Annotated in this window: 53 protein-coding genes (1 of these 53 running past the window's edge); 21 read left to right on the top strand and 32 right to left on the bottom strand. The window is 40.7% G+C overall.

From position 1 onward, the window contains the following. From QZR76_RS08440 to QZR76_RS08420, 5 genes are all read right to left on the bottom strand, one after another. Window positions 1-748, bottom strand: the 5' portion of a protein-coding gene (locus tag QZR76_RS08440) for a helix-turn-helix domain-containing protein (protein WP_294142191.1). Its footprint begins 359 nt before the window's first position; the window shows 748 of its 1107 coding nt (coding positions 1-748); it begins with the start codon at window positions 746-748; its stop codon lies off the left edge, out of view. Between the two features lie 129 nt (window positions 749-877). Further along, complete coding sequence (locus QZR76_RS08435) at window positions 878-1276, bottom strand: LytTR family DNA-binding domain-containing protein (protein WP_294142190.1); 399 nt, start codon at window positions 1274-1276, stop codon at window positions 878-880. A 45-nt stretch (window positions 1277-1321) separates the two neighbouring features. After that, entirely contained in the window at window positions 1322-1894 is a 573-nt protein-coding gene (gene pdxT, locus QZR76_RS08430) for a pyridoxal 5'-phosphate synthase glutaminase subunit PdxT (RefSeq protein WP_294142189.1), read from the bottom strand. Between the two features lie 118 nt (window positions 1895-2012). Beyond that, window positions 2013-2882: a pyridoxal 5'-phosphate synthase lyase subunit PdxS gene (pdxS, locus tag QZR76_RS08425; protein ID WP_041502562.1), complete on the bottom strand. Its 870-nt coding sequence runs from the start codon at window positions 2880-2882 to the stop codon at window positions 2013-2015. A gap of 239 nt (window positions 2883-3121) precedes the next feature. Then, window positions 3122-3991 carry an RNA polymerase sigma factor RpoD/SigA gene (locus QZR76_RS08420; protein ID WP_294142187.1) on the bottom strand — a complete coding sequence of 290 codons (870 nt, stop codon included), beginning with the start codon at window positions 3989-3991 and terminating at the stop codon, window positions 3122-3124. 326 nt (window positions 3992-4317) lie between these two features. Between QZR76_RS08420 and rpmH the strand changes: the two genes are divergently transcribed. Continuing rightward, window positions 4318-4476 carry a 50S ribosomal protein L34 gene (gene rpmH, locus QZR76_RS08415; RefSeq protein WP_082027580.1) on the top strand — a complete coding sequence of 53 codons (159 nt, stop codon included), beginning with the start codon at window positions 4318-4320 and terminating at the stop codon, window positions 4474-4476. Between the two features lie 16 nt (window positions 4477-4492). Here the strand turns inward: rpmH and QZR76_RS08410 are convergent, their stop codons facing one another. Then, window positions 4493-4633: a FeoB-associated Cys-rich membrane protein gene (locus QZR76_RS08410; protein WP_294142186.1), complete on the bottom strand. Its 141-nt coding sequence runs from the start codon at window positions 4631-4633 to the stop codon at window positions 4493-4495. Between the two features lie 43 nt (window positions 4634-4676). After that, window positions 4677-7139, bottom strand: a complete 2463-nt coding sequence (gene feoB, locus QZR76_RS08405; RefSeq protein WP_294142185.1) for a ferrous iron transport protein B — start codon at window positions 7137-7139, stop codon at window positions 4677-4679. A gap of 299 nt (window positions 7140-7438) precedes the next feature. Here feoB and QZR76_RS08400 point away from each other — a divergent pair, with 299 nt between their 5' ends. Beyond that, a complete protein-coding gene (locus QZR76_RS08400; RefSeq protein ID WP_294142184.1) occupies window positions 7439-8203 on the top strand; it encodes a hypothetical protein in 765 nt (254 codons plus the stop codon). Here QZR76_RS08400 and QZR76_RS08395 read toward each other — a convergent pair. The 3 genes from QZR76_RS08395 to QZR76_RS08385 all read right to left on the bottom strand — a co-directional run bounded on the left by QZR76_RS08395 (window position 8200) and on the right by QZR76_RS08385 (window position 12083). Next, entirely contained in the window at window positions 8200-9339 is a 1140-nt protein-coding gene (locus QZR76_RS08395; protein WP_294142183.1) for a GNAT family N-acetyltransferase, read from the bottom strand. The two genes, QZR76_RS08400 and QZR76_RS08395, sit on opposite strands and share 4 nt — an antisense overlap. Before the next feature lie 23 nt (window positions 9340-9362). Beyond that, window positions 9363-10256 (bottom strand): phosphatidylglycerol lysyltransferase domain-containing protein, encoded by an 894-nt coding sequence (locus QZR76_RS08390; RefSeq protein ID WP_294142180.1) that lies wholly within the window; start codon window positions 10254-10256, stop codon window positions 9363-9365. 87 nt (window positions 10257-10343) lie between these two features. Further along, window positions 10344-12083: a thiamine pyrophosphate-dependent enzyme gene (locus tag QZR76_RS08385; protein WP_294142178.1), complete on the bottom strand. Its 1740-nt coding sequence runs from the start codon at window positions 12081-12083 to the stop codon at window positions 10344-10346. Between the two features lie 135 nt (window positions 12084-12218). On the opposite strand from QZR76_RS08385, the gene QZR76_RS08380 reads away from it, so the two are divergent. Further along, the gene (locus QZR76_RS08380) at window positions 12219-13277 is read left to right on the top strand and encodes a class I fructose-bisphosphate aldolase (protein WP_294142176.1); all 1059 of its coding nucleotides are present in this window, start codon (window positions 12219-12221) and stop codon (window positions 13275-13277) included. A 162-nt stretch (window positions 13278-13439) separates the two neighbouring features. Here QZR76_RS08380 and QZR76_RS08375 read toward each other — a convergent pair whose 3' ends face one another. The 4 genes from QZR76_RS08375 to QZR76_RS08360 all read right to left on the bottom strand — a co-directional run bounded on the left by QZR76_RS08375 (window position 13440) and on the right by QZR76_RS08360 (window position 16140). Further along, window positions 13440-13817: a VOC family protein gene (locus tag QZR76_RS08375; RefSeq protein ID WP_294142174.1), complete on the bottom strand. Its 378-nt coding sequence runs from the start codon at window positions 13815-13817 to the stop codon at window positions 13440-13442. Window positions 13818-13828: 11 nt separating this feature from the next. Continuing rightward, window positions 13829-14533 carry an MBL fold metallo-hydrolase gene (locus tag QZR76_RS08370; RefSeq protein WP_294142172.1) on the bottom strand — a complete coding sequence of 235 codons (705 nt, stop codon included), beginning with the start codon at window positions 14531-14533 and terminating at the stop codon, window positions 13829-13831. 106 nt (window positions 14534-14639) lie between these two features. Further along, window positions 14640-15314 (bottom strand): YetF domain-containing protein, encoded by a 675-nt coding sequence (locus tag QZR76_RS08365; RefSeq protein ID WP_294142170.1) that lies wholly within the window; start codon window positions 15312-15314, stop codon window positions 14640-14642. Window positions 15315-15450: 136 nt separating this feature from the next. After that, window positions 15451-16140, bottom strand: coding sequence for a response regulator transcription factor (locus tag QZR76_RS08360; RefSeq protein ID WP_294142168.1), 690 nt, complete (start codon window positions 16138-16140; stop codon window positions 15451-15453). Window positions 16141-16505: 365 nt separating this feature from the next. Here QZR76_RS08360 and lepB point away from each other — a divergent pair, with 365 nt between their 5' ends. After that, entirely contained in the window at window positions 16506-17360 is an 855-nt protein-coding gene (gene lepB / locus QZR76_RS08355) for a signal peptidase I (protein WP_294142166.1), read from the top strand. 18 nt (window positions 17361-17378) lie between these two features. Here lepB and QZR76_RS08350 read toward each other — a convergent pair whose 3' ends face one another. Both QZR76_RS08350 and QZR76_RS08345 read right to left on the bottom strand, forming a co-directional pair. Next, window positions 17379-18077: a response regulator transcription factor gene (locus QZR76_RS08350; protein WP_294142164.1), complete on the bottom strand. Its 699-nt coding sequence runs from the start codon at window positions 18075-18077 to the stop codon at window positions 17379-17381. A 27-nt stretch (window positions 18078-18104) separates the two neighbouring features. Continuing rightward, window positions 18105-19466 carry an ATP-binding protein gene (locus QZR76_RS08345; RefSeq protein WP_294142162.1) on the bottom strand — a complete coding sequence of 454 codons (1362 nt, stop codon included), beginning with the start codon at window positions 19464-19466 and terminating at the stop codon, window positions 18105-18107. Window positions 19467-19635: 169 nt separating this feature from the next. Here QZR76_RS08345 and QZR76_RS08340 point away from each other — a divergent pair, with 169 nt between their 5' ends. From QZR76_RS08340 to QZR76_RS08315, 6 genes are all read left to right on the top strand, one after another. Beyond that, window positions 19636-19872: a hypothetical protein gene (locus QZR76_RS08340; protein WP_294142160.1), complete on the top strand. Its 237-nt coding sequence runs from the start codon at window positions 19636-19638 to the stop codon at window positions 19870-19872. Between the two features lie 30 nt (window positions 19873-19902). Continuing rightward, window positions 19903-20958, top strand: coding sequence for a BF3164 family lipoprotein (locus tag QZR76_RS08335; RefSeq protein ID WP_294142158.1), 1056 nt, complete (start codon window positions 19903-19905; stop codon window positions 20956-20958). Then, complete coding sequence (locus QZR76_RS08330) at window positions 20945-21511, top strand: redoxin domain-containing protein (RefSeq protein WP_294142155.1); 567 nt, start codon at window positions 20945-20947, stop codon at window positions 21509-21511. Before QZR76_RS08335 ends, QZR76_RS08330 begins: the two co-directional genes overlap by 14 nt. Then, window positions 21492-23393, top strand: coding sequence for an O-antigen ligase family protein (locus tag QZR76_RS08325; protein ID WP_294142153.1), 1902 nt, complete (start codon window positions 21492-21494; stop codon window positions 23391-23393). The genes QZR76_RS08330 and QZR76_RS08325 overlap by 20 nt, the downstream gene beginning before the upstream one ends. Window positions 23394-23550: 157 nt before the next feature. Beyond that, window positions 23551-25038, top strand: coding sequence for a family 10 glycosylhydrolase (locus QZR76_RS08320; RefSeq protein WP_294142151.1), 1488 nt, complete (start codon window positions 23551-23553; stop codon window positions 25036-25038). Window positions 25039-25243: 205 nt separating this feature from the next. Next, window positions 25244-25741: a hypothetical protein gene (locus QZR76_RS08315; RefSeq protein ID WP_294142149.1), complete on the top strand. Its 498-nt coding sequence runs from the start codon at window positions 25244-25246 to the stop codon at window positions 25739-25741. Window positions 25742-25784: 43 nt separating this feature from the next. On the opposite strand, the gene QZR76_RS08310 is transcribed toward QZR76_RS08315, so the two are convergent. Next, entirely contained in the window at window positions 25785-26933 is a 1149-nt protein-coding gene (locus tag QZR76_RS08310) for a serine hydrolase (RefSeq protein WP_294142147.1), read from the bottom strand. Window positions 26934-27027: 94 nt separating this feature from the next. Then, window positions 27028-27477: a YhcH/YjgK/YiaL family protein gene (locus QZR76_RS08305; RefSeq protein ID WP_294142145.1), complete on the bottom strand. Its 450-nt coding sequence runs from the start codon at window positions 27475-27477 to the stop codon at window positions 27028-27030. Window positions 27478-27605: 128 nt separating this feature from the next. Between QZR76_RS08305 and era the strand changes: the two genes are divergently transcribed. From era to QZR76_RS08260, 9 genes are all read left to right on the top strand, one after another. Continuing rightward, the gene (era, locus tag QZR76_RS08300; protein ID WP_294142143.1) at window positions 27606-28490 is read left to right on the top strand and encodes a GTPase Era; all 885 of its coding nucleotides are present in this window, start codon (window positions 27606-27608) and stop codon (window positions 28488-28490) included. Between the two features lie 162 nt (window positions 28491-28652). Continuing rightward, the gene (gene der, locus QZR76_RS08295; RefSeq protein WP_294142142.1) at window positions 28653-29960 is read left to right on the top strand and encodes a ribosome biogenesis GTPase Der; all 1308 of its coding nucleotides are present in this window, start codon (window positions 28653-28655) and stop codon (window positions 29958-29960) included. 145 nt (window positions 29961-30105) lie between these two features. Next, complete coding sequence (locus QZR76_RS08290) at window positions 30106-30519, top strand: SoxR reducing system RseC family protein (protein WP_294142141.1); 414 nt, start codon at window positions 30106-30108, stop codon at window positions 30517-30519. Between the two features lie 65 nt (window positions 30520-30584). Further along, on the top strand, window positions 30585-31454 hold the full coding sequence (locus QZR76_RS08285) for a Fe-S cluster domain-containing protein (RefSeq protein WP_294142139.1): 870 nt from the start codon (window positions 30585-30587) through the stop codon (window positions 31452-31454). A 44-nt stretch (window positions 31455-31498) separates the two neighbouring features. Beyond that, window positions 31499-32830, top strand: a complete 1332-nt coding sequence (gene rsxC / locus QZR76_RS08280) for an electron transport complex subunit RsxC (protein ID WP_294142137.1) — start codon at window positions 31499-31501, stop codon at window positions 32828-32830. A gap of 21 nt (window positions 32831-32851) precedes the next feature. After that, the gene (locus QZR76_RS08275) at window positions 32852-33829 is read left to right on the top strand and encodes an RnfABCDGE type electron transport complex subunit D (protein ID WP_294142136.1); all 978 of its coding nucleotides are present in this window, start codon (window positions 32852-32854) and stop codon (window positions 33827-33829) included. 63 nt (window positions 33830-33892) lie between these two features. Further along, complete coding sequence (locus QZR76_RS08270) at window positions 33893-34504, top strand: RnfABCDGE type electron transport complex subunit G (protein ID WP_294142135.1); 612 nt, start codon at window positions 33893-33895, stop codon at window positions 34502-34504. A gap of 55 nt (window positions 34505-34559) precedes the next feature. Beyond that, window positions 34560-35147, top strand: coding sequence for an electron transport complex subunit E (locus QZR76_RS08265; RefSeq protein ID WP_294142134.1), 588 nt, complete (start codon window positions 34560-34562; stop codon window positions 35145-35147). A 36-nt stretch (window positions 35148-35183) separates the two neighbouring features. Continuing rightward, window positions 35184-35756, top strand: coding sequence for an electron transport complex protein RnfA (locus QZR76_RS08260; RefSeq protein ID WP_059025533.1), 573 nt, complete (start codon window positions 35184-35186; stop codon window positions 35754-35756). A gap of 65 nt (window positions 35757-35821) precedes the next feature. Here the strand turns inward: QZR76_RS08260 and QZR76_RS08255 are convergent, their stop codons facing one another. Together QZR76_RS08255 and QZR76_RS08250 are read right to left on the bottom strand one after the other, a co-directional pair. Continuing rightward, window positions 35822-36367: an AAA family ATPase gene (locus tag QZR76_RS08255; RefSeq protein ID WP_294142133.1), complete on the bottom strand. Its 546-nt coding sequence runs from the start codon at window positions 36365-36367 to the stop codon at window positions 35822-35824. 167 nt (window positions 36368-36534) lie between these two features. Continuing rightward, the gene (locus QZR76_RS08250) at window positions 36535-37176 is read right to left on the bottom strand and encodes an HAD family phosphatase (protein WP_294142132.1); all 642 of its coding nucleotides are present in this window, start codon (window positions 37174-37176) and stop codon (window positions 36535-36537) included. 157 nt (window positions 37177-37333) lie between these two features. Here QZR76_RS08250 and QZR76_RS08245 point away from each other — a divergent pair, with 157 nt between their 5' ends. Then, entirely contained in the window at window positions 37334-38740 is a 1407-nt protein-coding gene (locus QZR76_RS08245) for an HD domain-containing protein (RefSeq protein ID WP_294142131.1), read from the top strand. On the opposite strand, the gene QZR76_RS08240 is transcribed toward QZR76_RS08245, so the two are convergent. The 11 genes from QZR76_RS08240 to QZR76_RS08190 form a co-directional block, all read right to left on the bottom strand. Next, window positions 38725-39252 carry a hypothetical protein gene (locus QZR76_RS08240; RefSeq protein ID WP_294142130.1) on the bottom strand — a complete coding sequence of 176 codons (528 nt, stop codon included), beginning with the start codon at window positions 39250-39252 and terminating at the stop codon, window positions 38725-38727. The genes QZR76_RS08245 and QZR76_RS08240 overlap by 16 nt on opposite strands. A gap of 146 nt (window positions 39253-39398) precedes the next feature. Then, on the bottom strand, window positions 39399-39779 hold the full coding sequence (locus QZR76_RS08235; protein ID WP_294142129.1) for a hypothetical protein: 381 nt from the start codon (window positions 39777-39779) through the stop codon (window positions 39399-39401). 111 nt (window positions 39780-39890) lie between these two features. After that, window positions 39891-41243: a DNA mismatch repair protein gene (locus QZR76_RS08230; protein WP_294142128.1), complete on the bottom strand. Its 1353-nt coding sequence runs from the start codon at window positions 41241-41243 to the stop codon at window positions 39891-39893. A 2-nt stretch (window positions 41244-41245) separates the two neighbouring features. Beyond that, window positions 41246-42604, bottom strand: a complete 1359-nt coding sequence (locus tag QZR76_RS08225; RefSeq protein ID WP_294142127.1) for a DNA mismatch repair protein — start codon at window positions 42602-42604, stop codon at window positions 41246-41248. Between the two features lie 79 nt (window positions 42605-42683). Further along, window positions 42684-44981, bottom strand: coding sequence for a Gldg family protein (locus QZR76_RS08220; protein WP_294142126.1), 2298 nt, complete (start codon window positions 44979-44981; stop codon window positions 42684-42686). Window positions 44982-44993: 12 nt separating this feature from the next. Further along, complete coding sequence (locus tag QZR76_RS08215; RefSeq protein WP_294142125.1) at window positions 44994-45914, bottom strand: ABC transporter ATP-binding protein; 921 nt, start codon at window positions 45912-45914, stop codon at window positions 44994-44996. 478 nt (window positions 45915-46392) lie between these two features. Then, entirely contained in the window at window positions 46393-47445 is a 1053-nt protein-coding gene (gene mutY / locus QZR76_RS08210) for an A/G-specific adenine glycosylase (RefSeq protein ID WP_294142123.1), read from the bottom strand. 138 nt (window positions 47446-47583) lie between these two features. Beyond that, on the bottom strand, window positions 47584-48066 hold the full coding sequence (locus tag QZR76_RS08205) for a Dps family protein (RefSeq protein WP_294142121.1): 483 nt from the start codon (window positions 48064-48066) through the stop codon (window positions 47584-47586). 135 nt (window positions 48067-48201) lie between these two features. Next, the gene (locus QZR76_RS08200; RefSeq protein ID WP_294142119.1) at window positions 48202-49812 is read right to left on the bottom strand and encodes a SusD/RagB family nutrient-binding outer membrane lipoprotein; all 1611 of its coding nucleotides are present in this window, start codon (window positions 49810-49812) and stop codon (window positions 48202-48204) included. A gap of 4 nt (window positions 49813-49816) precedes the next feature. Beyond that, a complete protein-coding gene (locus QZR76_RS08195) occupies window positions 49817-52849 on the bottom strand; it encodes a SusC/RagA family TonB-linked outer membrane protein (RefSeq protein WP_294142117.1) in 3033 nt (1010 codons plus the stop codon). 147 nt (window positions 52850-52996) lie between these two features. After that, a complete protein-coding gene (locus QZR76_RS08190) occupies window positions 52997-55102 on the bottom strand; it encodes a M3 family metallopeptidase (RefSeq protein WP_294142114.1) in 2106 nt (701 codons plus the stop codon). 167 nt (window positions 55103-55269) lie between these two features. On the opposite strand from QZR76_RS08190, the gene crcB reads away from it, so the two are divergent. After that, window positions 55270-55656 (top strand): fluoride efflux transporter CrcB, encoded by a 387-nt coding sequence (gene crcB / locus QZR76_RS08185; RefSeq protein ID WP_294142112.1) that lies wholly within the window; start codon window positions 55270-55272, stop codon window positions 55654-55656. 195 nt (window positions 55657-55851) lie between these two features. Here the strand turns inward: crcB and QZR76_RS08180 are convergent. Continuing rightward, a partial coding sequence (locus tag QZR76_RS08180; RefSeq protein ID WP_294142111.1) for a Gldg family protein occupies window positions 55852-57671 on the bottom strand: 1820 nt, incomplete at its 5' end.

Here is a 57671-nt window from a genome sequence, read left to right as displayed (position 1 = left end):
TTTTCTCGGGGATTATACTTTCATCAGGAGTAACAGGGGGCACAGGGAGTTCAACCGGTACTTCCCGAGGGATAACGGGCACATTTATCCGTAAAAATAACTCCTGATAAGTGACGAACAGACAAAACAAACTGCAATAAGCCATGTGCCCGATAGCCATAGCCGCGGCACTTGTCAGCAGATAAGCCACATAGAAGAAGCCTATTCCTTGAATTCCTATCGTATAGAGAGCAATCCATTTGTAATTCGCGCTACTCCGCTTATAATTATACGGGATATAAAAAAGCATCAAGCTATAAGGGATGATACACAGCAAGATGACGAACCGAAACCAAACGTTGAACTCGGTTATGTTTTCTATTATAGCGTAAAAAGAGGTTAATTCCCTAAACTGGAAAGGCAGGCATAATAGCACCAAATTGAGTAATAAACATGGAACGAACAGCAAAATACCTTTTTTGAACGTGAGCCACCCCGGGCTAATCACTTCTATCGGGTAAAGATAGAGTAACGACAAAGAAGTCCATCCTCTACAAAGCAGGCTGACAGACAATACAGCAGGCAATGAAGGCTCACTCCTAAAAATACGGATAGAGAACATAATGCCAGCCAAAAGAAGAGGTAAGGCCAGAAAGAGCCTTGAACGGTCTCCTGGTTGGCGGCGCATCCATAGCAGGATACCACTCAGTAAAAAGATACATGGCGTAAAATGAAACAAACCATTGATAAGTACTTTCTCTATTTCCATAAGTTGTTTTTAAATGCAAATTATACAACTGCCTGTTTGCTTGTTTACGCGTATATCATTTAATAAAATTTCCACAAAAATACATATATTTCCTCTCAAAATGGAAGAAAAATAGTGCTTTATTACAAATTAATCTGTCCGTTCTTCTTCGGAATCTCTTTGAAAATCACTTTCCGGTTTGTCTTTTGGGTTTTCCAGAAAAAGGAATTGCTCTAAAACCATTGGCTTGAATTTACGGCTCACCGGAAACGATTCTTCATCGACCGCATGGGGCACAAACTTATTGACGCCTCTCTTGTTGATGATGTAGGAACGGTATATCTGGATAAAGATATCAGATGGAAGTTTCTTTTTTACTTCTGCCATCGGGCAGGTGATTATCAACTTATTCTGTTTTGTGGCCTGGATATAGCAATAACTTCGGGAGGCTTCTATCCACTTGATTTCACAGAGCAAAATCTTTCTAAAGAAATCGTTTTGACGAATAAAGAAACCATTGTGAACAGAGTCACCCTGCTCTTCTATCATCCCGGCTCCGGGTTGCGGAAATTAAATCAGATAACCTCCTTTTTATTACTCCTGAATCATGGATACCAAATAATTATGGAACTCCGAACTATCGGTCAGTTCCGGATGAAAAGAGGTCACCAACATATTCTTTTCTTGGGCGGCCACCATATGCCCGTCAATTTCACAAAGAATTTCAACCCCTTCTCCGACCTTCGTAATATAAGGAGCCCGAATGAATACCAGGGGAATCTCTTCTTTTCCGACTTTAGGAATTACCGTGTTAGCGGAGAAACTGTCGATTTGACTACCGTAAGCATTACGCCGTACGGCAATATCCATGGTAGCCAGATGAGTAACCGAATCGTTTACCAACTCCTTGGCCAACAAAATCATTCCCGCACAAGTTCCCCACGTGGGTAAGCCCGCTTTTATCTTTTCCCGTAAAGGCTCCATCAAACCGGTACGATTCAATATCTTCCCCATCGTAGTACTCTCCCCACCAGGCAATATAATGGCATCAATCTCTTCCAATTGTTCCGGGTATTTTATAATTATCGGTTCTTGTCCGATTTTCCGGATATGCTGTTCATGTTCTATGACAGCACCTTGAAACCCTAAAATTCCAATTTTTTTCATCATCCTTGATTTTTAGCCTCAAAAAAAGGCTGTTTTATACACAGCCAGAAGCAAAAATTAATTTCAGGGATTTGAAAACTCACCTCCCTGAAATTCTTTTATATTTTATTCTTGCAATTTACCAACCACGATCGGCATATTTATTTTCCAACGTATTAATCTCCAATCCTGACATAGGTTCTCCCAAATTCTCTGATAATTCAGCCAATTTAACCGGATCATTATAATACGTAGTAGCCAAAACGATTGCCTTTGCCCGTTTAGCGGGATCTCCCGATTTAAAAATACCGGAACCGACAAATACACCTTCACATCCCAGTTGCATCATCAAAGCCGCATCAGCAGGAGTAGCGATACCACCGGCAGCAAAATTCACCACAGGCAATTTTCCGTTTTCGTGTACATATTTCACGAGATCATACGGTGCTCCCAACTCTTTGGCGATAGACATCAAAGCCTCCACCGGAGCTCCTTGTACCATCTTTATATCATTGTTCAATTGACGCATATGTTTCACAGCCTCCACTACATTACCCGTACCGGCCTCTCCTTTGGTACGCATCATAGCTGCACCTTCACCAATACGCCTCAAAGCCTCACCCAAATTACGACATCCGCATACAAACGGAACTTTAAAAGCAGTTTTATCCACATGGTATAAGTCATCAGCAGGAGTCAACACTTCACTCTCGTCGATGAAATCAATACCGATCGCCTCTAATATCTGAGCTTCTACGAAATGTCCGATTCTTACTTTTGCCATTACAGGAATAGATACGGCTTGCTTTATTGCTTTAATCATATGTGGATCCGACATTCTGGCAACACCGCCATCTCTACGAATATCTGAAGGCACCCTCTCCAATGCCATCACGGCACATGCACCGGCAGCTTCAGCAATCTTTGCCTGTTCTACATTGGTAACATCCATGATTACCCCACCTTTTAACATTTGTGCAAGGTTTTTGTTTAGTTCATACTTTCCCATAAGGTTCGCGTTTTACAAATTACTAAAAAATTACATATCGCCCATGTTTCTCCCTTTCAATATTCCTTTAAAAAGGATTTATAATGGCGAACAAATATACGGACTTTAGTTTATAATAAAATATTTTCCCTTTATTTTATTATCAATTTTAAACTATAAAAGGCCCTTTAGTATCAAATTAATAACAAAACAGCGAAAAATTAAAAAGTATCCACTTGTGATTCAGATACTCTTACATCTTACAGGTAGGTTTTCAATCGTTTGTTCCGGCAGGTCGTTTTTAATCGTTTGATCGCCTTTGATTTTATTTGCCGCACTCTTTCACTCGTAAGTCCGAGATGACTTCCGATCTCTTCCAAAGACATGGCTTGAAATCCGCCCAATCCATAGTACATCCGAATAATCAAAGCATCCCGGTCTTGAAGAATGGCAAGAGACCGATCTATCTCCGTTTTTAGAGAATCGGCATTCAATTTCTGCTCGGCTTCCGGAATCACATTATCACCAGGAACAAATACATCATACATGGTTACGGCATCTCCTTCTGAAGAGAGGGGTGCATCCATTGAAACCGGTCTGCCGGATATTTTGAAACTCTCTCTGACCTCTTCCGGCGCAATATCCATCTGGGCTGCAATCTCTTCTACCGTCGGTTCACGTTGAAATTCCTGCTCCAAACGAAAAAAGTAACGATTGACCTTATTGATGCTACTGATTTTATTAAGAGGTAAACGTACCAACCTGGCATTCTCAGCGATAGCCTGCAATATAGATTGACGAATCCACCATACAGCATAAGAGATAAATTTAAAACCCTTAGTCTCATCAAAACATTCCGCCGCCTTGATCAGTCCCAGGTTTCCTTCATTTATCAAATCATCCAACGCTAAGCCATGATTCTGGTATTGTTTCGCTACAGAGACCACGAAACGCAAATTACTCATCACCAAAACTTCACGAGCTTCTTTATCACCTGACCGAATCCTCTTGGCTAACATAGCCTCCTCATCAGGTGCAAGCATTTCAATCTTTCCGATCTCTTGCAAATACTTCTCAATCGAAAAAGATTCTCGGCCTGTAATCTGCTTACTAATCTTTAACTGTCTCATAGCACAATCGATTATTGCTTTAAAGTTAACAATCTAATTTTAATAAAAAAATATCTCTCTATTTTTTTCTCCATTTAAATGGTATACGTCGGAACGATAACTTTGTTATAACAATCGGAAATCTTTCTCCAGTCCACGGATACTATTTTCCAATCGCATCAGTTTTTCCTAATTGATGAACATAAATTTTCTTCCATATCTTAAAAGATGCTGTTAAATTATTACATTTGTACGTCTCAAATTTTACCTGAAATCTTTGGAGCTACAAAAAAATTCGCTACTTTTGCAGTCCGAAGTGAGAAAATAATAACATAAGATAATTCGCAATGAAACGGACATTTCAACCATCCAACAGAAAAAGAAGAAACAAACATGGTTTCAGAGAAAGAATGTCTACCGCTAACGGTAGAGCTGTATTAGCCAGAAGAAGAGCTAAAGGAAGAAAAAAACTTACTGTATCTGACGAACACAGACACAAAGCTTAATATAAAAAAGCTGCTTTCACAAGCAGCTTTTTTTATGTTTATCACATCCGCAACAGCATCCCCCTCCCTTTCTGCTTTTCTTTATCAAACGATACACTCCTCTTCCCAGAACGAAGATAGCCACGGCAATAATAATATAAGTAAATATCAGTTGCATATCTTATTTATTTTTATCTCTTATACGTATAAAGGTTACATCGTTACATAAACAGATCCAGTATTTGTTTTAACACGAAACAAACCACCCAAGCCAGGATAATAGTATAACTCATCACGAAGACAGCCCATTTATAACCGATTTCCTTATCAATCGCTATCAAGGAGGCAAAACAAGGCAAATACAGTAAAACGAAAACCATAAATATAATAGCCTCCATCGCGGTAAATCCCTCTTCCTTCAATTTTACCCCCAGAGAAGAAGCCGAGGTATTATCATCACTCTGGTATAAAACAGCCATCGTACTCACGACAACCTCTTTCGCCGCCACGCCGGTAAGTAAACTCACCCCAGCCTTCCAATCAAACCCTAACGGAGTCCATATCGGTTCCATGGCTCGTCCCATCCGGCTGATATACGAATTTTCCTGACGTTCGCGAATTTCCTGACGATGCAAACTCTCCAGTTTAGACGTCTTCTCTTTCTCCAACTGCTCCGCATCCCCGACCTCAGCCAATACGCTTCTATCATACGCGGCCTCTACTTCTGCTTTCTGTACCTCATATTCCTGTTGGATTTCTTTATCGATCGGAAAATATCCCAACGCCCAAATCAAAATGGAGGCAAACATGATAATTCCCCCCATCTTTTTTAAATATTGCTCTCCCTTATTCCACATGTGAAGCAAGGTGGTCCGTAAGGTCGGCATCCGGTAAGGAGGTAACTCCATAACAAAAGGAGCCTCTTCCTTGTGAAAGAATAACCGTTTAAACAATTTGGCCATCAATATCGCCATCAATATGCCGAAAAGATAAATACCGAAAAGTACCGTAGCCGCGTATTCCTCAAAAAATGCTCCGACCAACAGGATGTAAACCGGTAGTCTCGCACTGCAAGACATAAGCGGATTTATTAGTATGGTCAATATCCGGTCATTTCGATTTTCCAAGGTACGTGTAGCCATAATCGCCGGGACATTACACCCAAAACCCATGATCAAAGGGATAAAACTTTTCCCATGTAATCCGATCTTGTGCATGAGCTTATCCATGATAAAAGCCGCCCGGGCCATATACCCCGTATCTTCCATAAACGAAATGAAAAGGAAAAGAATCAAGATATTCGGCAAAAAAACAATCACCCCTCCGACACCTCCGATAATTCCGTCTATTAGCAAATCCTTCAAAGGACCGTGCGACATATTATCTCCGACAAAATCCCCTAAGGCCCCCACCCCGGACTCTATCCACGACATAGGATATTCCCCGAGGCTAAACGTGGCAAAAAAAGTCAGAAAAAGAAATAATAAAAAGATCGGGAAACCAAATAATTTATGTGTTACGATCGCGTCAATATACTCCGTCTTCCGTCGACGACCGATGGGACTCTCCTTATAAGTTTCCTTCAAAGCCCCTGAAATAAAACCATATTTGGCATCCGTCACGACCGACTCTACATTTTCCCCGTATACGGCCTCGATATGGGCGGATTGCTCCCGGATAATCTCCACCAAGGACTCCCTGGGTTCCTCCCGGGTCACAAATTGAATCGCTTCTTCATCCCCCTCCAATAGCATTAATGCCATAAAGCGAGGAGAAGCTTTATAGATCAGATCCTTTTCCTGCTCCAATTTCGTCCGGATAGCCACAATCCCTTTCTCAATCTCTTCCCCGTAATTGATATGAATATGACGTACCGTTTTACTTCTCCCTTCGTATACCTCGATTACTTCTCGCAACAATTCCTTGATCCCTCGTCCTTTCGCCCCTACCGTCGGGACAATAGGCATTCCTATCATCTCTCCTAATTCCCGGTAATTAAAAATAGCTCCGGAACGCTCCAACTCATCGTACATATTTAAAGCGATTACGCTTTTTACATCCATATCGATCAATTGAGTCGACAAATAAAGATTGCGTTCCAAGTTGGAAGCGTCCACCACGTTGATAACCACATCCGGAGCCTTGTCCATAATATATTCGCGAACAAACTTCTCCTCATTGGAATAAGCGGAAAGAGAATAAGTACCGGGAAGATCGACCACGTTAAAATGATATCCTTCAAAACGCAAGCTGGACTCCTTGGCCTCTACCGTAACCCCACTATAATTTCCCACGTGCTCGGAAGAGCCGCTGATGTAATTATACAAGGTTGTTTTTCCAGCATTCGGATTGCCGACAAAAGCCACATTAATATTTTTATCCCTGCCCGTCCAATGCTTTGCCAACGCATCTTCAACCTCCGTTACCTCTCCGGATATACCGACTATATCTACGGCTTCATCAATGGATACGATCTCTATAAAGGCTGCCTCTTTCCTGCGTAAAGAGACCTTATAACCCATAATAGAATATTCAATCGGATCATTCAACGGGGCATTCTTTATCGCTTTAACTACTTTCCCCCGGATGAAACCCATCTCGTTTAAACGTTTCCGGAAAGCGCCATATCCTTTCACTTTTACAATAACCGCACTTTCTCCTGTTTTTAATTCCGATAATAACATAGTCACTTATAAAAATAATACGCACTCCCCACCTTTTATCTTTCCAATAGGGCAAAGATAATTATTTTATTTTTATTCTTTCTAAATAAACATAAAAATTACAGTTCCCCCGTAATATTGATAATTTACGATCTGATTATCAGTAATCGAAAAGAAATAATATTTTTTTGCCATCCCTTTCCAGGTAAAAAACTCATCTTAAACCAGAGATCAAAGAAAGGAAATAAATAAAATCGATAAGAAGCCGTTCACTATTCATATAAATACGTTACTTTTGTGGAAGAATAGCAATCGTTGCAATGGAGAAACAAGAGGAAAAACAGTGGAACAGCATGAATGACCTACTTTCTAAAATAGGTTCTCAGCTAAACATCTTAGAAGAGGAAATCGACGTAGATATACAACATGCCTATATGGAAATGTTGGAAAAATTACTCAAAAACGACAAGAGTTTCAAAAGCTTATGCAAACGGGCACAAGAAAAAACGGATCGCTTATTTGACGATACGGTAGATGAAAAAGAAAAAAAACAAATGCTGATAGCCCTGGCCACGATAGACGACATTGCCATTTACCGAACCATCGAAACTTTTCAGAAACAGGATACCAAACTCAAAAAATGGGCCACCGTTGCTCTCCAACAATCCCGGATGCTAATTCAATCGACGTTAATGGATGAATCGACCGTATACGTGTCCACCGGATTAGGAGGACAAGGTTCTCTCCTGCGTTATTTCTGCGTTTATTTAGCGAATGATAACACCTTATTAAAATCGTTCCAGTACGACATTGCCAGAAAAGAGACGGAATTGGTCATTACCAAAGCACAAGGAAAAATAGAAGAGTATGCATTTTTTGACAAATACATTACTTTCACTCTCTTATTACCGATAAAAGCCGAGTTAAAAGAGATATTCGAATCCATCATCGACGAATGCAATACTTACGGGCATTTCCTGAAAGAGAATATAATCATCACAAACGTGAAGAAACTGACCTCCCAGGAAATCGACCACTTTCTCGAGACACAGACACATAAGCAAAATCCGGCACAACCGTTCTAATCGAGCATTAAGCTCATATAGGGACGGCGATGTTCAAAAACAGAAGTTTCTCCTGCAATTTGTTCCGGATGGTATCCCAATAGAAGAGAAGTCAGCCCGGCCACATCCACTTTTACGGGAACAAAATTCTGGAGCCCGTATCCTTCCTCACAGCTTCCCTTTCTCACGGTATACATTCCCGTGTTCTGAGAAATCTGTTCATCAGTAACCTCCACTACAAAAGATTTTTCGGGATAACATACAGCATATAATTCAAGCATTTGGGGGACATCTATAATCCGGGCCATTCCATAATGCACCTGCTGTTTTCCATGAGGCAATTCTTTACATTCGACCCGATTCACGCCCCAGGTTTGTTGTATTTTAGTCAACAAACCATCCTTTATTACCTCCGAATCATAGAACCAATCATTCACCCGAACCCGTTCTTTTTCCGGTAAAATAAAAGCCATCCCCACGACCTGGTCAATCGCATCCCGGGCCACCAACAATTCACCTCCACTCAGATAAAGATCCTCAAGGATACATTCAAAATCCTCTCTGGTATGTTGTACGCAACAAGCCCGGGCTCTCATCCGGGAGGCAAAATAATCGTATAGATCCGTGTCCCATTCAGGTAATTTTTCCGAAATATTAAAATCAATATTGTCCGGCAATACGCCCGATTCTTTCTCGTAAACTCCCCAGGTATAGTCAAAAACCGGGGCATAACCCAAGCGACGATAATAATCAAACAACCACGCTTCCTGAGGGATTAAAGTACTCATCACGACATTCCGCTTTCTCATCTCTTCAAATGACCTTAATAGAAGCCGTTTCATAATCCCCTCTCCCCGAGCCTTCGCCATCGTACACGCACCCGATATATAAGAGATATCGACACAGGTACCAGCATAAGTCATAGGATAAGGTAACATCTGTAAAGCCCCCAAAGCTTCGCCTTCCACGATACGATATAGTAGTGTATTTTCGCCCTTGTATTTTTTCTCAAAATAAAATTGGATGAACTCTTCCGTATCTTCAAAACAATCTCTCCACAAGCGAATGACCTCCAATTTCGATAATTTATCTTTTGCCAAAGAGATCATTCCCTCCTGGTACTTCCGGTTTACGATTTTTTCCGAATCACGCTGCATACCTTCCTCCTTGTTTTTAATTTCTATTTAACTAACTCAGCAAATCCCTTCTCAAGCAACATCACCGGACGATAAGAGAGTTTTGCCTTCCGCAATCCGGGTATTCCTAAATCCTCCTCCCGATTCAAATAAATATATTGTTCCGGCAAATGCGATGCAAATTCCTGATTAATCATATTATAAGCTCCTTCGACTCGCGTATCCGCCTTTTCTATATGTACGGCGAAAGTATCATGGGTTACCGGAACTCCGTATGTGAAAGCAACGATCTCTCCGTCTACCCAAAGAGTTCCTCCCGTGAGTTCCAACTCCTCAAAATGGCGTAAAGCAAAATTCAAGGCTTTCCTTTCATTCTCTAAACTCTCGGATTCGTCACAATCATGCTCTTCACACCATTTTTCCTCTAACTCCAGGCAATGCGGCACTAAATCCGGAGTTAACGGAGTATATTCGTATGGATACATCCGTTTGAATTTATTGACGTGATTTCGTTTGGCCTGAAAATTTTTCCCTTTTAACTCGGCCAGGTCTTTTCTCCAATAGATGTAATCAAAATAATCTCTATCCAGAATATACTCGAAACGTCCCGGAAATTCCCGGTTCAACCACTCCTCCATTCGGGGAAATACGCCATGTATACGTAGCGGATGTCCTTCCATCTTCGCCTGTTCTTTCAACATCCCTATCACGGCTTTAATATCCCCTCCTCCTACCGGCATCAGATAAACAATCCGCTCTTCATCCAAAGTAAAACGTATCACCAAACAATCGTCCACGATAGCAAAACTACTATCGGTCAGAAATTGCCAACTGCATAAATTTACAAACGACAGATTACAATCCCTGTTATTATCAGGCAATAAATAAGAAGTGATTATCTGTTTGTCTTCTAATCTTATAGGCTTAAATTGTATCATAAATCTATTTTTTACTCTATTTCCAAACACGAATATAATATGCTTTTTGATACAATTTTCTTTTTATCCCAAATATCATCCCTCTTATCACAATAACTCCTTCACATGATGAATATTAGACTGGATCGTATCAAAAATTTCCTCCGTTCTGCCGTTTATCATTAATTTGTACATGGATTGAGCGAACCCTACCATTTGTCCAAACTCTATTTTAGGCGGCATTGCCAAAGCATTAGGATCAGTCATTACGTTAATCAAAGCCGGCCCGTCAAACCGAAATGCCTGTTCGATTGTCTCTTTGACCTCTTCGGGATTTCCCACGGTATACGCGGCCATCCCCATTGCCTTCGCCACTGTTGCAAAGTCTGGATTCAACAAATCCGTTTGCCAATCGGGCAATCCGGCGACCTCCATCTCTAACTTCACCATCCCCAATACCCGGTTATTAAAAACAACAACCTTTACGGGTAGCCGATATTGGACAATCGTAGCCAAATCCCCCAATAACATAGAGAGTCCTCCATCCCCACACAGAGCCAACACCTGACGGCCCGGATATGCCAATGCTGCCCCGATAGCTTGCGGCATAGCGTTAGCCATCGAGCCATGATTAAAAGAGCCTAACATCTTCCTCTCACCTGTCGCCTGCAAATAACGTGCCCCCCAAACACAAGTCATACCCGTGTCAACTGTAAATATAGCATTTTTAGTAGCTAACTCATTGATTACCGACATCACATATTCGGGATGAATTTCGTTCAAATTCCCCTTATTTTTTACATAAGCGGCCAAATCATCCTTAACTTCGGAATAACCATCCAATTGTTTTTTTAAAAACGAATCATCCTCTTTTTGAGTAATAAAAGGCAATATGGCTTGTAACGTATCCTTTATATCCCCACAAAATCCCATGGTCAATTTAGCCCGACGTCCCAAACGAGCGGGATCAATATCGATCTGGACAATTTTATTTTTTTTAGGCATAAAAGCTGCATACGGAAAATCAGTCCCCAACAACAGCAATACCTCAGCCTCGTGCATACTGTGATATCCCGAAGGCATACCCAACAAACCGGTCATACCGACCTCATTGGGATTATCGTATTGTATTTCCATCTTGCTTTTAAAAGTATAGGCAACGGGAGCATGCAACAATTTCGATAATTGAACCACTTCGTCGTGAGCTTCCCTTGCTCCCATACCACAAAAAATGGTCACTTTTGAAGAGGTATTCAGCAAGGCGACCAAAGGCTCCAGTTCGCTATCTGAAGGAGAAACCTTCGAAAAAGTCGGAAAAGAACGGACGGAAGAGAGCACCTCTTCCAACCCCTCGGCCGAAAGATCACCGGGAAGCCCTAAAACAGCCACTCCCTTACGAGATATTGCCGTTTGTATGGCAGATTGCAACATTCTGGGAAATTGTCCGGCAGTCGTGGCTACTTGATTATAACAACTGCAATCCTCAAACAATTTCATCGTATCCGTTTCCTGAAAATACTTCATTCCAAATTCGGAGGTTGCCATAGTCGAAGCAATGGCCAACACGGGGGTACCCGAACGATGGGCATCGTACAACCCATTGATTAAATGTACATGTCCGGGACCGCTACTTCCGGCACAACAAGCTAATTGTCCGTTCAATTGAGCTTCCGCCCCCGCGGCATAAGCACCCGTTTCTTCGTGTCTTACATGTATCCATTGTATCTTTCCGTTACGTCTGACAGCATCATTGATCTCGTTCAAACTATCTCCCGTCACGGCATATATCCTTTGTACTCCCGCCTCGACCAACGTTTCTACCAATTGTTCAGCGATTTTCTTTGACATGTTTTTATAATTTAAATTTATATTTTTCTTCTCGATAAAACGTATTTTTCTCTAAAATGTTCATATATATCAAGAAAACTTTTCAATGGGAAATAACGTTTAAACAACAAAAACAAATCAAAAAATATCAACGCCATGAACACGAATGAAATAAGTAATCTATTAGGTGATCAGAGCGAGTATTACCTGGAACATACTTGCAAAACGATCGAAAAATCATTAATACACTTACCTTCTCCTTCTGTTATAGAAGATTTATGGGTAACTTCCGACCGAAATTCACGAACATTAAATAGCCTGCAGTCAATCTTTTCACACGGACGCCTGGCAAACACGGGATATGTTTCCATCCTCCCCGTCGACCAAGGAATAGAGCATTCTGCAGGAGCCTCCTTTGCCCCCAATCCGCTCTATTTCGATCCTGAAAACATTATAAAATTAGCCATCGAAGGCCATTGCAATGCCGTAGCTTCTACTTTCGGGGTTCTGGGAAGCGTAGCCCGAAAATACGCTCATAAAATTCCTTTTATCGTAAAAATCAATCACAACGAACTATTAAACTATCCCAATACCTATGATCAAATTTTATTCGGAACAGTCAAAGAAGCCTGGAACATGGGAGCCATGGCGATAGGGGCTACGATCTATTTCGGTTCACCCGAAAGCCATCGTCAGTTGATCGAGATAGCCGAAGCCTTCGCTTACGCGCATGAACTGGGAATGGCAACCATATTATGGTGTTATTTACGAAATAGCAATTTTAAAAAGGAAGGAACGGACTACCACCTTTCGGCCGATTTAACCGGACAAGCAAACCATCTGGGAGTAACAATAGAAGCCGATATCATAAAACAAAAACTTCCTGCCAACAACGGAGGTTTCACAGCTCTCAACTTCGGGAAAACCGATCCCAGAGTTTATTCCCAGCTCACGACAGAACACCCGATCGACCTTTGCCGCTATCAGGTAGCCAACTGTTATATGGGACGTATCGGCCTGATCAATTCCGGAGGAGAGTCCAAAGGAGAATCCGACTTAAAAGAAGCTGTAATCACGGCCGTCGTGAACAAACGAGCCGGAGGAATGGGACTCATCAGCGGCCGGAAAGCATTTCAGAAACCCATGAGCGAAGGTGTCAAGTTATTACATACGATCCAGGACGTCTATTTAAACAAAAACATTACAATAGCCTAAAATAATTGTAGATTGACGATTGTAGATTAAGAAATTACAGGATTGTGTAATTTTCAATTTATAGTCTACAATCTACAATCCACAAGCCCAATTACGTCTGCAATCCGCAACGAATCATCCAATCTCCTAATCACTAAATCACTAAATCACTAAATCACAGAATCATGGAATCGGTAATATTTCGATCCAATACCCATCCGGATCATTGATAAAATAGAGTCCCATATCCGTGTTTTCATAACAAACACAACCCAATTTCTTATGAAAAGCCCTTACCTCTTCATAATCTCCCTCCACTCGTAAACAGAGATGAAATTCCCCCTCTCCCAAATCGTAAGGTTCTTTCCGGTCTCTCAACCAGGTTAATTCCAACAAAAAATTGGTTTTCTCATCTGTCAGATAAACTAAGATAAAAGAATCATCCTTTGCCGTCTTTCGGCGTGCTTCTTTCAAACCAAGTGCCTGCTCATAGAAACGGATACTCCGTTCCAGATCCGACACGTTGATATTAAAATGATCAAATCTGCCTTTTACTTTCATAACTCGTTATATTAAAAATTTATACATTCACCCTCTTTAGACCAGGCAATAAAACGTATGCCTCGTGCTTTCGCATAAGCCCCGAAAACAGCAGCCCGATCATAGGCCCGATCAAAATGCATGGGTACGAATACACCTGTTTTAATCCGGTCTACAAATTGTTTTGCTCCCAACATATACTCTTTTCCTAAACGCGGATCTACCGGAAACATCGCTAAATCAACAAAAGGAGCTTCCAACGCCACGTCTTCCAATTCCGCTTTAAAATCGGTCTCCGCCTGCCGGGCTTCTTCCAAGGTAGATTCTTCCTTCCAATGCCAATTATTCAAATCACCCGCGTGAAAAATACGTTTCTCTGCTACATCCATCAAAAAAGAGATTCCGACATCTGTCGAGCCGAATGCCTTTACCCGCATCAAATCATCTCGATACACTTCTCCTTTCTCCAAAAATACAGCTTCCCGTTCCCCAACCCGCCTGGCCTCTAAAATATCTTTTGAAAACAGGTAACGAATATCAGGACGTTTCGTTTTCCAATTCAATATTTCCGGATTAAAATGATCCGCGTGTACATGAGAACAAAGCACATAAAATGCCCCCGGACGTCTTAATAAAAACGAAGATACATCCGCCGGATCCCGATAGTAATCAATAACAATCGTAATTTCTCCTCCCAAAATAGCAAATCCGCTATGTCCTATATAAATTAATTCCATCCGTTCATTATTTATAACCGAAAAATAAGCAGACAAATATATTTATTTTACAACCATATTCTTCTCATGATCCAAACATACTTGAATTACCTCATCCGGATTCACCCTAATTCGAAATCTCGTTCTCCTCGAATTCACTCCCACTAATATGATTTTCCACTTCTTTAGGAGCTATATAAAAACCTTTACCGGGAGTCCATTCTACACAAAACAATTTATTGACTTCAGGATAACCCAATTTATTTAATTGCTTCTCCAACCACGCTTCCGTCTTTCCCGCGCCATCCAATGCACTTTTTAAGACATCTCCGTTATTTACGAACAGGTAAGATTCCGATCTATTATGCCGGACAGAAACCGTCAACTTACCATTGGTTTCAAAACGGACATCATCCACATCAAACATCGAAAAAATTCCGGCTTCCCGCAACATGGTCCGGAATTGTTCCATTTCCAGTCCATTGCGTTTAAATTCCCTCAGATTAATTTGCCCGTTTCTGACAATCATTATCGTATCTCCTTTAATCAGGCGTCGCAAAAAACGAAAACGTAGCAAATAACGTATGAACATATTCACAATAGTCCAAACACCCAAAGCAAATACCATATACCAAACCGAAAGTTCCGAGTAGATTACGCCTCCGACTAAAGCTCCTAATACAAAAGCATTTACTGAATCCAATGGAGTTAATTGAGCCATTTGTGTTTTCCCGGAAATCCGCAGAAAAAACAAGACCCCTAACATACCGATAATAATCTTCAAACCTATTGTAAAAAGCATACCTTTATGATCTTTAAAAATTTTCGGAAATTATATCCATACTCTATTTTCTCCGAAAATCACATTTGACAATTAATACGACCAATCAAACAATAAGTTCTGAAAACACACATCAACAAAAACAGTCACGAGTCATTTACCACACTAAACAATATCCTTTCCGGGAAATAGTTGTAATACGAACAGAGGGATCTTTTTCCAAAATCTTTCGGACACTCATCATGTACTTATCCAAATAACGAGTATTTCCGGAAAAATCATTTTTCCATAACTCTTTGATCATGTCCTCTTTCAATACCACTTCATTCATATGTTCACACAAGACATAAAGGATTTTAGCTTCCATGGGAGTCAAATGAATCTTTTCATCCGCAATGATAACATGTTGCTCCACGTAACTAAACAAACAATGCTCTCCTATCCGGAACACTTGCCTGCTTTTTGTCCTGTGTTGTTGACGTCTCAATGCCGCACGAATACGAGCATCGACCTCTTCCAATAAAAATTCTTTTCGGATATAATCATCGGCGCCTAAGTCCAATCCGGTTACCACATCGACAGAACTTGCCAATGCACTGATAAATAATATCGGGACATTCTGATTTTCGGCCCGAATCAAACGGGCTACCTCATAGCCATTCTTTTTGGGCATCATAATATCCAAAAGTACTACATCCGGATTGATTTTACGATAAAGCCGCCATGCCATTTCACCATCCCGGACATAGAACACCCTGTAACCCTGAAATTCTAAAAAATCTTTACACAACATCGCCGACAAAACATCATCTTCGGCATACAAAACACTAATCCGTTCCCTTTCCATTTTATACTTAGTTCGTGTACATATAATCAGCACTTGGATGGCTTAAAGATACATCCTTTAAAAGAATTTTTCCATCCCCCTTCAACATGCACTTCAAGCTACCTCAAACTAATTCCTCTCCTTAAATCATTATCTAACAAATTCTTATATTAGACAATGATTCACCAGATCCTATTTTAGGACTAACAGAAGAAGCGAAAAATCCTACATATTCACCACAAATTTGCTACATATCTCATACATTTAAAATAGGTTTATTTTCTTAAAAAGGCTAATAAATAACCCTTTTTTAAGTACAATAAAACTTACTGTTTCATTCCGTGCGAATTTTATTATAAATTTGAAACTTCTATTTATCCACAAATATGAGACGAAGAAAACATTTCATACCTTACTTGAAAGCGATTGTTATTGCCTTTTTCATCACGCTTCTACTTCGTCTTTTTGTCGTGGACTTTTTCACGATCCCGACGGACTCCATGACTCCTGCCATAGAACCGGGAGATTATATTATGGTAAATAAACTTTATAACGGAGCTCGATTTTATAAACAATTAAAATTCGAATCGGGAAAGACTCCGGAAACTTTTCGTATTCCGGGATATTCATCCATCCGCCGGAACGACATTGTCGTTTTTAATCTTCCCACTCCCCTTTTTTCGAATCAAATGGAAATGGACCTATCTCATTTTTACGTGAAACGTTGTATCGGTCTGCCCGGCGATACGCTTTCCATATCCAACGGGATATACACGGTAAACGGACAAACCGGATACGGGAACTTACGCGAGCAGTATCTCCTCTCCCATTTTCAAGGAGAGTACCTTCCGGGAACATACCGTACATTTCCCTTTGATACGACCCACGACTGGACAATGCGTCATTTTGGCCCGCTGTTTATTCCGGCTGCCGGACAAACCATTCTTCTGGATACCGTCAATGTCTCTCTTTTTCGCAGACTCATCTATTACGAAACCCATGCCTCGCTCCGTACCCTACAAGGAAAAATATACCTGAAAGACTCTGTCATTACCCGTTACACCTTCCGAAAGAACTGGTATTTCATGGCCGGGGACAAGATCTTTAACTCTCGGGATTCCCGTTATATCGGGCTGATACCGGAGGATTTTATTATCGGAAAAGCCGTTCTCGTTCTTTATTCTAAAGATCCGGAAACCCGACAAATCTCATGGAAACGAACTTTTAACCTGATCCGGTAAAATCAAACGAGACAGATATTAACCGTTGTTTTCCCCTTTTTTGACCAAACAATATCCCACCCTCCAGGTCGTCGATATCTTCAAAGTCGGATCATTAGCCAAAAGTTTTCGTATCCTCGAAATAAACTTATCCAAATAACGGGATGTTGCAACAAAATCATTTCCCCAACAAGCTTCCATCACATCCTGTTTTTTTACGACCTCGTTCGCGTGCTCTTCCAGGAAACGAATCAAACGCAACTCCAAAGGAGTCAAATGAATGACCTCTCCTTTTACGATCAGTTCACTCTCCACATAATTGAGCTTGGTATATTCGCTAATGTAAACAAAAGAATCCTCTTTTTTACGATTTAAACCGGATAAACGCAATATGGACTGAATACGGGCCCCCACCTCATCTATCAAATACTCTTTTCGAATATAATCGTTCGCTCCCAATTGCAATCCTTCCACAACGTACCGGGAAGAGGTTAAAGAGCTTACAAACAAAATAGGTACTTGCTCATCCTTTTTCCGTATCAACTTAGCGACCTCATAACCGCTCATTTCCGGCATCATTACATCTAACAATACGATATCCGGGTCCACCTCCTTGTATAGACGCCAAGCCTCTGTTCCTGTACTCGCGTAATACACGTCATATCCCAGGCTTTTTAAATAATCCCGACACATGTCCGCGTACAAAGCGTCATCTTCCGCGTATAAAACCTTAACCATTTTTTTATCAATTAACCAACACTATATTTATTTCTTTATATCAGGCATAACAATGGTAAACCTACTTCCCTTTCCGACCTCACTTTCAACAAGAACTTTACCTCCGTGGGATTTTATTACTTGCTTCACGTAACTCAAGCCGACTCCAAAACCATGAATCTCGTTGCCTTTCGGATTAGGAATACGATAGAAAGACTCAAAAATTTTATTCAAATACTCTTTTGGAATACCCCGTCCCTTATCCGCAACTGAAACCTCAAAAGTTCCGTTCACCAACCTGCAACGAATTGTAATATCAGGTTTGTCCGACGAATACTTTATGGCATTATCTACCAAATTACGGATTACATTCGGAAAATGTACCCGATCTGCCCGTATCATTTCCTCCTCGCAAGCATAATCCAGGTGAATATCAGGAGAACGGTGATCCATAGAGTATTCATACACTATTTGCTCCAACTCGGCTTTCAGATTCAACTCCTCCGGTATAAGCATCAAACTCTTTCCGTTTTTACCGGAAACCAACATTTTCTCCGATAAATTGGATAAGGATTTGACCTTCATGCCAATGCCGTCCAATAATTTCTTTTGATTATCCGACAAACCGTCAACACTCCGCATATGAAACATCTTCAACGCGTTTAGCACAAATGCCAACGGTCCCTTAATTTCATGTACCATGCTGTAAACAAAATCTTCACGCATCTCGCTCAGTTGCTTCTGCATCAATATCGTCCTGATCTGATAAATAAAACACCAGGTCAAGATCAACATGACAAGAATCGAAGCAATCAAAATCCCTCCCATCTGGACAAAGAAATACCTGTAGGGAATATCAAAATAAGCTATCAACCCGTGGTTACTGGTTAATCCCAAAGTCAATATCGAGGATTCTATGTATTTATTTACATGGGCATGTTCATTCTCTGTCGTTTCCAATACGACTCCTCTATTCAAATCTATTAGTTCCAGAATATATTTCTCATTTATACCCTTTGCCCGAAGATTCTCGGCACATATACTGTCCAAACGCCTTATATTTTTACCCGAATTTACACTCACAATATCATAACAACATCTGTTGATTAAAGTTACATAATTATAATCACCATCATAGTTAATTGTATCTTTTTCTCCATCCAAAACTATCCACAACTCTTTTCTATTTTGCGAAACACTAATCGCAGACAACCTTGAGGATAACATCTGATCATTAACAAATAAATCAACACCTTGTTCCACGGCTTCCTTCAAAATTTTATTTACAGACCTCTCATACTCCGACCTTTGAAACTGAAAGAGGTTATACAGCCAGAATACCTGAAAAACAACAATACACACCATTGCGATTATCGAAATCGTCCACGTAATTTCAATTCGCTTGTTCATAAAATATCATTTATTTTTAGCCACATCAAAAGTAACAATTTATTTTCCTGCCCCTAATATATTTTGTTAAAAAGAAAAGCTACATATCAAACACAAAATCGGTACAAATATGGAACATTTTATTCATTTTAGTCTCCTAATTTTGTCTCATCAAATAAAAAATTAAATTATGAAAATTAGAATTCTCATTTTTACTGTCATTTTAGTACTTGTTGGTCTTATCTCCGTTAATGTATCTGTATCGAAGGATAATACGACGGTAGATATTTGTCTGGAAAATATTGAAGCTTTAGGTAGTGGAGAAGGAGGAGGTACAGGAGGGTGTAAAGCTGTTGGAACATTATGTTTAACTTCTGATGGACATGGAAATCCTGTTTATTATCCGGGGTTAGCAGCCGAACTTTAGTCTAATTTCCTCATTTAAAATCAGTAAGTTTTGAAAAAGATTAGTTATATTATATCAGTACTTATTCTTGTTTGGGGGTGTGCAAACGAGATTCGCGAAATAAAAAAGGAAAATCCCTTATTTAGTGAAGAAGGAAGTGTCGCTATGCAAAAATCGACAGGGATAATCGACTTGGAATCCATCGGAATCTTCAATCCGACCAAGGTGATCCGGAAAGATTCCTTACTTATCGTGTTGAATCAAAATGGAGTGAACAAACTGTCCATCTATAAATTGGACGGAACCAAGCTGTTCTCCTTTTTACCGACTGGAACAGGAGCCGCGGAAGGACTCTATTTCTTAACCATGAACATGGATTCGGACGGTATGTTAACGGCCTATGATTTCGGAAACGATAAATTAGTGGAACTGGATATCAACCAAAGGGATGAACCCGGGTTCGGACCGACATTCACGTCGCTTTCCTCTACCCCGAAGCACTTGAGTGTTGCCAAAAAAGGTTCGCTCATATTATCCACAGGCATATTTTCGGAAGGACGTTATTGCCTGACCCACGACAATCATTCCGACTACTTTTTAAGTTACCCGGAAACACCGGGGAAGGAGAATATAAGCGACTCCTTAAAAAGTATGTTATTTGCCAGCAATATTACCAAACTAAAACCCGACGGTTCCAAATTCGTATGTGCAAACATGCAAAGCGGTATCATAGATATCGGTATGATCCACGATAATTCGACCATTACCCGGATTTCCGAACAAAATCTATATGCCCCTAAAGCCACGCTCTCGTCACAAAAATCTAAACCTGTCGTTTACTCTATCGACAATTTATTCGGATTTTGTGATATCGAAGTGACGGATGATTACATATACGCTTTGTATTCCGGAAGGAGTTACCGAAACTTTAAGAACATGGTGGGTTATGGAGAAAAGATCATTGTATTCGATTGGGAAGGAAACCACGTGAAAACCTATCAATTATCCATACCCTTCACCAACATTTCTTACAATAAAGAAGAACATGCCATATACGGTTTAACCAATACGCCTAAATCTTTATTAGTAAAATATGCATTGGAATAGATCATTTATACTAATGATTTCGATCACGCTAATCCTCTCCGGTTGCTATTCGAAAGAGGATCAGACCAAGAAAGTGGTACAGGAATGGTACGGAAAGACCGTTACGATTCCCTCTTCCCTGAAACCTAAGGTAGAAGGAAGAGATACCACGATCTCCCAGACCGAAATATTAGATAAAGACTATAACGTTCTTACTTTTGTTGATACGACCGGATGCACGGAATGCAATATGCGACTGTATGACTGGCGTTTACTCATAGAAGAGGTAAAACAACACGGCAAAGAGATTAATTTCATCTTCGTGATTCATTCATCTAATTTTGATGAAATCTCTGCTTTTGCGGTTAAGAATAAATTCAATTACCCGTTGTTTTACGATTATGACAATTCATTCGCTAAAGCAAACAAGAATTTGCCGTCACAACCTGAATTTCAATCTTTTTTATTGGATAAAAACGGAAAAGTCATATTGGTCGGTAATCCGGTAAAGAATAAATCTTTGTGGAGACTATATAAGAAACAAATGGAAATTTATGATAAAAGCGATTCATAAGTGGAGCACATATGCCATTTTTTTGATTTTCTTTCTATTGACGGCTACCATGCTGATTATAGATACAAAAATCATTCATGGTGTTTCCGTGGCCAAGCAATTCTGGTTTTTTACCTTTTTGCCGGCTGCTGGAATAATCGCTTGTATACTCACTTTACGTAAATCTTTCTATTTTGCATGGAATCATATCACCAACTTAAATATGATTACAATGACTGTAGCGATTACAGGCATATATCTTTCAACCAACACACATGAAGTGATGAAAACAGGAACTCTCCTGTTAGTAATCACTTCTTATTTCTATTTTCTTGCTTTTTTCCAATTAAATAAAACGGCCGATATAACTTTTCATTTCATGTTAATCGCCTTGGCTTTTATTGAAGTCATTTGGGGATACTGTCAATTATACTCCTATTTACCCAGCCAGAATTCCCGGTTCAGCATTACTGGATCTTTTAATAATCCGGGGCCATATGCAGCTTTTCTGGCCATCGTTATACCGTTTAGTTTATATTGGACCATTCGATTAGCCCAAAAATTGATAACCATCGTTCAACAAAAGGGTAGAACGGTAACGGCGGAAGCGGATAATGAGATAGCAACGATTGCCCTTTTACTTTTTCTATCGGGTTCCACACTTATTGGAATCATAACCATTCTTCCAGCCACCATGGCCCGGAGTGCATGGTTTGCCGGCATGGCAGGTTCCGGTATTATTCTCTTTTATCTTTTCAAACTAAAAGAAAAACTACATAAAATACATCAACAACATCCCAAAGGTTATCTAACCTTATTGATAAGTTTCATCCTAGTGCTTTCTATTGCCTGTTATGGAATCTACAGGCTGAAAAAAGATTCCGCCGACGGTCGGTTACTGGTGTGGAAGATATCACTTTCTTCATTAAAAGAACACCCGTTAACCGGTGTCGGCATTGGAAATTTTCCAGCAGCATACGGGGAAGCACAAACAAATTATTTTATGCAAGGAGATTTCACTCCAAGGGAAAAATTACTTGCAGACATTCCCGAATACGGGTTTAATGAATTCTTACAGATTGCCGTAGAAGGGGGTATAATCGGTATTGCTCTTTTTTTAATTTTGCTCTGTTCCACTTTATGGTACGGACTGCGTAACATCCGACACAACCCGCACATGGTAGCCCCGGTAGCTGCTTTTATTGCCTTTGGTATTGTGTCGTTGTTTTCTTATCCATTAAGCACGTTGGCACTTGCGATACTTTTTCCCCTCCTTCTCGCACTCTGTAACACGTCACAAGTCCAGAATCCATCCCGAGGGAAGATGCATCCTATTTTTATCTATCTTTTACTTTTAGGAATAAATATCGGAATTATCTATCCGAAATATCAGATGCGACAGGCTTATACCCAATGGGCTCAAGCTCAAAAATATTACGATATGAAAATTTTTGCCACAGCCGCAGAGTCCTACGGAGCCCTATATCAGACTTTAAAGATCCATCCCGACTTTTTATTTGAATACGGGGACGCTTTATCAAAGACAGGACATTTCGACAAGGGAAACCAAATTTTATCGGAAGCGGCACAAGGTATGGCCGATCCTATGATCTTTAACCTGATCGGTAAAAACTATCAGGCCCAAAAACAATTTCATCAGGCGGAATACTATTTTCTTAAAGCACACTACTTAGTTCCGAACAGGTTGTATCCTCTTTTTTTATTAGCCTATTTATACCAAGAGATGGAGTTACCGGAAAAAGCATTGCAAACAGCCCGGCAGGTAATTAATGCAGAAGTAAAAATAAACTCCACGGCAACGAAGGAAATTAAGTTTAAAATGAAAGAATTAGCAGAAAATATACAAGAATCTTCTTTTTTAAATGGTGTTTCACACCAGTAATGAGCAATTCTTGCTCGTACACCAACACACACCTTTGAATTTCAGGGAAAGAGCAGCCAGAGGGCACTCTTTCCCTCTCTCCTTCCTCCGGTAGAATTTGCTTCGTTGTGATTATTCTCTATCTTTGCGAAAAATCTGACGCTAAAATACCACCTATATGAAATACGTTCGTCTACTGATTTTTACTGTACTCGTTTCTATCTGTGCAAATACTTCTGCACAAATCAAACGCGAATTTCGGGGAGCCTGGATACAAACCGTTCACCAAAACGAATACAGTCGAATGAGTATCGATGAAATGAAAGCCGACTTCATCCGAAAACTCAATTTCCTCCAAAAATGCGGTTTCAATGCCATCATTTTTCAAATAAGACCGGAAGCTGATGCCTGGTACCCTTCCGAATTGGAACCATGGAGTCGTTTTTGTACCGGAATACAAGGTAAAGCTCCAGAACCCTTTTTTGATCCCACGGCCTTTCTTATCGAAGAGTGCCATAAACGGAATATGGAATTCCATGCCTGGTTAAATCCTTTCCGGGCCAGTACATCGGGAAATACGACTTTCGCGGAATCTCACGTCTACCACCAACATCCGGAATGGTTTGTAACCTACAATAAGCAGATTCTCTTCGATCCGGGAATACCGGAATGTCGGAAATTTATCTGTGAGGTGGTAAAAGATATCGTACAACGCTACGATATCGATGCCATTCATATGGATGATTACTTCTATCCCTACCCGGTAAACGGTCTACCTTTCCCCGATGAAAACAGTTTTCAAACCTATGGAATCCCTAAAGGATATTCACAGGAAAACAAAGATGATTGGAGGAGAGAAAACGTAAACAGGCTCATACAAACACTAAAACATACCATTGCTTCTACGAAATCCTGGGTACGCTTCGGTATTAGCCCTTTCGGTATTTACAGAAATAAAAAAAATACGCCGGATGGCAGCGGAAGTAATACAAACGGTCTGCAAAACTACGATAACCTGTACGCGGACATTACCCTCTGGGTTAAAAAGAAGTGGATCGATTACAATATACCTCAAATCTATTGGGAAATAGGGCATCCGGCTGCCGATTACACCACGTTAGCTCAATGGTGGGACAAGCATGCACATAACGTTCATCTCTATATCGGTCAGGACGTGGCCCGCTCCATGAAAGCCGGGGATCTAACCCGCAAAATGAAAATCGAACATTCTCTACGCCACGTCAAAGGACATTGTTTTTGGCCAGCTAACGAAATATTATGGAATAACAACGGGATCGCCGATAGCCTGCAACAAAACTATCATCGTTATCCGGCCCTCATCCCGGCCTACACGCATATGTACGATCATCACCCTAAAAAAATATGCAACCTGAAAGCTGAAAAAACGCCACAGGGTTACACGTTAAAATGGAAAGTCAAAGGAGAGCGGGAAAATCCGCAGGATGCTCAATATTTTGTGATTTACCGTTTCAAGCGGGGAGAAAAGATCGATTTGGACAATCCGTCGAAGATCATGGCATTCACCCGCTATACAGAGTGTTATTTACCAACCGATACCAAGAATACGAAATACCGTTTCGTTATTACCTCCGTTGACCGTTTTCACAACGAGTCAAAGGGGAAAAAAATTACGATTAAACATTAAACAGGTCGTTTACCCGAGCGGCATTCCCTTCCGAATAATAATACCTAAAGAACAACTTGTTTCTGTTTGTTCTCGTATATTCCCTGCCGATACGATAATTACAATCCGCTTGTAATTATCGTATAAAAATCGAGAATAAACTTTTTACGTTTAATATTGTCTTATATTCAGCAAACATAAATGTTTAATTTAAAACGAAACAAGTATGAAAACAGTAACATTTATTATTTCCGCCCTTTTGATGTGTTTTAGTTTCAGCATAGAAGCACAGAATCATCATGAAGAACACCAGGGTCAACAACACCACCAACGTGGACCGAGAGAAAGGATGAATCTCGAGCAGATGATTCAGAAAAGGGTCGCTCAATTGAAGACCGAGCTAAAATTAGATGAAAAACAAGAAAAACAAGTTTCAGAACTATTCACTACCGATTTTAAAAAAAGAGGCGAAATCTTCCAAAAGTATCGCAATAACCAGGATTCTTTAATGTTCTACAATCAAAAATTGGAAAAAGAACAAAACGCATCCATGAAAAAGATATTAACCGAAGAGCAATACAAAACCTATATCACCAACCTGGAAAAGAAAAAGCAGGAAATGGAAAAACGCCGTAAAGAAATGATGGACAGGCGCAATAACAATAGAGAGGGAGCACCCGAGGTTCGCGAAGAGCAATCGCAATGCTGCGGTAAATGCAACTAATATATACCAAACGGATGATCTTTCCCGATCATCCGTTCTATTTTCACTTCCGGCTATCCAAAATTTTGGTCGCTATATCCATATACCGGTACACATCCTTTGTAGTTTCCCTTACACGCTTCTCGTCCTTTTTATGTCCCAACCGAACGACTATGGCATTTTTTTCAGGAATGGCTATGACGTATTGTCCTAACATTCCCCTGAAGTAAGGATTTTGCATTCCTTTATAATCCATGATCCAAATCTGAAAACCATAATAATCCAATGAATCTTTCCCCCATTCGTCTTTCAAATAGGAAGCCGGGGTAGTCGCCTCCCGCATATAGGCTTCGGAGATCAACTGCTTCCCGTTCCAATTTCCGTCATGCATCATTAAGCGAGCAAATCGAGCCATCTCCCGGGCCGTAGCATGAAAACAACAAAATGCTTTTTCATCCCCCTCTTTCTTGTCTAACAACCAATAAGCATCCCGACAAGCCTGCATCGGCTTCCATAGTTTTTCTTCCGCGTACGCACTAACGGTCTTTCCGGTTGCTTTCTCTATGACAAAAGCCAATATCTGTGTATCACCGCTACGATAAGAGAATTGTCTTCCAGGTTCATCGACCGCTTTCAAGTTGGTGACCAATTTATACAAATCGTTTCCGTAATACCCATGAGTCGTAACGGAAAAAAGGGAACTATACGATTCGTCCCAACTCAACCCACCACTCATTGTCAATAGATGACGAATTGTAATCTTCGCCCTCTCGTCCTTTCCGAATTCAGGTATATATTTCGCTACCGGATCATCCAAACTTCCGATCTTCCCTTCATCCAAAGCGGCTCCGATCAGAAGCCCTACGATACTTTTAGTAGCAGAGAAAATATTAGACGTTAACGTATCGTTCCAACCGTCTCTATACTCCTCATATACGATACTATCATTCTGAATAACAAGAAAAGAAACCGTTTTATATTGATCCAAATAAGCATCGTCCTCCTTCTCCAATTGATAGTCGTTGTAATCATGAGCCGCCATCCACTCCCAACAACTATCCGGCTTCATCACGGTATGTTTCTCAAACAAAGACAAATCGTCAATATCCGGAAACCAATGAATCAAAGCCTGTTGAGCATAATAAGGCAGACAAAAATAGACCACAGATAGAACGACTAATACTCCTATAACGATTTTATATATTCTTTTCATAGTCCATGATTTTAAATTTATTGACCAAATGATTTTAGGATCGGCTAACTCTTGAATCGAGTTCAATTTCACCATCTTTCGATCACTTTATAATCTATCCCTTTTTTACTTTGGCTACTACCTTTCTTATTTTTCCTTTTCCGATACAAGGAGCATGGGCATCTCCCGGGAAGAATATCACAAACTCTCCGGCCTGTAACGGAAAATAGAAAGAAGGTCTGTCCTGATAAAACATAAAATCACCTTCAACCTCATAAGCTGTTTTTATGTTTTGCAGATCTTCCTTAGCCTTCCATCCATAAATTTCCCCGCCTGACAAGGGAAGTTGTATATCGATATAAGACTCGTGACGCTCCAAAAAAGCCTCTTCTTTCTCTTTTCCATCTACCTCATCCACCTTTATGTAAGCGTCATCTCCTGCAATATCGATACGTCCCAAAGGCATAATGGCCATATCATGAGTCTTTATATAATCGAACACAGCTTTAAAATACGGGTTCAGATTTTCTATACTACTACTATTCAAAATTTTATCTATAATCATTGCATTTCATTTATTTCAGACAAAGATAACAAATTGTTTTCATTCCTGTCTCGAAAGAAATTTCAACTCCCGATTTCCAACTTTCAATTAGTTATCGTACCTTTGCCCTCAATTAAATGATTAAATAAATGGAGCATAGAGCAGGTTTTGTCAACATATTGGGGAATCCCAACGTAGGAAAATCAACCTTAATGAATCGGTTGGTCGGAGAAAAATTATCTATCATCACCTCCAAATCACAAACGACCAGGCATAGGATCAAAGGAATCGTGAACGGAGATGATTATCAAATCGTATTTTCCGATACACCGGGTGTTGTCAAACCCAGCTATAAAATGCAAGAATACATGCTTGATTTTTCCAAATCGGCAATCATTGATGCAGACATCATCCTTTATGTTACTGATGTCGTTGAAGATTTCGAAAAAAATGCAGACTTTATTGAAAAGGTAAAGCAAAGCCCATCCCCGATTCTGTTGGTCATCAATAAAATAGATTTAACCACATCCGACAAATTAGACGCTTTATTCGACAGGTGGAAGCAAATCTTACCTCAGGCTGAAATATTTCCACTTTCAGCCACGGAAAATTTCAACGTGGACAATCTATACAAACGGATACTGGAGCTCTTGCCCGTCGGTGAGCCTTACTTCAATAAAGAAGATTTAACCGATATGCCTGCTCGTTTTTTCGTTACCGAGATTATACGGGAAAAGATCCTTTTAAATTACGACAAAGAAGTACCTTATTCCGTGGAAGTCGTCGTGGAGGAATTCAAAGAAGAAGCGAAACGAATTAATATTATGGCTGTCATTAACGTGGAACGCGATTCGCAAAAAGGAATAATTATCGGACATCAGGGGGCCTCTCTAAAAAAAGTAGGTACAGAAGCCCGTTTGGATATAGAGGCTTTTTTTGGCAAAAAAGTATTCCTCAATCTCTACGTAAAAGTGTTGAAAGATTGGAGAAACAAGGAAAAAGATTTGAAGAATTTTGGGTACAAACAAGCCTAAAAACAAACATATTTTGATTATGTGATTAACGGAATGAATGATTTGATGAAGGATATGAAATAAAAATCTCGATGGAGTAATAATTTTTTCACCAAATGCCTGTAATCCAAATCCGTCACGGAATTACTTAATCGCTTAATCTAAAATTTACAATTAATTCATATGAGTAATATAGTAGCAATCGTAGGACGACCGAATGTAGGAAAATCAACCCTTTTCAATCGATTGGTTGGAAAAAGAAAAGCCATTGTAAATGAAGAGAGTGGAGTAACCCGCGACCGCAATTACGGAAAATCAGACTGGATCGGTAAAGAATTTTCCGTTATCGATACCGGCGGTTATGTATCCAACAGTTCGGATATATTTGAAGAAGAGATTAACAAACAGGTAATATTGGCTTTAGACGAGGCAGATGTTATCCTTTTCGTATGTGATGTGGAACTGGGAATCACCGATTTGGATCAAAGTTTTGCCAAACTGTTAAGGAAAGTAGACAAACCGACCTATCTCGTTGTCAATAAAGTGGATAATGGAGAACGCTTATACGATGCCCATGAGTTCTATAAACTGGGAATAGGAGAAGAGTTATTCCCGATTTCTTCCGCCAGCGGTTCAGGGACGGGCGACCTGTTAGATAAAGTGGTCTCACATTTTTCCGATAATACCATTGAAGAAACAGAACATCTTCCCAAAATAGCGATCGTAGGACGGCCGAACGTGGGAAAATCATCTACCATCAATGCCTTGATAGGTGAAGAACGTAATATTGTGACCGACGTAGCCGGAACAACAAGAGATACGTTAACCACCCGTTACAATCGTTTCGGGCATGACTTTCTATTGATCGACACGGCAGGGTTACGGAAAAGAACCAAGGTAAATGAAGACGTCGAATTTTATTCCGTTATGCGTTCCGTAAGAGCGATAGAAGATTCGGATATATGTATGTTACTCATTGATGCGACCAGAGGCATGGAATCCCAAGATTTAAACATCTTCCATCTGATCGAACGAAACCAGAAAGGAGTTGTTATTCTCGTCAACAAATGGGATCTTGTAGAAAAAGATAACAAAACCCTTATCAATTTCGAAAAAGAGTTAAGGATGAGAATAGCCCCCTTCAATGACGTACAAATCATTTTTACTTCGGCATTGACGAAACAACGTTTATTAAAGGCTCTGGAAGCGGCAATCGAAACGTATAAGAACCGTTCTCAAAAAATAAAAACGTCGGAATTGAATAACGTGATGCTGGAAGAGATAGAAAACTTCCCTCCTCCCAGTATGAAAGGTAAATATGTTCGTATAAAATACATCACACAATTACCGACCGCAACTCCTTCGTTTGCTTTCTACTGCAATCTTCCACAATACGTGAAAGAGCCGTATAAAAGATTTTTGGAAAACAAAATTCGCGAACATTGGAAATTCACAGGGGTACCCATTCAAATTTTCATGCGCAAAAAATAGATAAAAAAAGTCAGGATGTAGATCCTGACTTTTTTAATTACAGGTTACAAATTAAAAATTTCCAATCCATTAATGACTCAATCCTTTCATCTAAAATCGCCAATTTAAAATTATTACTATCTTTATGGCGTTTAAAAAGAAAAAAATGGCTGAAACGATTACACACGAAGGAGTTGTTATTGCAGTTAACGATTCCCATATCACGGTTTCTATCCAGAGTCAGTCTGCCTGCGCTGCCTGCCATGCCAAAGGAGCTTGCGGTTTATCGGAAGTAACCCACAAAAATATCACGGCTGAAAAACCCGGTACTCCCGTAGCGATCGGAGATAAAGTGATTGTGATGGCCAGTACCGGAAGTGCCTTATACTCCGTACTGTTTGCTTACTTGCTTCCTTCCGTGGTCATAATAGCTATTTTGGCACTACTTATCTCTTCCGGAATAAAAGAAACATGGGCTGCCCTATTTACACTTTTAACAATTACCATCTATTTTATAATCATATACTTCTTTAGGAATAGGTTTGCTCAAAAGATAAAATTCAAGGTGAAAATAGAATAAACATGAAAAAATTAATAACTTTACGAGCGCTATAACTGTAACGAGGAGACAAAACGAAAAACCTTATGATTACTACTACTATTATTTACACTATTATCTCTTTATGTGTCATTGGAATTGCAGCAGCTGTAATCCTTTATCTGGTGGCACAAAAATTCAAAGTTGAAGAGGATCCCAGAATCGATATCGTGGAAAGTATACTACCGGGAGCGAATTGCGGAGGTTGTGGAAAACCGGGATGTCGGGGATTTGCAGAAGCGACCGTAAAGGCGACTTCCCTGGACGGACTCTTTTGTCCGGTAGGAGGTGCAGAAACAATGGCAAAAGTAGCCGCAGCCTTAGGCATGGAAGCAAGTGCACAAACTCCGCAAATTGCCGTTGTGAGATGCAACGGTATTTGTGAAAACCGGAAACGTACAAGCCGGTATGACGGTTACTCTTCTTGTGCCATTGAACACTCGCTTTACCGGGGAGAAACGGATTGCACGTACGGTTGTTTAGGATGCGGCGATTGCGTAAAAGCCTGTTCATTCGATGCTATTCACATGGATTCTAACGAACTACCTGTTGTTTCCGACGAAAAATGTGTCGCATGCGGTGCCTGCGTGAAAGCTTGTCCCCGCGGTATTATTGAGTTGCGAAACAAGGGACCGAAAGACCGTAGAGTATTCGTATGCTGCGTGAACAAAGATAAAGGTGGCGTCGCCCGCAAAGCTTGTATGGCTGCTTGTATCGGTTGTGGAAAATGTGTAAAAGAGTGTCCTTTTGAAGCGATCACATTAGAAAATAATCTTGCTTACATCGATTTCCGGAAATGTAAATTATGTCGGAAGTGTGTTAGTGTTTGTCCGACGGGTGCCATTCATGAAGTGAATTTCCCGCCTCGGAAAATAACCGAACCCAGCGAGACGATCGCCACGAACAAAGAAGCGTAGAGTTTAAAATACCTACTGAATCCGAAAACCTAAAATTGAAAACCGTGTTGAAGACATTTAAATTAGGAGGTGTACATCCACCCGAAAATAAATTATCATCACAAGGGGAAATTATTACTTTGCCAATCCCCGAACAAGTGATTATCCCGCTTTCACAACATATCGGAGCTCCAGCTACCCCGGTCGTAAAAAAAGGCGATCAGGTGAAAGTCGGACAACTTATTGCTCAGGCCACCGGATTTATTTCCGCCAACATCCATAGTTCCGTTTCCGGGACTGTCGCCAACATAGAACCTGTAATAGATAGCAGCGGGTATCCCAAACCCGCCATTATTATAAAGGTAGAAGGTGACGAATGGGAAGAAGGAATTTTACGGGAGCCCATAAACAAACGGCCGGACGAATTTACCAAAGAAGAGATCATATCGGCCATTCAAAGTGCGGGTGTCGTCGGAATGGGAGGAGCAACATTTCCCACTCAAGTAAAATTATCTCCTCCACCGGGAAATACGGCAGAAGTTTTAATTATCAACGGTGTAGAATGTGAACCGTACCTGACAGCCGATCATCGGTTGATGCTGGAACACGGGGCCGAATTGATCGTCGGGATAGAATTATTGATGAAAGCCCTTCATGTCCAAAAAGCAATCATAGGCATTGAAAATAACAAATCGGATGCTATTCAAGCTCTCCGGCAAGAAGCTCGCAAATCAAAAGGGATTGAAGTATATCCGCTACAAATAAAATATCCGCAAGGCGGAGAAAAACAATTAATCCAGGCCACGACAGGGAAATATGTTCCCTCGGGTGCTCTTCCGATTGCAGTCGGAGCCGTTGTGCAAAACGTGGGAACAGTATATGCCGTATACGAAGCCGTTATGAAGCATAAACCCTTGTTCGAAAGAGTAGTTACGGTAACGGGAAAATCATTAAAAGAACCGGGAAATTACCTCTGCCGGATCGGTACTCCCATCATAAGGTTAATCGAAGCTGCAGGTGGTCTTCCCGAAGACACGGGAAAAGTCATCGGTGGTGGTCCCATGATGGGTAAAGCATTAACGACTACAGACATCGCTATCACGAAAGGTTCCAGCGGCATTTTACTGCTGAATCAACAGGAAGCCAATCGAACATCTTCCCGTAATTGCATCCGGTGTGCCAAATGTGTTAGTGTCTGTCCGATGGGATTAGAGCCTTACCTATTGATGTCCCTAAGTGAACGAAACAGAACGGAGGCATTAGAAACAGAACGAATCATGGACTGTATAGAATGTGGCTCATGTAGCTTCACCTGTCCGGCCAACAGGCCTCTTTTGGATGTTATACGCTTGGGAAAGGCAAGAACAGGCCAAATGATTCGATCACGTAAATCATAAATCTTAAATTAAAATTCACTTATGAGTAATTTAATCATATCTCCTTCACCTCACATCCACAGCAGGGATTCGATAGAAAAAAACATGTATGGCGTGCTGATTGCCCTTATTCCGGCATTTATCTGTGCCATCGTATTCTTCGGCTTGGGAGCTATCACCGTGACCCTGACTTCCGTGATTGCTTGTCTCGTCTTTGAATATCTGATTCAAAAATACATATTAAAACAACAACCGACCATCTGGGACGGATCGGCTATTATCACCGGCGTTCTATTGGCATTCAACCTGCCTTCATCACTTCCGATATGGATCGTGATCATCGGTGCCTTAGTGGCCATCGGAGTTGGAAAAATGAGCTTCGGTGGTTTAGGAAACAACATCTTTAATCCTGCCCTCGTGGGACGAGTATTTCTGTTGATCTCTTTTCCGGTTCAAATGACAACATGGCCTATTCCTCAAGGTTTCTCGACAACAGACGCTTTAACGGGTGCTACTCCGTTAGCTATTGCCAAGGGAGCTTTCAAGACAGGACAGCCCATATCCGACGCTTTGTCCGCAGCCGGATTTTCAAACGGAGATTTAGTTTTAGGAAACATAGGAGGTAGTCTCGGTGAAGTAGCCGCACTTGCCTTACTTTTAGGTTTTGCTTATATGCTTATCCGTAAGATCATTACTTGGCATATCCCTGTAACGATCTTTGCTACCGTTATTATTTTCTCTGGTATTTTACATTTAGCGAGTCCGGACCAGTTTGCGGGTCCTATATTCCACCTCTTTACCGGGGGTATGATGTTGGGAGCCATTTTTATGGCAACAGATTACGTCACCTCACCCATGTCCCCTAAAGGAATGTTTATTTATGGCGTGGGTATCGGGTTATTAACTGTCATCATCAGGAATTTTGGAGCCTATCCGGAAGGGATGTCATTCGCCATTCTGATCATGAATGGTTTCACCCCGTTGATCAACAGATACTGTAAACCGATGAGATTCGCATAACAATAACGACGATTGTTGATTGGAATCGTAAATTCCAATTTGCAAACTATAAATAAAAAAACTATGGGAAAGAAATTAGAGTCAACCTTTAAAAATATGGTATTAGTGTTATTCGCCATAACCCTAATCTCGTCGGCTGCCGTTGGATTTGTCAATACATTTACTTCAGGGCTGATCGACAAAGCCAAACTGGAAAAACAGGTAACAGCGATCCGGAATGTCGTAGCAGGATTCGACAACGACCCGATGGCCGAAGCATGGACAGAAAAGACTCCCGACGGAGGCGAATTGGTGTTTTATCCGGCCAAAAAAGCGGGTGAACTTGTCGGTACGGCAATAAAAACGTACACCAACAACGGTTTCGGCGGGAAAATATGGCTGATGGTCGGTTTTAACCCGGACGGAACCATTCACAACTATTCTGTACTCGAACATAAAGAGACTCCGGGACTGGGTTCTAAAATGGATATTTGGTTTACCCAGGGAGGAAAAGGAAACGTGATCGGGAAAAACCCGGGAAAAACCGGATTAAAAGTAACGAAAGACGGCGGAGACGTGGATGCGATCACAGCAGCAACCATCTCTTCACGCGCATTTCTGGATGCAATAAACCGGGCTGCAGCCGCTCTAAACGGTTCGGACACACAATCGGGAGCAACCCAGCAAATAAAGTGAGAATTAACAAATTTAACGACTGCACACAGTCGCCAATATAAAATAAACTGAACCTATGAACAATTGGCAAAATTTCACCAAAGGTTTCTTCAAAGAAAATCCGACCTTCGTTCTATTGCTCGGAATGTGTCCCACATTGGGAGTAACGACATCGGCAGTCAACGGGTTGGGAATGGGATTAGCAACGGCATTTGTGCTGACCCTGTCAAACCTTGTGATCTCATTAGTATCAAACCTGATCCCCGATAAAATCCGGATACCGGGTTTCATCGTGATCATTGCAGCATTCGTTACCGTGGTAGACATGTGTATGGCTGCTTATACACCGGCTCTGCATGAATCGTTGGGATTATTTATTCCTTTAATCGTGGTGAACTGTATCGTATTGGGACGAGCCGAATCCTTTGCTTCGAAAAATAAGGCTATTCCTTCCATTCTGGACGGATTAGGCATCGGATTAGGATTTGCCATGGCATTAACTATTTTAGGAGGTATCCGGGAAATCCTCGGAAGTGGTAAGTTATTCAATATAACATTGTATAGTGAACATTACGGAATGCTTATTTTCGTCTTAGCCCCGGGAGCATTCATCGCTTTAGGCTATTTAATTGCTCTGATCAACAGGATCAGGAAGACGAATTAAAGATGATATGACAAGAACCTAAAATCTAAAACTATAATGGAATATATATTTATATTTATCGCGGCAGTATTTGTTAACAACATCGTGTTGGCTCAGTTCTTGGGAATATGTCCTTTTTTAGGAGTTTCCAAAAGTGTCCCTACCGCACTCGGCATGACCGGAGCCGTTACCTTCGTAATGATTTTGGCCACATTAGTTACGTTTATCGTACAAAAAACAGTACTCGATCCGCTGCAAATCGGTTTTATGCAAACGATCACCTTTATCCTGATCATTGCAGCCCTCGTACAAATGGTCGAAATTATTCTGAAAAAAGTAAGTCCGGCCCTGTATCAGGCTTTAGGAGTATTCCTGCCATTAATTACGACAAACTGTGCCGTTCTCGGAGTAGCTATCATGGTTATTCAAAAAGATTACAATCTGCTGCAATCGGTCGTATTTGCAGCCTCTACGGCCCTGGGTTTCGGATTAGCCCTAACCATATTCGCCGGTATTCGGGAACAATTGGAACTGGTAAATATTCCGAAAGGAATGCAAGGACCTGCTATCGCAATACTGACGGCCGGATTATTAGCCATGGCCTTTATGGGATTTTCCGGTATCGTGTGATCTCGGAATCACCCCATAGAAATAGTCTGGAAGTAAATTCCAGACTATTTTTATGATCACCAACCTTATCCTCTCTGCAAAAAATCAAGCATATAATCTGCTCTCTCCCGGACGGGTAAAAAAGGAACCGATATAACCGTATATCCTAATGCTTTATAGGCTCTTTCCATCTCCTCACAGGTTTTTCTTGCCAATTCGAAACTCTGTTTTCGTTCCTCATCGATACAATATATTTCTTCCCATGGAGAAAATAAAAACACTTTGTTATTATACTGGTAGTAAGAAACAGCATTCCTCAATTCATTCCGTATATCCAAACCCGTTAAACGATTATATCCCAATACATCCGGAATTCCCCGATCGAAAAAACAAGGTTCCCCTATCTTTTCGTGATTCTCAAAATCCCGGATTGAATGCCGTAACATTAATTCCGAATATTCTCGGATATTTTTCCAGGGTAAAGCATCTCCTCCACAAGCAACCTGCTCACGGATAATACTCCGGCCGACCTCTGCTACCGTAACTATTCCTCTGGCCCGGAGCTCCTGCAAAACAGTTGTTTTTCCCGCCCCGGGACCTCCTGTTATAATGAAGAAATTAGGCTTATACATTTTTACTCTGTGATTGAAAGATTTAATGACCAAATGATTAAAGCAAATGAAAAAACATCTACACGATTGACAGCCCCCTCCCCCGCTGGATTTACCCCGGTTGCCACGACAGAAATGAAACGAAATGCCGGAATTAAAAGATCAAGCGATTGGAAATGATCATAGAATCACTTCATCATTTTTTCATAATCAAAGCCTACAAAATCAGATATCACCCGGTCGGTTCGCTTCTCTATTTCCTCTTGAGGATTGGTTGTCGCTACTCCGATCACCTTCATACCCGCCCTCTTTCCGGCTTCCAAGCCTGCAAAAGAATCTTCGAATACAAAACAAAACTCCGGCTCGACGCCCAATTCTTCTGCTCCTAACAGATAACATTCCGGATCAGGCTTAGAGCGGGTAATCTTATCGGCAGTAATCTTCACTTGAAAATACCCGGCTAATTCTGGATGAACACGATACACGTATCCCATTTTCTTTTCATTGGAACTGGTTACTAAAGCCATCGGAATTCTACGACGCTTAAGATCTTTTATAAAATCCAGGGCTCCAGGAATATAAGGATACTCCATACAAGACTCCAAAGTATCCAGTCGTTGCAAAATCCCCTGTTCTTTTTGAGGGTCATTTCCAAAAAACTCCGCTATGATTCTTTGTAAAGTAAAGCCTTTGATCTTCCGATGAAGGGATGGCACATCGGGCCGATATCGTTTCCCCTCTTCCTCCCAAAAAACATCGTATGCCTTTTCCGTATCTAAAACAACACCATCCAAATCAAATAACACAGCCCATTTCCTTGTTCTTTCCATACCTCCTTTAATTGCAACTCAAAAATAGAAAAAAACTCCGAACAGACAATTCCTCTTTAACAGAAACAAACCGAAAAGAATTTTGGTCGGTAACGTATAACTTCCTATTTTTGTATGCCGTTTTACCAGAGAGAATCTATCATTCAATAGAAAAAATATGCAGAAGCATTTGAAACATCCCATTTTTCACCTATTATCGGAAATTGCAACTCAAAAAGGAAGTGAGATATATGTTATCGGCGGATACGTACGGGATCTGATTCTGCGAAGACCCTCCAAAGATATCGACATTGTTGTATTAGGAAACGGCATTGAATTAGCCGAAACAGCGGCACAACGACTCGGTAATCTGCACGTCTCCATATTCAAAAACTTCGGAACTGCCATGTTCCGCTATAAAGGCGTAGAGATTGAGTTTGTCGGAGCCCGGAAGGAATCCTACCATTTCGATTCACGAAAACCCGTCGTAAAACAAGGTACTCTCGATGATGACCAGAAACGCAGGGATTTTACAATCAATGCACTCGCTATCTCCCTGAATGTCTCCAACTACGGAGAACTGATTGATCCTTTCGGCGGTCTGCAACACATCGAAGAACAAATCATAAAAACACCTCTTGATCCGCTCATCACTTTTTCCGACGATCCGTTGCGAATGATGCGGGCCGTAAGATTTGCTTCCCAATTAGGATTTTCTATTGCACCGGAAACTTTTGAAGGGATAAAAGCCAACAACGAACGATTAAAAATCGTTTCAAAGGAAAGAATCATAGACGAATTCAACAAGATCATGCTTTCTCCCAAGCCATCGATAGGGATTCGATTGCTGGAAGAAGCCGGGCTATTAAACCTTTTCTTTCCCGAATTGACAGCATTAAAAGGAATTGAAATCGTCGAGGGTATCGGTCATAAAGATAATTTTTATCATACATTGACTGTTTTAGATTCCGTCGCCAACAATTCAAACGATCTTTGGCTAAGATGGGCCGCACTATTACATGATATAGCCAAACCGATTACCAAAAAATTCATTACCGGACAAGGTTGGACTTTCTACGGCCACAATCATATCGGAGAACGTATGGTAGCCAAAATATTCAACCGGCTAAAATTACCCCAGAATGAAAAAATGAAATATGTCCAGAAATTAGTCTCTTTACATATGCGCCCCATTGTTCTTTCCGAAGATATTGTAACGGATTCTGCTGTTAGACGTCTACTATTCGACGCGGGAGACGATATCGATGATCTGATGTGCTTGGCTGAAGCAGATATCACTTCAAAAAATGAAGAAAAAGTAAAACGTTTTTTAGAAAACTTCCGGATCGTTCGCCAAAAGCTGAAAGAGGTAGAAGAAAAAGATGCCATACGAAATTTTCAACCCCCCATCAGCGGAGAAGAAATTATCGCCACCTTTAATTTACCTCCTTGCCGTCTGATCGGAGACATAAAGAATGCCATCAAAGAAGCAATCCTTGATGGCATTATAGGAAATAACTCCCAAGAAGCCAGAGAATATATGTTTAAAGTGGCCGAGAAATTAGGAATTTATTTTAAAAAATAAGCGATCTGTTTTGCCCTTGTTCCCGAGCATATTTTTACCGGAGAAGTAGGTACATCATTGTATGGAATAAATTCCAATGCTTGTACCAAAGCGTATTCCTCGTCGTCCGTACTAAAAATTTCCAAACTCAAATTAGACTGATTGGTCCGGTTGAGTACTTGCAAATCGTCGAACTTATCTTCTTCCAGAATCTGGTACAACTTGGAAGATTGGTTGGGAGACAGGTACACCTTGTGTTTTTTTAATACTTTTCCTGTCGGACTATAGATATAATTTTCTTTCTTCACGAGAAAAGCCACTACACCCCACCCGATAATTCCCAAACCGATCATAATCGCTACCGAAGAGAGAATATCATTCTCTGCGGCATTAATATGAGTAGAACCAAAATACAAAACAGCGGCTCCAACGATCAATAGGCCTAAAGGTTTTACCGGTGATTTTTTTTTCTTTACAATTTTACCTTCATCTACTTTTAATATAATATCTCCAATATAATCAAACTTTTCCATAGTATAAAAATTAAATAATGATTCTTTTTTCCAGAAAATTGAATACAATCATTTCTGGGATAATAACTCAATTAGCCTTTAGCCTAAGAATAAATATATTCTTGCAAAAGCCCGAATAGGCACAAAAACACCCACACGTTCAAGAATCATACAATAATTTCACGTAAAGCAAAGACATAATATCCAGCGTCTTGCTTTAGTGCAAAGGAATCTTTATAAAAATGTTCGACATTTTTAAAATAAGAAGGAAATACACATCTACGTTCTTCTACCCCAAAAGAAAAATTACTCTTGGGAAGATAACGAAAAGTCGGAAAAGAATTCAGTACCTCATGGACCGAATTTACAGGTACCGCATTCGCATTCAAAGCGGTCAGAAGTGCTAACTGATGGAAAGCCTCTTCTTCATTTGAAACAATCTTTTCCTGTTTATCGGTCGTAACGACACAAATGGAAGAATCTATCTGTTGAACCAGATAAATAACTACCACAAATAGTAAAACAGTATATTTCAAAAAGGCCTTCATCGTATTGCTTAGTATCACAAAGTTAGCAAATCGTTACGATATTCCATACAATAAATAAAAAAAATTAGGCTGACATTTCTTGTCAGCCTAAAAATCTCTTATTGTACTTATTTATTTAGCCGGTTCAACCTCCCGACCTTTTATAATTTCCACGATATGTTCATTATTGATAATCATCATACCATGGCGGTCATTGGTAATACCTTCCTGTAACGTATAGGTATAAGTCGGAATAGAGCCTTTCATAATGGTCGGGAAGAATACAAATTCCAAGTTGGAACAATGTTCCCGCAATGTCTGTCCGGCCTCTATAATGTGGGTTGATATAATAAAAGAACAATTCCGATTCTCGGCAAAAGCTTCTGTCACGGCAACGGTAGCATCATAAGCATCTTTCACGTTGGTTCCTTTAAACAACTCGTCAAAAATAATGACCAGATTTTTACCCAAACTCACCTCTTCTGCCACATGCTTTACGCGAAGCACTTCGGCGTAGAAATGGCTATATCCCATATTCAAGTTATCAGCCACATTAATGGAAGTATACATACCGTCCTGAACCGAAAACTCCATGCGTTCGGCCGCAACGGGAAATCCCATATGAGCCAAATAAATAGCGATACTGAATGATTTCATGAATGTAGATTTTCCAGCCATATTGGCACCTGTCAGAAAAATCACATTGTGTTCATGATCGATATGTACCGAATTGGCAACAGCGCCTATCAATTGAGGGTGGTATACCTTCGTTATCGTTATATCATTCTTATCCTCTACCATTTGATTTGCCTTCGCGTAAACGAACTTCTTCTCTCTGGCAATCCGGGAAACCGTGATATACACATCATACTCATAAATAATTTGCATCATCCTCTTAATCTTCTCCCGGCAAGTATACCGTAAAAGATGATCATATCTGGCCACCTTCGCCAAAGAGAGACGAGCCACACCCCGGTTGTTAAGTGCCCAAGCCATTCTTTTATCGTGAAGGATACCATCCATCTCCTCGATCGTTTTCCAGTAAGGAGAGGATGCTCCCCCTTTAGCCAGTTTCTGGTTAAAATCGTTTATCAGATTCAAAAATTCGATCGAAGCAATGATTCCATTATATATCATTTCGAACTCCTTATCCGACCCGATGTAATTCAATAATTTCCTACGGCAGGTATTCATTGCTGCCACAACGGGATTTGCATGCCCTAAATTACTCAAGTAATGGTCCACCACATCGAATAACTCGTTTTCGATAGGGAACTCCACATTTTGTTCCTGAAAATAACGGAATATACTGCTCCGCGTATTGATAGCCTCAGCATCACTCAAAGGATTTTGGAACATATATTCCAACAGTTGTCCCCCGCCACGGGTACAAGTATGATTAAACACGTTAAATATAGAGTTATTCTTATATTTACCGAGCATGTTAAGGTCATCCAAAGTCTGTTTGTCTACGGTAAAGCTCATGATCAATTAGATTTAGCGTTGTTGGTTTTCTTTCTACTTTTTATTATCTCAATGATATGTTCATTATTGATAATCATCATACCATGACGGTCATTGGTAATACCTGAAGCCAGTTTATACGTGTAAACCGGCATACTTCCCTGCATAACCGTAGGAAGATAGGCAAAATTAATATTGTCACAAAGCCCGCGTAATGTCTCTCCAGCCTCAATAATATGAGTCGAAATAATGAAAGTACAGTTTCGATTGGCCGCAAAAGCCTCCGTCACGGCAACAGTCGCATCATAAGCATCTTTTACGTTAGTACCGCGGAATAACTCATCGAAGACAACAATCAGGTTCTGTGAACGGCTGACACTTTCGGCCACTTTTTTTACCCGGAGAACCTCAGCGTAGAAATGGCTGTATCCCATGTTCAGGTTATCCGGCAAGTTGATTGTCGTATACATTCCGTTCTGCACGGAAAATTCCATGCTTTCGGCCGGGATAGGGAATCCCATATGGGCCAAAAATATACAAACACCAAAAGTCTTCATAAAAGTCGACTTCCCGGCCATATTGGCTCCCGTTAAAAAGATCACGTTACTATTGTGATCAACATGTAAAGTATTCGGTGTCGGATTTTTCAATTGAGGATGATACATCCCGTCAATTTTCAATACATTTTGATCGGGTGGTAAAGCTTTCGCGAAAACAAAACCTCGTTTAATAGCAACCTGAGCGATAGAAATATACACATCCATATTATAGACGTAGTAAAGTAATTTCTTTATTTTATCCCGAGCGGCATAACGTAAAATATGATCATAATCAGCCGTTTTAGCGTAAGCTATTTTTTTCACGCCCTTCTCTTTATACGCCCAAGCAAATTCCTCATCAAGGATGATCTTATTCATTTCCACCACTTCTTCTTTATAAGAATCGACAGCATTTACAGCATCGATCTGAATAAAAAAGTCATGCAAGCAATTAATAATTTCAACGGAGGCCAAAATACCTTTATGCAATAATTCATATTCGGTATCCGTCCCCATATAACTACGGAATTTCCGCTGTAAAGTGTTATTCTCAGCCACAATTTTAGTACGACTATCCGTATTGCTCAGGTAATGTTCTATCGTATCGAATATTTCGCTCCGAAACGGGAACTCCACGTTCTTTTCCTGAAAATATTTGATTATCGTACTCCTTTTATTGATTTTATCCACGTCAGATAGCGGATAAAGAAACATTTCCTCCAACACCAAAGCCCCTCCCCTCGTCCGAGTGGTGTTGAACAAACTGTAAATCGAATTCCCTCTGTGCTGTTTTCCGAAAATGTTGAGGTCATCCAGGGTTTGCTTGTCAATTGTAAAACTCATAATTTGTTTTTTTCATCGTTTATTTTAGGTCAGTATTCCGAACCGTCGTAACGGTTCAGAATACATCGTAATCTATTTATTATCTTCCTCTTCTACGGATCCAGATCAATATGGCAAATATAGCTAATATTCCCGGGAATACCCCCATAAATCCAATCTTAGAAACATACATTCCGGTCTCTCCCAAGTAAACCTTATTATCGGGCATAGGCGGACGACGTACGTCGATAGGTACCTCATTATCCGACATCCAGAAGAATCCCCCCATAACAATCGTATAATTGGATGCTCTGACCGTCTTTCTTCCGATACTGATCTCCCCGTTACTGATACAATCAGCGTCTCCAAATATAATAATTTTTTGTTCTTTTTCTCCAACTTTCCGAGCTAAAGCTAAACCGGTCACATATGATTTTTGAACCTCTCCCTTTTCCGGGTTATATTTTACCGTGTCGTCAAGGAAATTCGTGGTTTGTAATTCATTCCATACCAAGGAATCCGTTTTAAACAGAGGAGTCATAGTAAATCCTTTTCCTTCCGTATATTCCAAACCGGAAACGCTAGGCATCGTTGCCTTATATTCGTAGCTAAGCATGTCATCAAAAGCGTAAGAGAGTTCCCCCGCTTCCTTCGTCGGATCCGTAATAATAAAATCAGGCAGGAAGTTTTCACTCGGTTTTACTAACGTACCCGGCACAAATTGCACACCGAATTGTTCTACCAACGGATTCATAATATCCCGACGTTTCGGCTCTCCCAGAATCAACAAGTTTCCACCTTTGGCAATATAGTTATCCAAATACGCTTTTTCTTCTGCCGTCATCGGGTTCCTCATCTCGGCAATAACCAAAATGGATACATCTTCCGGTATGTCCTTATCCAGCACCACGTCACAGAAATCAAATCCTTGATTAATCAACGAATAACGGAAAGGTTTTTCCTGAGCAAAGCGGTTATAATCCCGATCTCCCTCACGTTTATTGTCCCGCTCTCCATGACCCGTCAGGAAACCTACTTTCGGCAATTTCATTACCAAACGTTTCAAAGCGGCTGTAATTTCCGTTTCACCCGGGAAACGTCTCATATCATCATAAACACGAAGGAAGGTCTTTTGTCCATTCTCCCGCTCCAGCAATCGAACAAATCTATTTCCTTCCGGGAACAGATCAATTTGTTGACGAATCTGCTCCGGAGTGATAAATAGGTTAGAATCCAATCCCCATGAATTACAGATTTTTATCATACGCTCCCGATCCGAAAGGCCCGGATAACGTTTCTCCAAATCAGGATTATTTACCGTATCGTAATAGTAAACGTATTCCATTTTAATTTCCGGTTTGAATCGGGTATATTGCTTAAACCGTTCCAAATCCTGATTCACGTAACGAGGAGTCGCATACCATATAGAACCGTCCTCCAAAGCATTCGTGTAAGTCGTGATGGTCAACCCTCCTTCCAAGTGTTTTACCACCTCCTGGCTATTCGGAGTTAAAGTTCTCACTTTGGTCCGGGTTGCATCGTAAAACGCCATTAATGTTGGACGAGAGGTCAAATACCCCAAAATCATGGCGATACAGACAACACTCACGTATTTACCCATACTGACAGCCCATGGTGTTTTCTGACGACAAGCCTGTAAACGAATGATCGCCAACGAGAGGAACAAAGCAATTACGATAATAAAATACAAGAAATCCTCACTACAAATCAAACCGCTAATAAATTCGTCACAACGTCCGGAGATTGACAACCAATAAGTAATATCACGAACAAAAGCAACATCCTGCCACATACCTCCCACGAAGTTCAATACGGCCAACACAGCCAATGTACCCATAGCGGCAACCACTTGATAAGAGGTCAAACTGGACATAAAAAGTCCGACTGCCGCATAGGCACAGATCAAAAGATAGAGCCCGAGCAATCCGGAAAGAATAGCCGGAAAATCCAACATCTTAACCGTAAAGGCAGTAAAAAGAACATAAATCATCAACACCCCTATCAAAACCAAAGCATAGATCATCATGGAAAGGTATTTTCCTAAAATGATCTGGACATTGGTCACCGGTGAAGAATAGAGTAATTTTATGGAACCGCTGCCCAACTCCCGGCTCATCAGACTCATGGTTAACAAGGGAATGTAAAGATAAAGGTATTGTTGTACGATAGGAAATAATCCCCCCCAAGGAGAAGTATACACACCTAAGGTAACGCCTCTCAAACTATAACCCAAAGATTGACTTCTCACCATGCCTCCCATCGCGTCGGCAAATGCCATACTGGATTGAAAAGTAAAAATTATAAGAATTAGCCAGGCTATCGGTGAGAAAAATAAAGTTTGTAATTCGGTCCTGGCTATATTATATATCGTCTTCATTGTCTATTTCTTTTATTTTTTTGATAATTCTGCAAAAATTGTATCTAATGAACTCTTTTCCAGGTAAATTTCTATTAAACGCCATCCTCGAGCAACGCTCGTTTCCACTATTCTTTCCGTAACTTCCTGTACATCCGTAAATTGCAAGCGATATTTTGTTCCTCCCAGCTCTTCCACACCCAATACTCCCTGGATACCGCGTAATTCTTCGGCGGAAGGCATAGCAACCATAGAAACGACCAATGAATTCGGTATAATATAGTTATCGAATTCATCCACAGTCCCGGCAAAAACAAGTCGCCCCTGTTCTATCATGCGAATATAATCACAGGTTGCCTGAACTTCCGGCAAGATATGGGTGGAAAGAACAACCGTACGATCTTCCGCAATCTCTTTTATTAAATGACGAATTTCAACGATCTGGTTCGGATCCAATCCGTTCGTCGGTTCATCAAATACTACAAAATCCGGATTATGAACGATAGCCTGCGCTATCCCCAAACGTTGTTGATATCCTCCTGACAAATTGCGGATCAATCGTTTTTGGAAATGAGTAATACCACAACGGCCCATGACCTCCATAACCGCTTTAGAGACCTCTTTACCCGGAATATGACGCAAGCGAGCGCAATGAATCAAATACTCCTCTACCGTTAAATCCATATGTAAAGGCGGTTTTTGGGGCAAGAAACCGATATGCCGTTTAGCTTCTACCGGATGCTCCCGTAAATCGATTCCCTTTATAAATACGCTTCCCTCCGTTTGTTTCAACACTCCACACATAATGTTCATGGTCGTAGACTTGCCGGCACCATTAGAGCCTAACAATCCATAGATTCCATTCTTGGTAATCTCAAAATTAATATCCCGTATCGCCCACTGAACGCTGTAGCGATGAGACAAATTTTCGACTTTAACGATTGATTCTTCCATAGATTTTTGTTAAATTTTATAGATTTAGTTACACACGTCGTATCATAGTTAGTTTGTAAAAATCACATCACTCCATTAAAAATATGACGCAATTTTCATCACTAAAAATAGACATTATTTACCCATGTTTTTCATGGTAAAAAATACTTTATAAAAAACTTAACTTTTACATCTAATCGATTCATTATCTATCGAAAGCCCTTTACCAACAAAGGAAGGTGTTTTTATTCGACAAGATTTTATATCTTCACGAAAGGATTAATATTTTTTTAACATGGAGCGGTTTAAGTTCATTCCACATTTTAACAGATTTCACACTTTTGCGAGCCAATATTAACCCTCATTACCTCTAAAAAATAACTTTTATAACTCTATAAGTCAAAAATCTCCCCCGACAACTAACGATATGTCATTTATTTTAACAAGAAAAAATACATTTACGATCAGAAACCTCAAACGGAAATAAACAAAATGACCTTCAGGCTTCCCAGTAGAGTTGCATTAACCGGGAAAAAGCGTAATTCCCCGATCGCTCCTTCGATACCCTTATAAACTTTGTCATGGCAGGAGAAAAACGATCGACCTTTATTTCATAAAAAACAGCATAAATCACCCGGTGGGATAACACATGTTTAGGAGGCTCGAATACCACTCTTATTTCCGGTTGATCTGCCCCGTCCAGCAAATGTTTCCATTCTTCCGTCCGTTGAAGTTCCGAAAAAGTTAGAGGTTTGTCGGATTCAATCAACGGAAATTCATATAGATTACGCCAAATATCTTTTCCCTCTCTTTTCTTTAATAAAAAAACGGTTTCATCATGGATATGCAAATAATTAAAATAACGGGGTTTTACTTGTACTTTCCCTACTTTTACAGGCAACCGCTCTACCCTGTCTTTTGCTCTTGCCAAACAACGACTGTTCAAAGGACAATGTTCACAATCAGGAGACTTCGGTATACATTGTAATGCTCCGAACTCCATAATAGCCTGATTATAAAGATCGGGACGGCAACGATCGAGCAAGGTCCGGGAAAGTTCCGCAAAATATTTTTTCCCCTCTCCGGAATCTATCGGAATATCGATATCGAACAACCGGGACAATACGCGATATACATTTCCGTCTACGGTGGCATAAGGCAAACGATAGGCAAACGAACAAATGGCAGCGGCCGTATATTCTCCGATTCCTTTCAAAGAAAGAACCTCCTCATAGCTTCGAGGAAATTGTCCTCCGTATAGTGAAACAACCTCTCGAGCCGCCTGATGTAAATTACGGGCACGACTATAATACCCCAATCCTTGCCAATAAGTCATCACTTCGTCTTCCTCCGCCTCTGCCAACGAAACAACATTCGGGAAGCGCTCCACAAACCGAATAAAATAATCCAATCCTTGGACGACCCTTGTTTGTTGGAGAATAACTTCCGATATCCATATCAAATAAGGATCATTTGTATTTCGCCAAGGAAGATCCCGACGATGTTGCTCATACCAAGGAATAATCACATCTCCTATCGACCACTCGTTCATGCTCACTAACAGCTTAAATATACCGGACAAAAATAGAGATAAAAATCCAAAATCTTTTTCCTTTCGTTATCTATCTGACAAAAAAAGGTACCTCAACCCGTGAGGTACCCGTTTCCACTAATAACAAAAAAACCTATTTTACTCCAAGTGAGCCCGAATCATCCAGGCTACTTTCTCTTTTTTCTCTATCATATCTTCCAAGAAATTCGAAGTACCGAAATCCTTGGATTCTTCTTTATCCATTGTTTCCAGGTCTGTCCGGATCTGACGGATAATCTCAGCATTATCATCTCTTAACTGAGCCAGCATATGCTTAGCGTCCGGAAGCGGTTGTTGTTCATCGTATTCTTTTATACGGTTATGTTCCAGACACCCCCTCAATGAACCTAACGGCCGTTCATCCAAATCACGTACCCTCTCCGCAATAGCGTCAATATCTTCAATCAATCCGTTGTAAAGGTCTTCGAGAAAAGTATGATATGATCTAAAACTCGGACCTTTCATGTTCCAATGAAAATTCCATGTTTTAGCTAATAAAACAAAATGGTCTGCAAGTAAATTATTTAAAATGGTCTTACTTGATTTGATCATTTTCGCATCTAAACCAATATTTCCTTCCATAGTAATGTTATTTAAAAGGTTAATTAACTTCTGTTTCTCCACCTCTATAACGAAATTAATTCAGAAAAGTTTCGATCCGAGCAGAAATATTAACCTTAAAAATGAAAAGAAATTCCGAGAAATAATAATATAAAATTAGAAATTTCTTCCGGTATCCCACCACAGGCGAGTCCCCGGAGTATCAGCTCCCTGTAAAGCTTTTTCCAGTTTCTCATATTGTTCCGGGTCGACATCGGCCATAGAAGCCGGAAAATTCAATCTCCTGATCATCACCTCCGTATCAATACAACCGTCTTTACTATTATTTACCCGCACCGGAAACAGACGGGGATATCCGGTACGCCTTTGTTCCGCCCAGGCTTCACACCCTTCGGGAAAAATGGCTATCCATTTCTGAGTGATGATCTTTTCTAACTTCACCTCCATTGAAGCACCCTCGTCCCAACGGGGAGAGACCAAACAACGAGCTTTAATATTATTAACAGGATCAAAAACATCCACGTAATCGGCTCCAACCCGATCGCTCTGTAAATATGCCTCTACTCCGGAAGCCCCCCATTGACTGAAAGAACAACGTACTCCTTCCTGATAACAATTCCCGGGAACTTCCGAGGTCCAACCGCGTAGGGCAGCCTCAGCTCTCAAAAACCAAACCTCGGCGGCCGTCATCAGAATAGCATCACTACTCTCCTTCACGTATATTTTGGAAAGAGCGCTATACCGCGTATGAGCAAAAACAGTTCCTTGCCGAATTCCCCGGTACTCTCCTTTTATCGGAATTATACTCCCGTCTTCTCCCCGAACATCATTCGGGCAGCTTTCGAAAAAATGGGCCATTCTCGGATCTTCGTACCCATTTAAGATCGACTCCATAGAAGCATTCATATAGGCCTCTCCCCACACTTGATTAATCACTCCGAGCGGATTGGTATAACCTCTCTTGGTTGAAACTACCGCTTTCTCCGAGGGAATCGTAAAAATACCGTAAGAATTAGCCATTCCTTTTTTAAACTCGTCTCTTGCCCCTTCCGGATTCACCATAGCCATGCGAATAGCCAAACGAAGACGAAGAGAATTGGCAAATTTTACCCAGGACTCATACGTACCGTCCATTATAATATCGAATTTTGCAAAAGCAGAAGCATCTTCACCTTCTTTTATAGCCTGGTCTAATATATTTACAGCCTCATCAAGATCTTCAAAAAACATGCGATACGACTCTTCTTGGTTATCAGGGGCATAGTTATCTCCCTGATTTCCAAATTGAGAATAAATAATAGGACCATAATAATCCGACACCCGATGCATCGCCTCTACTTTTAAAATCTTAGTTATGGCATAAAAAGCCGGGTATTCCAATCGGGTCAAATCTTCCAGCCGCTTAATCTGAGGCATTACGTAAGCATAGGTATTCTCCCAGAATGTACCGTTCCAACCGTCCTGCATATTATAATCCGAATTATGCGATCCTCCGTTTAACGGTTTATAATCATGCATATACCCGCTAAACATGTCTGCACTTAAATTCTGCATAATCTGGTAAGGCCAATTTTTTCCTTTTCCGAAATCGTAATTAAAATAAATACCTTGCTGAATAATACTTAAAGGTATCCCCAGATGATTCAGATCAACCTCCATATCCTCATCCGTCATTCCGGTTTTATCCGTGTTCAAAGATTTGAAGTGCCCCGTACAAGCTGCCAATCCCCATACGAAAACAATAAAAACGAAACTATATTTCCTCATCTCATTAAAAAGTAAAGTAGATATTAAAACCGACATTCCGGGTTGTCGGCATCCCATACACTTCAATAGCTTGATTATCACTACCCGTAGAAAGTACCAAATCTGGATCGAAAGGAGCTCTTTTGTACAAGAAACACAGGTTACGAGCCACAAGATTCACTTGTATACTCTTAAAAATACCACTTTTTTTCATCCATCTGTCGGGAAGTGCATAACCGATAGATAGTTCTCGAAGACGAATGTTCGTCGCATCGTAAATATAATATTCTGTCACTCCTGCACGTCCCCCGACAACCCCCTTATAAAAACCTTTTACATCCGTAATACGTTTTCCTTCCAACTCGACAAATCCTCTATCTCTGGCCTTTCCTGTAGATTTAGTTACTCCAAACAGGTCCATATCAGCCTGCGTTTGAGACAGGACATCCCCTCCGAAACGCCCATCCAACAATAGATACAAAGAAAAACCCTTATATCTTAAATTATTACTCCAACTCAAAGTAAAATCAGGATTAGCATTTCCCACTTTTACAGTATTACCTTCCCCGATAACCTGGGGAAGACCACTTTTTTCTCCTTCCGTCTCGTAAACGATATTCCCGTGCTCGTCCCGCTTAAAGGCCTTCCCGTATATATCTCCGAATGATCCTCCCTCCCTTAACTTCATCGCATAACTGGAAGAAAATCCGCGCGGACCGTATATAAATACCGGAAGCTCCGCATGCAAGCGTAATACCTTATTTTTATTCGTGGCAAAATTGATTTTTGATTCCCATTTCCCGTCTTTGTATATAACAGGAACTCCTCCCACGGAAAATTCAACTCCAACATTCTGAATATTTCCGGCATTTACATAACGATAAGCATATTCATCTCCATCCTGTGCAGGCAACTTAAAGAACTGATTCTTTGTATTCGTTTTATAATAAGTAAGATCTACATATAAGCGATCAAGCCAAAATCTCCATTCCGTTCCCAATTCGATGGAATTACTCATCTCCGGTTTCATCTCCTCAAAAGGAGCCGCATCGGCAGATTGCACGCCTCCTCCTGCCAACACATAAGACATCGGATTGGTAATGTATAACGGGATATCATTCCCAACCCGACTCCAAGACACGCGCAATTTAGCCAAATCGATCCACTTCGGTAAATTTAAAGTTTTATTCATAATCCAAGCAAGACCTAATGAAGGATAGAAGAATCCTGTCGATTCATGGGAAGTAAAAGCCAGCGTAGAAGACCAATCATTCCGTGCCGATACGTCTAAAAACAGGAAATCATTATATCCGACCTGGATCGTAGTAAAAAGTGACTGCATTTGTCTGGTCGCTTTATTCAGCTCCTCGATATAAGCAGAGGTATTCATATTAATATTGGCAATTGTAAATACGTTAGCATATTTCAAAGAGGCCGTCTTAGAATCGTATCGAAGTTTACTGATTGTATTATTATTGATACTGGTTCCAAGTGTCATATGAAATGTAACCTTTCCGAACAGACGCCGGTACGTGGCTAACAGATCTCCGTATAACAATGTCTGCTGGTAGGTATAATCTATATAACGCCCGCTTTCCCCCGCAAGAGCCGGAGCGGTCGAGGCATAGAAACGTTGTCTGAATTTGTCCGAAATGTCATCTATACTGACCCTCCCCTGTATAGACAAATCTGTCGTTATTTTCACATCCGCCGTTAAAGAGACAATAGCCCTGCTCCGAATATCTTCGCTTAAAATACGATTTATTACCCAATAAGGATTTTGCTCGAAATCTTCTATAGAACTATGCCAGTTCTGAACCATCAGATTCCGTTTCTCATCCAACACTTCAAAATGTTTTTTATACTCCGAAATATCTTCTCCCCGCGGAAAACGATATAATCCCACGAGGGGATTCATATAAAATCCTCCCGGAGTAGGACGATTTTTTATTTTTTGCCTCATCAAATTCAAATTACCGTCCAATTTCAATCGTCCGTCAAAAAAAGAGGCCGTTTCCTTCAAATTGATATTATGTTTCATAAAACGATGTTGAGGAACAATTCCCCTCTCAACCGTATTTGCATATGAAAAATAGGTCTGCATAATCTCATTTCCCGTGGAAAATGAAAGGGAATGGATCGCTGAAATACCTGTTCTGAAAAAATCCTTTGCTGCATCGTATTTCTTTAAGTTCTCCCGCTCTCCCCAACTCTCAATCCCGTCACTTATTCCGTAATGATTCTGGAATTTGGGCAAATTAATTGCTTTCTCAAAAATCAAACTCGAAGACAACTGTACTTCTTGCTTTCCTCTCAATCCTTTTTTCGTCTTAATCAAAATTACCCCATTGGCTGCCTGAGTTCCATACAAAGCGGATGCAGAAGCTCCTTTCAGTACACTAATACTTTCTATATCCTCCGGATTCAGGTTGGAAATACCGTCTCCACCATCCCTATTCCCGGCATCTGCCGTCCCTCCGATAGCCGAATAAGACTGTTCACTACTCTCGTTTAAAATCGGTATACCGTCAATCACAAATAAAGGTTGATTATTCCCTGCTACGGAACGAATTCCCCGAAGTAGAACTCTTACCGATCCACCCGCACCGGAAGCACTTTTATGAATCTGCAATCCGGCAACCTTTCCCATCAATGCCACGAAAAAGTTGGGATCTTTTATCTTTATCAATTCGTCCTGTCCGATCTGCGTAACAGAGTAAGGTAATGAAATTCCACTTTTTTCAATACCTAAAGCGGTAACAACCACATCTTTCAAAAAAACCATATCCTCCTCCAAACGAACCCTGAAAAAAGCTTTCCCCCGAATAGGAATAGACAAGGTTTTATAACCGATAAAAGAAATTGTCAACTCTCCATCCGCAGGAACAAAAAATGAAAATTGTCCCTCTTTATCGGAAACGACTCCACGGTAAGTTCCCTTTTCAACGATATGGGCTCCCGGTATCGGCTCCCCTTTTTCATTCACGACAATACCTTTAACCTGTATGATATTGGTTGCCACTCGAAGAGAATCCGATACGGTATCTCTCTTCCACATCCCGACATTACCAGCATTAGTTTCACCATATAGATAAAAAGATACGATTAAAAACAAAAATAATGCATAAATACACTTCATCGCACAAATACCCTATTAGTTTATTTTAACAGGCCTCTCCCCCTCCAGAGTCCCTTTTACACATTTTTATTTCAGTCCTCTTTTTTTCAACAGAGGAACTTCCGACGGAGCTTGTCCCCGAAACTTAATATATTGTTTCATAGGATCATCGTATCCTCCCTCGGAAAGAATATATTTTCTCAGACGTGCAGCTAACTCCGGATTATATATATCTCCGGAATCCTTAAAAGCCTGGAATGCATCTGCATCTAACACCTCTGCCCAAAGATAGACATAATAACCGGCCGAATACCCGCCATCGAAAATATGAGAAAAATAAGTCGTCCGATAACGAGGCAAAATCTCTTTTATCAACCCATACTTATCCATTGAAGTCTTTTCAAAATTATTCACATCATACTCCCGCGATGTTGTCTGGGAATACCAATCCATATCCAATAAAGCCGCGGCTACATATTCTACCGTGGCAAATCCCTGATTAAAATGACCACTCTCTTGAATTTTCCGAATCAATGCATCGGGCATCGGCTCTCCTGTCTTATAATGCTTAGCATACATTTTCAATACCTCAGGTTCACTCGCCCAATTTTCCATCACCTGAGAAGGCATTTCTACCATATCATGAGGTATGGTACCGGCTATCCGTTTATAATCACCCCGGGTAAAGAATCCGTGAAGAGCATGCCCGAATTCATGAAACATGGTTTCCGTATCATCCCAGCTCAATAATACCGGTTCATTACCGACCGCGGGAGAGAAGTTATAAACGACAGAAACCAACGGAAATTCTTCTTTCCCGTCTACCTTCGTGTAATGACGGAACTCTGTCATCCAAGCCCCTGCCGATTTACTGGCTCGAGTAAAATAATCCAAATAAAGAATAGCCAGATGTGATCCGTCTGTATCTTTTACTTCATAAGTTTCTACATCCGGATAATACACCGGTATGTCCGTCCTTTTTTCCAATGTAATTCCGTACAACTTACGAGCGACTTCAAACATGCCGTCACGCACGTTTTCCAGCTTCAAATAAGGTTTCATTTCGGATTCGTCCAGATCGTATTTTTGTTTCCGCAATTTTTCAGCATAATACCACCAATCCCAACTCTCCAATTTCTCTTTCATCCCCTCTTTATTGGCGATAGCCTGCATCTCGGCTAATTCTTGTTTTGCAACCTTTAAAGCAGGACCCCATACCCGCCCCATAAAATCATATACATTTTGAGGTGTTTTTGCCATATTTTCATCAATCACGTAAGCGGCATAAGTATCAAAACCCAATAACTTCGCTTTTTCCAAGCGCAAATTGACCATCCGGGAAACAATCTCCTTATTGTCATTCTCATTATTATTATCTCCCCGCATATAATACCCCTTATATAATTTCTCACGTAATTGACGATTCTTGGCATATTGCAAAAAAGGAATCATACTCGGTTTATGAACGGTAAATACCCATTTACCTTCCAACCCCCGTTTTTGGGCTTCTGCAGCAGCGGCAGCAATTGCCGTCTCCGGCAGCCCGGCCAAATCTTCTTTCTTATCAATCTCCAAAATAAATGCATTTGTCTCTTTTAACAAACGATCCCCGTATTGTAGACTAAGTTTGGCCAATTCAGCATTTACCTGTTTCAATTTAGCCTGATCTTCGGCATTCAAGTTCGCACCACCCCGTACAAAATCGTTATAATACAATTCCAACGTTCGAAGTGCTAATGAATCCAAACCCAAACTCTCTTTTTTATCATATAATGCCTTAATCCGGGCAAATAACTTGGGATTCATACTGATTTCATCACCGTGAGCCGTTACCATAGGACTGATTTCCATGGCTATTTTCTGCATTTCGTCACTCGTAACAGCTGCATATAAGTTAAAGAAAATAGAAGATACCCTGTTCAATAACTCTCCGGATCGATCCAAAGCCATTATCGTATTTTCGAAAGTCGGTTCTTCCGTGTTATCAACAATAGTTTCAATCTCTTTTTTATGCTGTTTTATCCCCTCATCAAAAGCAGGTTTATAATCAGATAATTTAATCTGATCAAAAGGAGGTGTATGGAAAGGAGCAGTAAAAGGCTTTAATAACGGATTATTGGCTTGATGTTTTTCCTCTTTACAAGAAGTTATCAAAGTCACCACACTTAAAAATAAAACTACCGTTCTTTTCATATATTTATAAATTAAAATTCATAGTATTCGCAACCTACTCATAAAACGAGATAAAGATACAGATTAAAAATAATAAAATGTTAATTGATATCATTTTTAACGTTAAAAGATATCTAATTCCCTTATTTTCACTATTTTTACCCTGCAAAAATTTAACAACGTTATTGATGAATTTACTTTTTGTTGCAATTGGTTCCATGTTCGGGGGAGTCTCCCGGTATTGGTTATCGGGTATCATACAAAAAAATGCCCACACTCTTTTTCCCTTAGGAGTTCTCTCGGTAAACATAATCGGGTGCTTTATTATCGGTTTGCTGGCCGGCTTGTCTGTACATACCAATCTGCTCACCCAAAATCATCGCCTATTTCTAATTATTGGATTTTGCGGTAGCTTTACTACCTTTTCCAGCTTTTCGTTAGATAACCTGAAATTAGTAACAACAAAAGCCTACTTTTTATTTTCACTAAACATCGGCCTTAGCGTTATTTTAGGTCTATTGGCCACTTGGTTAGGCTATTATCTTATGCAAACTCTCTTCAGGCAACTTCAATAAACTAAAAGAGGCCACTATCTCTAATGGCCTCTTTCCCCAAATCTAATTTCTGTTAATAATACACACTACGAATTTTCCCCTGGTTTATTTATTCTAAATTCCAACGAAACATCAATATAAAAGACACCGACGTTTAAATCCTGTGTTTACAGGATTTAAAACGTACGGTGAATTTTAAATCATCATGTCAAACATTTATCTGCCTCTTCTTCTAATCCATATGAATATTGCGATAAACAGCAATAGGATAGGAAATACTCCCATGAACATGATCTTCGTGATGTACATACCGGTCTCACTCGGGTAAACTTTATTGTCCGGTGGTGTCGGACGACGTACATCGATAGGTACTTCTTCATCTGACAACCAGAAGAAGGCACCCTGTATAATGTAGTAGTTAGAAGCCCTTATACCTTTCCTCCCCCGACTCAACTCGCCATTACTGATACAATCGGCGTCTCCCAAAACGATAATCTTCTGTTCCTTATTTCCAACTTTCCGGGATAAAGCCAATGCCGTCACGAAAGTCTTCTGCATCTCCCCGGTAGAAGGGTTGAAACGAGCCGTGTCATCCACGAAATTGGTCGTCTGCAACTCGTTCCAGCAATTGATCGTGTCGCTAACGAATAACGGCGTAACATCGAAGCCCTTGTCTGTCGCGTACTCTAAACCCGAACAACTCGGCATGGTGGCGACATATTCCCAACCTCTCATCTGATCATAGAGATAAGAAAATTCAGCGGCTTCCTTCGTCGGGGTAGCCACGATCAGGTCTGCCTGGAAGTTTTCCGTCGGGCGAACAAGAGTACCCGGTATAAAACGAACACCGAATTGCTCTACAAGCGGGTTCATCACATCCCGACGCTTGGGTTCCCCGGCGATCAGCAAGTTGCCTCCCCGCGCGATGTACTTGTCCAGGTTCACTTTCTCGGCATCCGTCAAAGGTTGACGCGCCTCCGCGATGACCAGGATCTTCACGTCCTCGGGGATCTCCTTGTCGAGCGTCACGCTCTCGAAATCGAATCCCTGGTTGATCAGCGAGTGACGGAAAGGTTTATCCTGCGTGAACATGCTATAGTCTCTATCTCCTTCCCGTTCCGTGTTACGCTCCCCGTGACCGGCCAGGAAACCTACTTTAGGCAATTTCATGACGATACGCTTGAAAGCCGCCGAGATCTCCGTTTCCCCGGGGAAGATCATCATGTCATCGAACACCCGCAAGAAGGTCTTTTGACCGTTCTCCCGCTCCAGCAATCGCACGAAACGGTTATGCTCCGGTTTCAAATCAATACGCTCGCGTATCTGCTCCGGTGTCAAGATCTTGTTCGAATCCAAATTATTGATTTCGATCATTTTTTTGGCCATCTCCTCGAAAGTCATGTTGGGAAACCTCTTTTCCAGGTTCTTCATGTTCTTCACCGAGTCGTAATAGAAGACGTACTTCATCGTGATATCCGGCTTGAAACGAATGTACTGCCTGAAATTCCGCAAGTCCCAGTTCCTGTAAGAAGGCATACCGATCCAGTAATAGCCGTCCATGATGTTCACGTAGGTCGTGATCTTCAACTTGCCGTCCAAGCGGGCGACAATATCCTGGCTATTCTGGGTCAACGTGTTCTGTTTCGTCTCCGTGGCATCGTAAAAAGACATCAAAGAGGGACGGGAAGAGAGGTAACCGACAAATAAAGCAACACACCATACCCCGGCATATTTACCGAAATTTACCATCCACGAGCTCTTCTGACGGCGGGCCTGCAAGCGGATCACGGCCATGAAAAGGAACAACAATATAACGATCAGGAAGTAAATAACATCCTCCGAGCAGATTAAACCGCGCACGAACTCCCCGGCTCGACCGTCTATCGCTAACCAGAACGTGATATCACGAACCAAATCGATCTCTTGCCACAAACCCTTCACGTAAGACAAAACCGCTAAAATAGCTAACGTGCCAACGGCTGCAACGATCTGGTAAGAGGTCAAGCTCGACATGAAAAGACCGATCGCCGCGTAAG

The sequence above is a fragment of the uncultured Sanguibacteroides sp. genome (genome assembly GCF_900543425.1).
Classification (GTDB): domain Bacteria; phylum Bacteroidota; class Bacteroidia; order Bacteroidales; family Marinifilaceae; genus Gabonibacter.
The sequence above is the reverse complement of the archived record's forward strand: the minus strand, read 5'-3'. Positions and strand labels throughout refer to the sequence as shown.

Excerpts from the sequence above, each read along its gene's own strand:
- QZR76_RS08435 (WP_294142190.1), bottom strand. The coding sequence starts at position 1,276 with ATGATAGAAGAGCAGGGTGACTCTGTTCACAATGGTTTCTTTATTCGT.
- pdxT (WP_294142189.1), bottom strand. The coding sequence starts at position 1,894 with ATGAAAAAAATTGGAATTTTAGGGTTTCAAGGTGCTGTCATAGAACAT.
- pdxS (WP_041502562.1), bottom strand. The coding sequence starts at position 2,882 with ATGGGAAAGTATGAACTAAACAAAAACCTTGCACAAATGTTAAAAGGT.
- QZR76_RS08420 (WP_294142187.1), bottom strand. The coding sequence starts at position 3,991 with ATGAGACAGTTAAAGATTAGTAAGCAGATTACAGGCCGAGAATCTTTT.
- rpmH (WP_082027580.1), top strand. The coding sequence starts at position 4,318 with ATGAAACGGACATTTCAACCATCCAACAGAAAAAGAAGAAACAAACAT.
- QZR76_RS08410 (WP_294142186.1), bottom strand. The coding sequence starts at position 4,633 with ATGCAACTGATATTTACTTATATTATTATTGCCGTGGCTATCTTCGTT.
- feoB (WP_294142185.1), bottom strand. The coding sequence starts at position 7,139 with ATGTTATTATCGGAATTAAAAACAGGAGAAAGTGCGGTTATTGTAAAA.
- QZR76_RS08400 (WP_294142184.1), top strand. The coding sequence starts at position 7,439 with ATGGAGAAACAAGAGGAAAAACAGTGGAACAGCATGAATGACCTACTT.
- QZR76_RS08395 (WP_294142183.1), bottom strand. The coding sequence starts at position 9,339 with ATGCAGCGTGATTCGGAAAAAATCGTAAACCGGAAGTACCAGGAGGGA.
- QZR76_RS08390 (WP_294142180.1), bottom strand. The coding sequence starts at position 10,256 with ATGATACAATTTAAGCCTATAAGATTAGAAGACAAACAGATAATCACT.
- QZR76_RS08385 (WP_294142178.1), bottom strand. The coding sequence starts at position 12,083 with ATGTCAAAGAAAATCGCTGAACAATTGGTAGAAACGTTGGTCGAGGCG.
- QZR76_RS08380 (WP_294142176.1), top strand. The coding sequence starts at position 12,219 with ATGAACACGAATGAAATAAGTAATCTATTAGGTGATCAGAGCGAGTAT.
- QZR76_RS08375 (WP_294142174.1), bottom strand. The coding sequence starts at position 13,817 with ATGAAAGTAAAAGGCAGATTTGATCATTTTAATATCAACGTGTCGGAT.
- QZR76_RS08370 (WP_294142172.1), bottom strand. The coding sequence starts at position 14,533 with ATGGAATTAATTTATATAGGACATAGCGGATTTGCTATTTTGGGAGGA.
- QZR76_RS08365 (WP_294142170.1), bottom strand. The coding sequence starts at position 15,314 with ATGCTTTTTACAATAGGTTTGAAGATTATTATCGGTATGTTAGGGGTC.
- QZR76_RS08360 (WP_294142168.1), bottom strand. The coding sequence starts at position 16,140 with ATGGAAAGGGAACGGATTAGTGTTTTGTATGCCGAAGATGATGTTTTG.
- lepB (WP_294142166.1), top strand. The coding sequence starts at position 16,506 with ATGAGACGAAGAAAACATTTCATACCTTACTTGAAAGCGATTGTTATT.
- QZR76_RS08350 (WP_294142164.1), bottom strand. The coding sequence starts at position 18,077 with ATGGTTAAGGTTTTATACGCGGAAGATGACGCTTTGTACGCGGACATG.
- QZR76_RS08345 (WP_294142162.1), bottom strand. The coding sequence starts at position 19,466 with ATGAACAAGCGAATTGAAATTACGTGGACGATTTCGATAATCGCAATG.
- QZR76_RS08340 (WP_294142160.1), top strand. The coding sequence starts at position 19,636 with ATGAAAATTAGAATTCTCATTTTTACTGTCATTTTAGTACTTGTTGGT.
- QZR76_RS08330 (WP_294142155.1), top strand. The coding sequence starts at position 20,945 with ATGCATTGGAATAGATCATTTATACTAATGATTTCGATCACGCTAATC.
- QZR76_RS08325 (WP_294142153.1), top strand. The coding sequence starts at position 21,492 with ATGATAAAAGCGATTCATAAGTGGAGCACATATGCCATTTTTTTGATT.
- QZR76_RS08320 (WP_294142151.1), top strand. The coding sequence starts at position 23,551 with ATGAAATACGTTCGTCTACTGATTTTTACTGTACTCGTTTCTATCTGT.
- QZR76_RS08315 (WP_294142149.1), top strand. The coding sequence starts at position 25,244 with ATGAAAACAGTAACATTTATTATTTCCGCCCTTTTGATGTGTTTTAGT.
- QZR76_RS08310 (WP_294142147.1), bottom strand. The coding sequence starts at position 26,933 with ATGAAAAGAATATATAAAATCGTTATAGGAGTATTAGTCGTTCTATCT.
- QZR76_RS08305 (WP_294142145.1), bottom strand. The coding sequence starts at position 27,477 with ATGATTATAGATAAAATTTTGAATAGTAGTAGTATAGAAAATCTGAAC.
- era (WP_294142143.1), top strand. The coding sequence starts at position 27,606 with ATGGAGCATAGAGCAGGTTTTGTCAACATATTGGGGAATCCCAACGTA.
- der (WP_294142142.1), top strand. The coding sequence starts at position 28,653 with ATGAGTAATATAGTAGCAATCGTAGGACGACCGAATGTAGGAAAATCA.
- QZR76_RS08290 (WP_294142141.1), top strand. The coding sequence starts at position 30,106 with ATGGCTGAAACGATTACACACGAAGGAGTTGTTATTGCAGTTAACGAT.
- QZR76_RS08285 (WP_294142139.1), top strand. The coding sequence starts at position 30,585 with ATGATTACTACTACTATTATTTACACTATTATCTCTTTATGTGTCATT.
- QZR76_RS08275 (WP_294142136.1), top strand. The coding sequence starts at position 32,852 with ATGAGTAATTTAATCATATCTCCTTCACCTCACATCCACAGCAGGGAT.
- QZR76_RS08270 (WP_294142135.1), top strand. The coding sequence starts at position 33,893 with ATGGGAAAGAAATTAGAGTCAACCTTTAAAAATATGGTATTAGTGTTA.
- QZR76_RS08265 (WP_294142134.1), top strand. The coding sequence starts at position 34,560 with ATGAACAATTGGCAAAATTTCACCAAAGGTTTCTTCAAAGAAAATCCG.
- QZR76_RS08260 (WP_059025533.1), top strand. The coding sequence starts at position 35,184 with ATGGAATATATATTTATATTTATCGCGGCAGTATTTGTTAACAACATC.
- QZR76_RS08255 (WP_294142133.1), bottom strand. The coding sequence starts at position 36,367 with ATGTATAAGCCTAATTTCTTCATTATAACAGGAGGTCCCGGGGCGGGA.
- QZR76_RS08250 (WP_294142132.1), bottom strand. The coding sequence starts at position 37,176 with ATGGAAAGAACAAGGAAATGGGCTGTGTTATTTGATTTGGATGGTGTT.
- QZR76_RS08245 (WP_294142131.1), top strand. The coding sequence starts at position 37,334 with ATGCAGAAGCATTTGAAACATCCCATTTTTCACCTATTATCGGAAATT.
- QZR76_RS08240 (WP_294142130.1), bottom strand. The coding sequence starts at position 39,252 with ATGGAAAAGTTTGATTATATTGGAGATATTATATTAAAAGTAGATGAA.
- QZR76_RS08235 (WP_294142129.1), bottom strand. The coding sequence starts at position 39,779 with ATGAAGGCCTTTTTGAAATATACTGTTTTACTATTTGTGGTAGTTATT.
- QZR76_RS08230 (WP_294142128.1), bottom strand. The coding sequence starts at position 41,243 with ATGAGCTTTACCGTAGACAAACAGACTTTGGATGACCTTAACATGCTC.
- QZR76_RS08225 (WP_294142127.1), bottom strand. The coding sequence starts at position 42,604 with ATGAGTTTTACAATTGACAAGCAAACCCTGGATGACCTCAACATTTTC.
- QZR76_RS08220 (WP_294142126.1), bottom strand. The coding sequence starts at position 44,981 with ATGAAGACGATATATAATATAGCCAGGACCGAATTACAAACTTTATTT.
- QZR76_RS08215 (WP_294142125.1), bottom strand. The coding sequence starts at position 45,914 with ATGGAAGAATCAATCGTTAAAGTCGAAAATTTGTCTCATCGCTACAGC.
- mutY (WP_294142123.1), bottom strand. The coding sequence starts at position 47,445 with ATGAACGAGTGGTCGATAGGAGATGTGATTATTCCTTGGTATGAGCAA.
- QZR76_RS08205 (WP_294142121.1), bottom strand. The coding sequence starts at position 48,066 with ATGGAAGGAAATATTGGTTTAGATGCGAAAATGATCAAATCAAGTAAG.
- QZR76_RS08200 (WP_294142119.1), bottom strand. The coding sequence starts at position 49,812 with ATGAGGAAATATAGTTTCGTTTTTATTGTTTTCGTATGGGGATTGGCA.
- QZR76_RS08195 (WP_294142117.1), bottom strand. The coding sequence starts at position 52,849 with ATGTGGAAGAGAGATACCGTATCGGATTCTCTTCGAGTGGCAACCAAT.
- QZR76_RS08190 (WP_294142114.1), bottom strand. The coding sequence starts at position 55,102 with ATGAAAAGAACGGTAGTTTTATTTTTAAGTGTGGTGACTTTGATAACT.
- crcB (WP_294142112.1), top strand. The coding sequence starts at position 55,270 with ATGAATTTACTTTTTGTTGCAATTGGTTCCATGTTCGGGGGAGTCTCC.